The sequence below is a fragment of the Vibrio variabilis genome, assembly GCF_003263785.1.
GTDB lineage: Bacteria > Pseudomonadota > Gammaproteobacteria > Enterobacterales > Vibrionaceae > Vibrio > Vibrio variabilis.
Genome location: NZ_JYJK01000083.1, coordinates 1 through 47,706, shown reverse-complemented (window position 1 = coordinate 47,706; position 47,706 = coordinate 1). Strand labels below are relative to the sequence as shown.

Genomic DNA, 47,706 nt, shown 5'->3' with positions numbered 1-47,706 from the left:
GTCAATACTTACCGTTTAAGCCGTAACGTGACAGCAGGCGCGCTTGCTGGGGGCGCCGCTGGTGCTGTAGATGGCTATGCTAAAGACCAACAGGCAGAAGCAAAGCAAGCTTCGCAAAGTGCCCCACCCCTCCTGTCAAACCGACGCTCGAGTTTGGCCCAGATGTAGAAAGCTCGGTAACGGCATTGATAGCGTGTCAGCATGATGATGCCTACCGTGCTGCATTAAGAGCCGAACAAGCATCACAGCAAGCTTACAAAGAAGCAGGTGTCGCCATGCAAGCACTAATTGACTACGACCGAGACAACACAGAAGGCGTTGATAGAGCGGTAAGCAAATACGTGAAACTCAGCTCGAGTATGAGCGATGTGGACCAAGCGAAAGTTCAACTCGAAGCTCTACACAAAGAGCTTCAACAAGAGCGCCAAATCGCCGGCAGTGCCGCGAATTGTAGCTAGCTTGATGCCGGTACACGCCTCGAAATAGACTCATCTGGATCAGGTTTCCCCTTGAAGCCTGATCTATTTGCCCCAAGTATAAGTAACAGCATTCAAATAACTGAACATCAGTTAACTAAGCTATAGATATCAAGCGACACATACCAAGCTAACCCTACTAGGAATAAGGCAAAGTCATGAAATTCAGCTACGTGAACCCTACTGTGATTCACTTTGGCCAAGGTCAGATTGAACAAATCACCAACAGCATCCCTAAAGATTCCAAAGTCCTCGTTATCTACGGCGGCGGCTCTATCAAAAAGAATGGCGTTTATGACCAAGTCACCGCGGCACTGAGCGGTCATGAGTGGCTCGAGTTCTCAGGTGTTGAGGCTAATCCAACAAAAGAAACTCTAGATAAAGCCATCGACATAGTGAAAGCAGAGAACGTCACATATCTACTTGCTGTGGGCGGCGGTAGTGTCATTGATGGCACCAAATACGTCGCTGCCGCATCTTTGCACGATGGCGACAGTTGGGATCTCATCACCGGTGCTTACAAACCAGAAACTGCGATTCCACTTGGTGTCATACTTACATTGCCAGCAACCGGCTCTGAGTCCAACATGGGCGCCGTGGTAACCAAGAAAGCGACCCAAGAAAAGCTCGGCTTCCTATCGCCTACGGTCAGACCTGCATTCGCTGTTCTAGACCCAGATGCCATGAAAACTCTGCCTGAACGCCAACTGATCAATGGCTTGGTTGACGCTTGGGTACACGTCTGCGAACAATACATTACTTCGCCAACAGGTCACATGGTTCAGGAAGGTTACGCTGAAGTGCTGCTTCGCAATCTGCTTGTGCTTGGAGATTCATTTGAGCAACGTGATGATGCATGGCGAGCGAATCTAATGTGGACAGCGAACCAAGCACTCAACGGCCTCATTGGCACGGGCATGCCACAAGATTGGGCGACACATATGATAGGCCACCAGCTTACCGCCCTATGGAACGTGGATCACGCGCGCTCGTTAGCTATTGTTCAGCCGTCACTACTTCGCAGCCAGATGGCATTTAAAAAAGAAAAAATTGAGCAGATGGGGAGAAACGTATTTGGTCTCTCTACAAGTGACGATTTAGCCGAGCGCACGATTAATGCCATCGAGGCTTTCTATAAGAAGTTGAACGTAGATACACGCCTGTCAGAAGTCGAAGGCGACAAATCTGAAGCGGTAGACGCGGTGATCAAAAAGCTTGAAGACTATGGGTATATCAGGCTTGGTGAGAACCAAGCTATTACTATCGATGTGTCGCGTCAGATTTTAGCAAATGCGCTGTAAATAGCCCCGTAAAAAAGCTCGGTCATTATTGCCCGAGCTTTTTTGTATATTAAGTCTAGTTTGTCTAGCGTCTCGATTTCCGATACTTAGGGTGAGTAATAGGTATGGCGGATAGCAACGTTTTTGTGTAATCATGCTTGGGCGTATGATATACCTCATCACTCGATCCATACTCCACAACCCTACCCGCTTTCATCACCGCCACATTATCGGAAACATGTCTCACTACCGACAGATCGTGAGATATGAAAATAATGGCTAAATTCAATTCGCGCTGTAAATCGAGCAACAAGTTGAGTATTTGCGCCTGCACCGACACATCTAGCGCTGATACTGATTCATCACAAATCAGCAGCTTTGGTTTCACCGCGATTGCACGCGCAATGCCAATCCGTTGACGCTGTCCGCCGGAAAATTCATGCGGATAACGATCAATGGCATCCTCAGGTAACCCTACTTTTTCGAGCAGCTCTTTAACCCATTTCTGGCGCTCTGCAGGACTCCCTAATTTATGAATAACAAACGGCTCTTCTAAAATCATGCCCACGGTATGCCTTGGATTGAGTGACTCCATTGGGTCTTGAAACACGATTTGCATTTGTTTGCGCAAGGGGCGCATATCTCGGGCGACAACTTAGTAATGTCTTCCCCCTCAAACACAATTTTCCCGTCACATGGCTCAAGTAGCTTTAAAATTGTCCTTCCTAACGTGCTTTTACCGCACCCCGATTCGCCAACCAAGCCTAAAGTTTCGCCCCGTTTTATCGACAGTGACACCCCGTCCACCGCCTTCATGACATAGCCGCGTCGAAAAATGCCACTACCGGATCGAAAGTACTGCTTTAAGTCCGTTATTTTCAATAATTCACTCATCTAGTAACCTTAAGAATTTCTACCTTAACGGAACATGTCTTCGGTAATCGGTTTAATGTCAATTTTGTGCTTAGGTGGATTATCTAAACTTGGTATCAAGCCTAATAATCGTTCTGTATAGGGATGCTTTGGATGATCAAACAGGTCAAATACGTCGGCTTGCTCTACTATTTTACCTGCGAACATCACAGCGACATCATCACAAATTTCCGCAACCACGCCCAAGTCATGAGTGATAAAAATCATCGACATGCCCGTTTCTTGCTGCAAATCTTGCATCAACTCCAAAATCGAAGCTTGTACCGTCACATCAAGGGCTGTGGTCGGCTCGTCACATATCAAAATGTCGGGTTTACAAGCCAGTGCCATGGCGATCATCACTCGCTGACGCATACCGCCAGACAAGTTGTGGGGATACTCATCTAGGCGTTTTTCAGGCTGTGGGATCCGAACCTTGGTGAGCATCTCCAGAGACGTAGCCCGCCGCTCAGCTTTATTCAGCTCTGGACGATGCAGCTCTAACACCTCATTGAGCTGCTTGCCAACGCTTTGCACCGGATTTAGCGCTGTCATCGGATCTTGAAAGATAATCGAAATCCGGTCACCACGCATGGCGTACATCTGTTCCGGCGCGAGTTGAAGTAAGTCAGTATCACGATAGAAGATCTGCCCTGCAGTGACCTCGCCATAGGGCTTTGGCAAAAGCCCCATGATGGACATCGCAGTGACACTCTTTCCACTCCCAGATTCACCCACAATACCCAAAGTTCGCCCCGCTTTTACATCGAAACTCACGCCATGCAAGACCTCACGACTGCCCTCATCATTATGAAAACTGACGGCGAGATCTCGTACACTCAAAATCACATCTTCTTGCATTATTGCCTCTCGCTGCTCGCAACGCATCACAGTTTGAAGGTGTCGTCGACGATGGTGACGGGCTCAAAGCTCTCACCTTTCTTCATAGCTGACTTGGTCTGTTTTTTCAAATCGCTATCTATCCAGAAGTTCGCGACATCCGTTACCGAGAACATGGTTTCAGTCAATTTGGTCATGCCGTTTTCTGGCACGCGCAACCAGCGCCAATGGGCTTCACGAGTGTATGGCACCATATAACCAGGAACGATTAAAAACTCATCCGACACTTTTTGTTGGATCTGATGAGACAATTGCTGCTTTTTCTCAACATCAAACTCAACCACATACTGGTCAATCAGCTTATCCATATCAGGGTTTTGATAGAAGGTGTGATTATTGGTTTGCGGCTTCGCATTGTCTGAGTGCAAATACTCCCAGTAAGCAGGGATTTCACCGCCGCCCATGTGCAAGAAAGCGAGTTGGTGTTTTTCTCTAGGATGTACTTAAACGCCGACGAGCCATCAACCAGGTTAAGGTTAAATTCCAAGCCGGCTTGTTTGGCTTGCTCTTTAAGATACGCCACTCTTGGTGTGTGTGGAGGGTAGCCATAAGTGATATCGAAGCTTAAACGCTGCCCTTTGTCATTAACGCGAATACCATCTGCACCAACCTTGTCAAAACCAGCGGCTTCGAAATAACGAATCGCTTTTGCTGGGTCAAATGCTGGTGCCTGGTTGTCAGGACGATCGTAACCGCCATGTCCTGCGCCCATTCCATGTGGCATTCGAAGGTAATCACCGCGAAGTACGTTTTTTAACATGCCATCGTAATCAGAGGCATAGACGATACCCGCTCTCACATCACGACTTTCCAGTAGCGGCATTGAGGTGTTCATCCAAAGGCCACCCGCCCCTTGCGCGGTTTGATTGAAGCCCCAAAACTTTTGGATATAGCCTTGCTGATACGGTTTACTGTCAGCCTTCTCATGCCACAGACTCGGTAACACTAAGCCAAACACATCAAGGTCACCTTTCTCAAAGTGCTTTCTGGCAATGTCGGAATCACGAATGACGGTCAAGCGTACTTTTTCTACGTTGTAGCGATTTTTGTAGTAACGGTTATTGTAGCCCCACCAATCTTCTCCAACGTGCTTAAATGTGACACTTTTGCCTTTTTTAACATTGGACATGTAATAAGCCCAGGTCGTTGGCTCGGCTTTGAAATTGAACTTACGCACAAAGTTATCTTCGATACCGTCACCATTTTCATCTTTTTTCGGGTTAGCGAAAAAATGCTCTGGTCTTGGCTGAACACCATTGCTTGGTAAGTTAATTTGTATCATCAACTCTTCTTGGCTCATTTTAGTCGCCGATTTAATGGCGATGGTGTAATCATCAATTTTGACTACATCAGCAATTTTGTTGGTGAAGAAGTCGTTGTACCAAGGAGCAACAATATCTTTTGAGCGGTTATAAGTGAGCATGAACAAGTAGTCGTCGGCATCCACCTTTTCGCCATCGGACCATTTTGCTTTTGGATTAAGCTTAAAATACACCGTTTGGTTGTCATCGCCATACGCCCAAGCATCGGCGAGTTGAGGGATCCATTTACCAGTGTTTGGGTGCCTAGCTGCGAGCTTTGGGGTGCCATCCATGAAATAGTGTCGCAGACCCGAGTTTGAATCTGGGCCGACGCTTCTTAGCGTTTGCGGAAAACTGGACATGTAAGTGCGCAATGTGCCGCCAAACTTTGCTTCCTCAGAGGCAAACAACGGCTCATTAATATTATCAATCCAAGTTAGCCCTGGCGGGAGTTCATTAGCACTAGCTCCAGCGGAGAATGCAGCCAGTAACGCGGCGGTGATTAATGTCTTTTTATGCATGAGATATCCTTATTCTTACTTCTTAACGCTAGACGTCTCAAACGCCTCTATCCAGTTGGTTAATACGGTTTTTAGCTCACAATGGGCAAGCCCGTCATTTAAACATAGCGGGTAAACTTCTTAGGGTCGAAAGCCGCTCTCACAGCTTCGCCAATGAACGTCACCATCACCAACACCGCTACAATGGCAGTAACAACGGATGTCACTATCCATGGTGAGTCTAGGTTGGACTTTCCTTGTTGCAGTAACTCCCCCCAACTCGGCGTTGGTGGCATAAGACCGAGCCCCAGGTAATCCAGAGCAGTCAAAGCGGTAATATTGGCGGCTATCGTAAATGGGGCAAGGGTTACGATCATCACCATGGTGTTTGGCAAGATATGGTTAAAGACGATGCGAATATTAGAAGCTCCGAGCGCTTTGGCGGCCGAGACATACTCACGAGCGACTTCTTTGTATGTCATCGTGCGCATATACCATGTTATTCCCATCCACCCAAACATAACGTTAATGGCCACAAACAATGTGAAGCTGGGTTGAACAATCGATACTAAGATCATGATGACATATAGAAATGGCACCATGGACCAGATCTCAATAAACCGCTGGACAAACAGATCAAACTTACCGCCCAGAAATCCCATGGCACACCCGACTGCAACGCCAATCGCATAAGACGCAGCCATAGTAAGCAAGGCAAATCCCATTGCCGTTCTAAATCCGTACACTAAACGCGCTAATATATCGCGCCCAATAACATCAGTGCCCAAGAAGTGTCTCGATTCAACACTGGGAGCATTAGGGGGATAGTCACCGGAAAAGTCCTGTTCATAAGGGTTCCACGGCACAAAAGGCATGACCACAAAATCATCACCTTGCTGCGCTTCTAATGCGATTTGTAGAGCACGGTAATCTGCCTCGCCGGCATTTTCTTGGCCAAACTCCGTCCCTAGCCTAACATCACTAAAAACAGGAAAATAATAGCTACCTTGGTACTTCACCACTAAGGCTTTACTATTGATGAGCAATTCTGCGAATAAAGACAACACTAACATTAAGGACAAAACAATAAACGACCAATATCCACGTTTAATCCGTTTAAAGTTAATGAGCTTCTTCTTAGTAAGTGGGCTAATAACCATGAACTAACTCCCAAACTTCACACGTGGATCAACAAGAGCAACACATATATCGGAAATAATGTTCCCAATTAGTAGCAAAATAGCGTTTATCGCCACTATTCCCATGACGACAGGATAATCTCGCTCCATAATAGATTCGTAACCCAGTAGACCTATCCCATCGATATTAAATATCACTTCTATCAAGAAAGCACCTGTCATAAAGAACAATAAGGAATTACCGAAGTGGCTAGCAATTGGAATAAGACTATTGCGAAGCGCGTGCTTTCTAACGGCCTGCTTGAATGGCAGTCCTTTGGCAATGGCTGTTCTGATATAGTCTGCGGATAAGTTCTCCATCAGATTATTTTTCATCGTCATCGTCAACGTAGCAAAATCACCAATCAGATAACAGACAAGTGGTAATATTGCGTGCCACATAATGTCTTTCACTTGCTCAGACACAAGCTCATAATCTTCAAAATCATCACTGGTAAAGCCACCCATTGGCGTCCACTCAAGGTGATAGCTGAAAAGCGTGATCAGTAAAACACCAACTACGTAGCCCGGCAGTGCGTAACCAACGAAAATTGCAACGGAAGATAAAGAGTCAAAAACAGAGCCATGCTTCAATGCTTTATAGTATCCAAGAGGAATAGAGATAAAGTAGCTGATAAAGAAGGTCATCCCTCCATAAAATAGCGATACAGGTAGGCGCTCTGCGATCATATCAGTGACAGGTTCGTAATATCGAGTAGATTCACCAAGGTCTAATTTAGCTAGGTTAGTGATCCATTCTAAATATGCCACATGGACGGGCTTGTCGAGACCATAAAACGCGTTGAGTTCTTGAATTTGCTCTTCAGATAATGCGGAATTTGTACCAGACATCGACAGTGAACCACCACCATCTCCTTGAGAATGCATATTTGCCAGCATTCTTTCGACAGGCCCGCCTGGTACAAAACGTGTAATGGCAAATATTAGTATCGTGACGCCTATAAACGTCGGCACCACCAGTACCAGACGACGTAGAAAATAGGACAGCATTTATCAACTTCTCCATGTTTGCTGTTCATTGAATATTGGAAACAGCGAGCATTTATTTTCTAGTAAAAAAATAATTACTAAGCTTCCTGCCTGTATGATTATTTTTAGCTCACTTTGTTTTCGACAGCATTTTTATCACAAACCATCAACACTGTCACTTTTAAATAATTGCACTCATAAATTGAAAAAAAGAACATAATTTTAGAATTAACCTCCCTCCAATATATCAAACTAGCAGATAGAGCATTAACTCTACATAAAACAGTAAGAATTGATCCATAATAACTGCATACTTATTCACTGAGCAAATATGCACTAGGTGTAATATCATGATGCGCATCGCTTATATATCAAGGCACAGCGACACCTATGGTTAAAATATAGACAATTCATCTAAACTATGAATTACTGTGAAATTTCACAATTAGCTTATAATTCCACAATAAACCACGAAAGGCAGCATAAAAATCCAATTGTTTAAACTAAGATCGAACAATGATCTAATTTCACCTCAATTGCTAGATTCAACGGAAATTTTTATAAATCACTCTGTTTTTCACATTTTTTTTACAAGAAAACACCATTCAAATGACATTTTTAAGAATTTACCACTTTTTACAAACTGGCGTTCTCTTTAAACGGCTGATTTGACATTACTTTTTTAACCCGTCATAAGTTGCGCTGTCGTTAACACCGAATTAACGATTCAATCAAAAATGCAATACACAACAGACACCAGGAGAAAACTGGTGAAACGGAGTACAAGGATGTTAAAAAAAAACACATGTCTCTCGGTAGCAGTGAGTCTTGCGCTTGGTACTGCGAATCTCTTCGCAGTGCCGATAGCGTTTGCTGAAGAAACGGGACAACAGGACGTAGAAAAGCTTCAGAAAATGAAAGTGACCGGGTCACGAATCTCTCGAGTGGAGATGGAAGGCGCTGAACCAGTTCAAGTCCTATCATCGGAATACATTGAAAACACCGGTTTGGTTGCCATTGGTGATGTCTTGAACCAATTGCCTGGCGTGGGCGGTACGGTACAAAGCACCTCTGTAAATAACGGCAGTAATGGTGCTGCAACGGTAAACTTACGCGGTTTAGGCGCAGAGCGTACACTCGTTCTTGTCAATGGTCGCCGTATGGTTAATGGTGGTACGGGGGCAGACGCATCCGTTGACTTAAATATGATTCCTGCCGCAATGGTAGAGCGTATTGAAGTACTGAAAAATGGCGCGTCTTCGGTCTACGGTTCTGATGCAATCGGTGGTGTTGTTAACATCATCACTAAACAGAACTTCGAAGGCTTTGAGCTTAATGCTAAGCGTGGCACCACATCAAACAGCGATGGTCAAGTCACTGACATCAGCATGCTCGCTGGTGCGTCTAACGATCGCGGTAATATTACCTTTTCTGCGGGCATGACCAAAGAAGACGAAATCATGGCCGGTGATCGTGGTTTCGCCAATACCGACCTACAACACGATGGGTACGGAGGTCAGTTCCAAAGTGGTAGTTCAGCGCCACCATGGGGCTATTATGACGGTAAGACATTTGGCCCAGAAGGCAGCGATACGCTTCGTGACTTTAATGCGCCGGATGATCTTTACAACTACGCGCCGGACAATTACTTAAAACGTCCAGCACAGCGTCGCTATCTTGCTGCTCAAGGTAACTACCTGCTAGGTGAAACTAGCATCCTTGGTCCAGTTACCGCGACATTCGAAGCGCTTTACTCAAACTCAGAGTCTAACTATCTACTGGCTGCCGAGCCTATCTTTGGTAAGTTCAGCGGCTACGACCCCATTTCTAAAGACAATGAGTTCAACAATACAGGCGCTGATATCGTTGACTGGCGTCGCCGTATGGTCGAAACAGGTGGACGAAACCGCTTCTTCGAATCAGACACAGGCCGCGTAGTACTTGGCTTGGATGGTGAGTTCCAAAATGGTTGGACTTGGGATGCCAACTACAACTGGGGCAAAACTAAGACCAAACAAATTGAAGATGGTGTATTCATTAAAGATCGCGTCAGCAATGCGGTAGGTCCATCTGCAAATGGCCAATGTCTTGACGCGGGCGGTAACGTTATTCCTGGCTGTGTGCCAATGGACATTCTTGGCAACGTCAGCCAAGAAGCACTGGATTACGCTACCTTCACTCGCCAAGATACCGGCTTTAACCAACAGCAGATCATTAACTTCAATGTCACAGGCGACATCTACGAAACAGACATGGGCACCATCGCTTTTGCTGCCGGTTATCAAAACCGTGACGAACAAGGTGCAAACCAACCAGACGCGTTAGTGGTTCTGGGTAACGCTTCGGGCAATGCGGAATCGGAAACCGCGGGTGGCTACACCGTTGACTCATTCTACGGCGAACTGTTAGTTCCAATTCTTTCTGAAGTGACGATGGCAGAGTACTTAGAAGCTAAGATCACCGCTCGCATGATAAATACTCCACATTTGGTGGCGCGACGACCATGGGTTACAGCTTCTTGTACCAACCTATTGGCGATTTGATGCTTCGCGGTACCTACAACGAAGTATTCCGTGCCCCATCCATTGCCGACCTGTACGGTGGTGCAACAGAAAGCTTTGACGTCCTATCCGACCCAACAGGTCAAGACACCAGTGGCCGTACCCAGTTCCCTGTTTTCTATGGTTCAAACCAAGAACTCCAGCCTGAAGAAGGTCATACCGCGTCATTAGGTTTTGTACTGTCACCATCTTTTGTAGAGGGTTTCTCTGCCACGGTTGATTACTGGCAAGTAGAACTTGAAAACCTGATTGATGCCGTTGACCCTCAACTTATGCTGGATCAATGTGCAAAAACAGGCGAGTACTGTGACAAGATCACTCGTGACGGTAACGGCGACATTGTTTCTATCGATGCTCGTACCACAAACCTAGGTAAGCTTGAGAAAAACGGTATCGACTTCAACTTGCGCTACGTGCATGACTTTGACGTCGTCGTCTTCAAAGCAAACTGGGACAACACCTACAACTTCAAGCACGAAGTGACACAGGCGGATGGCTCTGTTGTCGATTACGCTGGTAAATTCATCAGTGACCAAATCGGTCTATACAGTAAGTACCGCTCTACGCTTAACTTGGGTGTCACTCGTGACGCATGGCGTGTGAACTGGAATACTCGCATGATTGCAGGTGTTGATTACGAACTGCCAGGTGCTGCTGACGCACCACAAGACACATACAACTTTAGCGTACCAACCATGTTCTACCATGACTTGAGCGCTGGCTACGCGTTTGATAACGGCTTCACCTTGTCTGGCGGTGTCAACAACCTGTTTGATGAAACACCACCGCTTATCCTTGACACCATCTCGGGTAACACAGACGCCACAACCTATGACGTTATCGGCCGTTACTTCTACGCCAACGTAAACATGAAATTTTAATTAATCCCTTCCTCCTGTTTCCGGCACGTTCGCGTGCCGGCTTTTTACGACTGACAAAACACAAGGATGCACACATGAAAATTAAGGATATCGCGCTGAGTAGCCTCACCATAGCCATGCTCGCTATAGGTGGTTCTAGCTACGCTGCAGATAGTGGCCAAGTCGTCGCTACACAAGCTAAAGCGAACAAAAACGCGCAAACGTCACAAGCAAAAATCGATAAGTACGCAGAGAATACGGACTCAATGCTGGCGGAATACAAAGGTCTGCTTCGCCAAATAGACAGCATGAAAGCGTACAACCAACAAATTGAGAAGATGGTGAACTCACAACAAGGCGAGATTGACTCGCTAAATAACCAGATCTCTCAAATCGATCAAACTGCAATGGAAGTGGTGCCACTGACTCTTAATATGGTTCAAGCACTGGAAGACTTCATTGAACTTGATCTCCCCTTCCAAGTAGAAGAGCGCGGTAAGCGTGTTGCCGAGCTTAAACGTCTTATGGATCGCGCCGACGTTACGACCTCAGAGAAGTACCGCAAAGTCATGGAAGCTTACCAAATTGAAGAGGGCTTCTCACGATCCATCGAATCATACAAAGCCAGCCTCGAGCGTGATGGCGAAGTCGTCACCTATGACTTCTTACGCATCGGACGCACAGCGCTGCTGTATCAATCTCCAGACGGTCTAGAAACAGGCATGTGGAACCAGCAAACTCGCGAATGGGAAGCACTCCCAGAACAATACCGCGGCGCGGTTCAACAAGGTCTACGCGTTGCTAAGAAGCAAGCGCCACCAGCACTGATCAAGTTACCAATCTACACCGGGGAGAAACAATAATGACTGCATTTAAATCTATGGCTTCACTCCTGCTCTCTGGCCTATTACTGTTGCCCACCGTTGCGAGTGCAGAAACCAAACCTATCTCCATGAACGAGCTTCTAAAAACGGTAAAATCGCAAAGCTCGCTCGAATCTAAAGAAAACAAAGAACGTGAAGCGGAGTTCTTAGCCGATCGAAACAACCAGCAAGCGTTACTTGAAAAAGCACGAGCTCAACTCGCACAAGAGACAGCCCGTGGCGACACGCTCAAGGCAACGTTTGATAACAACGATGTTCTGCTTACAGAGCTCACTGAAACTCTTCGCCAACGCTCAGGCACACTCGGTGAAATGTTCGGTGTCCTAAGACAGTACGCTGGTGAGTTCAAAGGGCTCTTTAGCGCCTCTCAGAACGCGGTTAAGTTCCCAGAGCGTGATGCGCTTTTGACTAAGCTCGCTGAAAGTAAAGAACTACCCTCTACAGCCGAGCTTGAAGGTTTCTGGTACACCATTCTTCAACAAATTGTCGCCTCTGGCGAAACATCAAAAGCCAACGCCACCGTGGTTTACGGCGAAGGCAACGAAGCAGAAACTGAAGTTACTTTAGTGGGTGAGTTCAATGCTATTGCTGATGGTAAGTACGTCACGTACGTTCCACAAACGGGCAAGTTTGAAGAACTGTCTCGCCAGCCATCTGCCAACATCACAACTCTTGTATCACCGTTTGAAACCACGGCAGACAGTTATCAACCTCTGTTTGTTGACCCGTCTCGTGGTGTGATCCTTTCACTACTCGTGCAAAGCCCAACCGTTAAGGAGCGTGTCGATCAAGGTGGCATCGTCGGCTATATCATTTTGGGTATGGGTCTTATTGGCGCCTTGATTGCCGTCGCTTGTTACCTACGTCTACTGGTTATCGGTGGCAAAATGCGCAAACAAGCGAAGTCTGATCAAGTACTTAAAAGCAATCCTCTTGGCGAAGTTATCGAAGCATACCAATCGCACAAAGGCAGTAACCTTGAAGATCTGGAAGCGAAGCTGGATGAAATCATTATGCGCAACGCACCACGCATCGAGCGTTTTGTTGGCTCTATAAAACTGTTTGCTTCGGTGGCTCCCCTACTCGGCCTACTGGGTACAGTAATGGGGATGATTGGCACTTTCCAAGCCATCACACTCTTCGGTACAGGTGATCCTAAGCTGATGGCAGGCGGCATTTCAGAAGCACTGGTAACCACCATGCTTGGCCTCGTTGTCGCTATTCCACTGCTGTTCTTCTACACCCTTGTCCATAGTAAAGCACGTCGACTGGTTCAAACACTGGAAGAGCAAAGCGCTGGATTTATTGCTCGCTACCAAGAAAAACTGCACTCATCAGAGGCATAAGGAGCTTCTATGTGGTGGTTAGTCGAAGAATTTGAGTCGATAAGACGCTTTTTAGGAATGGGTGGTGATGTTCTATTTGCCATCTTTATTCTCAGCTTTTTGCTTTGGAGTGTACTGCTTGAACGCTGGTTCTATTTCTTAGCCGTTGCACCGCGCATGGCCAAGAAAAACGCTCGCAGAGTGGACTGCACGCTCCGAGCACCAAAGCTGGAACGCAAAGATGATCCGTCAAGAGCTTGTCTCACGCCAGGACATTGAGAACAAAAAAGGACTGCCGGTCGTCAAAGTGCTGATCGCACTGTGTCCGTTGCTTGGCCTACTGGGTACAGTTGTCGGCATGATTCACGTGTTCGACATCCTTGCTGTGGTAGGCACAGGAAGCCCACGGGCCATGGCTTCAGGCATTTCCAAAGCAACCATACCTACCCTTGCGGGAATGGTCGCTTCTCTGTCTGGCTTGTTCTTTAGCACTCGATTGGATCATCTTGCCAAAGTGACCACGCAAAAGCTGGAAGACCAGCTAAAACATGTCGCTTAGTAAACGGAATTATAAGGATATAGGTCATGAAAAGACGCTATAGCAGCGAAAGCAATGAAGAAGCAGCGATCGATATGACGCCAATGCTGGACATTGTTTTCATCATGTTGATTTTCTTCATTGTTACCACTTCTTTCGTCAAAGAAGCTGGTATCGAAGTCAGTAGACCGAGCGCTAACACGGCGCAGGTGGTGAAAAACGGCAACATTATGGTCGCCATTGGCGCAGCTGGCGATGTTTGGGTAGATAAACGACGTATCGAAGTTGATGCAGTACGCGCCAACATCGAACGACTTAAAGCCGAAAGCCCGGAAGGTGCCGTGGTGATCCAAGCAGACCAGGAAGCCAGTGCAGGTGTCGTGGTGAAAGTGATGGATCAAATAAAAATGGCTGGGGTAGAAAACATCTCCATCGCCGCTACAGATAAGGGGTAACCTATGCGTTATCTGGCCTCTGTAGCACTGGCGCTCGTTGTCGCCCTCGGACTCTTCTGGGGGATGGACAAGCTAGTAAACAAAGAGCGCCACGAGTTAGCGTCGAGTGACGATCTTCGTATGGTCGATTTTATTCGCGTTAAACCGCAAGAAAATGTACAGGAGAAAAAACGAGAGCTACCAAAACCACCACCACCAAAACGCCCGCCACCGCCACCAGAAATGAAAGTGGCGTCGACGGTCAAGCCTGTGATGGAGCAAATCGCTATGGATATGCCTAACCTCAATCTGCCCGTTAATGTCACTGGTGGTTCTGTGTTAGGTCACTATACCCAAGGCGGTGGTGCTCAAGTTGTGGGTAATAACGGCCCGGTACCACTGGCCACATTCCAGCCGCAAATGCCGCGCAAAGCAGCGCGGTCTGGCATTGAGAAAGGTGTCGTGCTGGTAGAGTTTACTGTGAACGAACGTGGCACGGTTGAGGATGTCAAAGTCCTCAAAGAAAACCCACGTAAGCTCGGTCTTGGCCGCGCTGCCAAAAAGACTATCGCTAAATGGACATTCAAACCTAAGCAGGTCGATGGACAGGCGGTCAGTACTCGTATGTCACAAGAAATTGAGTTTTCTACCAACTAAGGAGTCGAACATGAATACGTTCAAAAAAATGGCTTCTGTGTTGCTTATAGCGGGCTGTTTAAGCAGCCCAGCTATCGCTCAGGATCCACCTCAGCTTTCCGACAAGACCTTTCGCACCGTTAACAAGGTGCAAAAGTGGATCGCTGAAGAAAAATACGCTTACGCCATAGAAAAGCTTGAAAGTGCCATTGAGTCTACCAAGAAGAAAAAGTACGACCGAGCCGTCTTACTACAACAGATGGGTTTTCTGTACTCACTTCGCGAAGACTACAAACAAGCGGCGAACTACTTTGCTCAGGCACTCGAGGTCAATGCCCTCCCCGTGCCTGTCGCGCAGCAAGTCCGCTACAGTTTGGCTCAGCTCTATCTCGCCGAAGAGCAGTACCAAAATTCGGTCAATACCATGAAAGCTTGGTTTAAAGTGGCAGAAACCACCGAAGACAAGCCTAATGCTCACGCTTACATCACACTGGCAAGTGCCTATGTGCAAATGGGAGATTACAAAAACGCCATTGCACCAACCAAAAAAGCCATTTCGATGACCAAAGAGCCAAGTGAGTCTTGGTACCTGTTACTGCTTGCTTCTCATTACGAACTTAAACAGTACAAGAGCACCGCAAGCGTTCTCAAAACACTCACTTCCAAATATCCACAGAAAAAGCGCTATTGGATGCAGCTGTCTGGGATCTACATGGAAATGAACCAGGATAGAAACTCACTGGCCGCACTGGAAGCAGCTTATGAGCTTAACCTACTTGAAAATGAAAAGGAGTATTTAAGGCTAGTCAACTTTATGGCTTATCAGGGCATCCCTTACCGCGCAGCGAAAACACTTAAGCTAGAAATGGAGCAAGGGAACATAGAGAAAACGCAAAAGCATGTTGAAAAGCTGGCGTCTTTCTACCATCAAGCGCAAGAAGTAGATCAAGCGATTTTGGCCTACCAACAAGCGTATGAGATGGCTCCAACGGCCAAAAGTCAAATCCGCATTGCTCGCCTAATGCTGCAAGACAAGCAGTATCAAGTAGCCTCTGAATACACCAAGACTTATGCGCCTGACGCGACTAAGGATGAGGTAGCAGAGCTGCAATACATAAAAGGCATGGCACACTTTGAGATGAAACAGCCAAAACTCGCGCTCAACTCAATGAAACAGGCCGCGAGTTCACAGCAGCTTCGTCCAACGGTTAGCCCTTGGATCAGCTTTTTGGAGCAATAAGACTGATAAGAATATCGAGAGGAGATGGTTGTGTTCTTCTCTTGGTTAAGTGTGAGTCAGTCGCACGTTTAGGGAAGCTTCGGCTTCCCTTTTTTCTCTTCAGATCTAAGTCCAGCCCTCAATTGTTAATAAAATGTCGCAATTCTTTTCTAGCGTAAATCACACCGCTCGTCATAACATTTAAGTAACAAGTGATGACAGATACAAAGGACAGATATCTATGCTCTCCTCTTTGCAAGCAAAGTTAAATGCGGTCAACAACAATAAGTACTTTCAAACATTTACTGTGGTTGTGATCATACTTGCAGCGCTGACCATAGGCGCAAAAACTTTCGAGCTACCTGAGGTGTTGAACAGAGCAATATATTGGTTGGATGTGTTTATTCTACTGTTCTTCTTGGTTGAAATCGTGATCAAATTTTTCTCGTACCAAAACAAACTCGATTTCTTTAAAAGTGGTTGGAATCTATTTGATGCTGCGATTGTTATAGGTAGCTTAATCCCAACTGCGGGACAAGGGATCTTGATCGCTCGACTACTCAGAGTATTTCGAGTATTACGATTGGTCTCTGCCATACCTCAACTAAAGCTGCTTATTAATGCGCTGATTAAAGCGATTCCCAAGATGGGTTATATCGCCGTGCTTATGTTCATCATCTTCTACATATATGCGGTTATTGGCAGCTTAGTGTTCTCGGATATCAATGACATATTGTGGGGAGATGTATCTATATCTATGCTCACCCTATTCCGTGTCGCTACTTTTGAAGATTGGACCGACGTCATGTATGAAACTATGGAAGTCTACCCGATTAGCTGGATCTACTACCTCACCTTTATTTTCCTCACCGCATTCGTGTTTTTAAACATGATGATTGGTGTCGTCATTGAGACCATGACCGCAGAACACGCTCTCGCGGAAGAGGATAAAAAATCGGAACTACCCCAGTTAACCGCCGATCACCAGACTAGACAAACTTTTGCGACGCATCAGCAGGTTGAAGCATTACATCGGGAGTTGGAAGAGATAAAGAGGCTGCTTAAGTCAAAGTAATGGTTACCGGCTCTTTGTCTTCTACGTGCTATCGAGGCGTTAGTCGTCTTACTTAGCGACTCTTTGGTATTAGCGCTAAACATGGAAATCACTTAACCCAATATATTAGTAACTAATTTTTAGATGTCATGAAACCCGCCCAAATAAAGCGCATCATACCGTTGAGCTCAACCTGTCAGATATAGATCCGAAGAATACTCATCCAGATAGATAAATATGCCAACAAAGGCACATTTTACTCAGTAATTGGCTGAATATTTAAATAAACACCCAACAAAAGCTGTACAAAATGTGACCAGATGTACAGTTTTTTAATTCTATTCATAAGCAATCGCGCTCATTATTGACAAACCGATCAATTAGGATCATCACTTATGTTGCCCCAATAACCTGGATAACAAAATGAAACAGAAAATATTCAGGGTCAGTTTAGGCTTAATCTTCACCGTCACTATTGTTGGCTGTAATAGTGACAACAACACATCAAGTGATAAGGGTGGTGCGAGTGCAACATACAACGTCACTGCCATCGATGGATACTTGAACGGTGCAGAAGTCTGGCTAGACCTTAACAATAACTTTTTACTCGAACCCAATGAACCGAGCGCCATTTCAGGTGCTGGAGGTATCGCAACTCTGGATGTCACAGGAGTAGACGACCCTTCGTTATACCCTGTTGTCGTTCGGGCAATCGTTGGACAAACCGTAGATGAAACTGAAGGCGACGTCACTGAGCCCTTTGTCATGTCAGCTCCTGCAGGAGAAACTGCAGTGACGCCTCTGACCACCATCGTGCACAACACGATGAAAAAAGACCCTTCTTTAACTAAAGATGAAGCTGCAGCGCAACTTGCAAGCGATTTAGGAATAGAGTCTGACGATGTTTTAGGAGACTTCATTACCGGTGATGGCAAGCCAAAAGCAGCTTACGCGGCAGAGCAAATCGTAAGTATGGGTGCCTTACCTGAAACGGCTGATGAACTGGCTAAAGCTGCCGATCAAACGTCTACTGAATCCTCCAAGTTCGAGCTTGTCGTCACCGCTGTAAATCAAGATATTAAAGAGATTCTCGATACCGTCTCTGACTCACAAACGGTAGAGGAGATAAAACAAGATTTGGCAACGATTCCACCACCAACCGCGCCAATCGACAGTGATGGTGATGGTATCCCCGACTCAATCGACGCCTTTGACCAAGATCCCACTGAGTGGGTGGATAACGACCAAGACAACCTAGGAGACAATGAAGACGACCCTTATCTTAATGATAGTGATAACGACAGCTACAGCAATGATGTCGATCGCTTCCCTAATGACGCTACCGAGTGGTTTGATGATGACAATGATGGTCTCGGTGACAACGAAGACGATCCCTACTTAAACGACAGTGACAACGACAGCTACGCCAATGATGTCGATCGTTTTCCCAACGATAGTACCGAGTGGGAAGACAACGACAATGACGGCCTTGGTGACAACGAAGATGATCAGTCACCCAACGATACCGACAACGACACTATCGCAAACGACACTGACAACTGTACATCTGTCGCTAACCAAGACCAAGCGGACTTTGACCGAGATGGCCTAGGAGATGTCTGTGACGACAACCTTGACCTTACTTGGAGCGTAACCAACTGGAACGACGCGACCTGGCAATAGCTGCAAACGCAAGATTAGAAACCTTAAGGATAAGTATCATGAAAACTTCAAATAAACTTCTGTTGGCGACGTTGATTAGTCACACTATTGCAGCTGGTGCTTTCGCCGCTGTACCCCACACATTCAGCGCAGGCTCACCTGCACTTGCAAGCGAAGTAAACGAAAACTTCTCACAGCTGGATTCGAGACTTGAGGCACTAGAAGGCTCTGAAGCTGGTTCAAGTTCCTATATCACTGTTCAAGTGGATTGCTCAGAAAATACTAAAGCGTTAGTTGAAGCTCTCGAAGGGACACGCAACTCGAGCGCGCAAATGGAGTTTCAAATTAGCGGAACTTGTGAGGGTGCCGAGGTCGCTCGTGCCGACGTTAGAATCGACGGCTCAGGAAGCGCTAGCATAGCCGAGGGCGAGGATATGGATGGCGAATCCCTATTTATCGATGCACAGGCGAATGTTCGACTTTCAAACCTCACATTGGAAGGCACCCTATTCGTTCGCAACAGTTCTAATTTACGACTAGAGAATGTTTCCCTTCCGATGCCTGTCGAGAATGGCGATGGATACGAGCCGAATATCTATATGCGCACCTCGTATCTTCGTATTAATGGCGGCTCTATAAATAATCTATCCCTGCTGCTCAATCGTAACGCATCAGCGGATATAAGAAGTGCAGTAACAGGTAATGCTTACCAAGTCGTCGCCGACGGAAACTCGACTGTTGTGATCCAATCAGAGACTGCCACTTATGATACCGTAGAAGCCGTAGGCAGCTCGTTTGTTCACTCTCATGGTAACTTAATCGCCGATGATCTGTATGCTTCTAGGGGGTCAGCAATAGAGGCAAGCTCTCTTCAAGTCACCAATTTTGTGGACATTTGGGGTAACTCTCACCTAAGTGTCCATGGTGATGTAACAGTTGGAACGGGCAGTGACGGTCGATTCAATGTCTTTCAAAATAGCGCAGCACAAGTCGCAGGAAACCTCTCCGCTGGCGAGATGGAATGTTCCAACTCCTCGTCTTTTGATATTGACGGCAATCTAGAGACGCGCGGCTCACTCAGTTGGAGTGGCGGCCAATTTGGTCTAGCGATTCAACGCGGTTGTTTTGGCCGATATGGTGAGTCTGATTCGAATACACTGACTGGCGGATACTTTATTGACCAACATTCAGAAGTGTATACACCGTCTTGGGCTGCACTAAGTGAGTAGTACAACCAGATAGAATAATAAGTGAGTATGTTCGCTCCAAAGCAGTGTTGCGAACATACCTGTCATCATCGAACTTACTCAATCAGATATAACGCACTCTTTCATTATCTTTTATTACAACAGCCTTACTCTTTATATTCACTCCGTCGCATAACAATGCAGCCAATTGCTTTTTACTAGACATAAACCAGCACTGACAGACACAATTCAACTTCTAATAATTAAAACTGACACATTTCGTGTTGGGAGATGCTTGTTGCATCAATTAAATTCAATACGTTGTGACTTTAGTGCTTGTTGCTCTTGTTATTTGCATCCTCTTAAACCTAAAAGGGCTAAACTAACTATGCGAACAAAGATGAATCTAATTTCACTTACCGTCCTACTTTTAGCAAATGTCAGCTACGCAGAAGAAATACTTCCTATTTCTGAAGCTCGCGAACGCATGAAGTTTGTAGAACTGTTACCTAAAGAGCGCCAATTAATTGCAGACCGAGCAAAATTAGTGATAGATGGATTGTACGTTAACAAATTTCACAAAAACGACTATTACGGGATAAGCCCCACCCCAAAGGGTCACCTGGATCCTATTACAGAGGTAGACAAGATCGCTAAGCAGGCTCATACGATGTCGACTTATGAATTACATGACTCACTCAGTACGCTGTTTATCAGTCAACGAGATCTCCATTTCAACTACCTTCTACCTCTGCGCTTCTATGATCACTTTACTGAAATGCCAATGCGGTTTACTCGCGTTAAAGATAAAGATGATTTTTTCGAAATTCGTGTCACTGCCGCATGGAATGGTTTTAGTCTGTACCCCGAAAGACCTAACCCTAAAGTTGGCGATATTCTGATAGGTTACCAAGGAAAAAGCATTGAAGAGGCAATGCGAGAATTAATTCCTCAGGGGCAAGGCTCGAACCCTTATGCGGGATTTAATCAAGCTCTTCGATACATGACATTCCGATGGAATGGAGTCCATCTACTGCCCAAAGAGGATACCGTTAGCTTTAAATTTCGTTCGGCAGAAACTGGAGAAGAGTACGAGGTTGCCTATGAATGGCTAGTGTATTCAGGCTCAAAGATTGGCGGGCTATCAACACCAGAAAGCGAGGTTTTATCCAACTCACCCGCGATCAGTTATAACCATCAACAAGCGCTATATAATCAATCATTAGAACGTCATACCAAGCCTGTTGCTCACTCTATGGTATCAAATATCCAACGTTATGGAGAGACGTTTTACTATACTCATATTCCTTATCAAGGAGCCAATTACGGATACCTTTACATAAACTCATTCCTTCCATCAACTGGATGGTGGAGTGAATACCAAGCCATAAGAGATCTATTGCAAGAGCAAAATGCGTTGACGGACGGACTAATTATAAATGTATCAAACAACCCTGGAGGAACAATTTACTATGCCGAGACGCTGCCAGGGCTCTTTACCAAAAAAACAAGTAGAGTACACGACTTCCGATTACTAAATTCGGAGTTGAATCAATACTTGTTCCTCCATGAAGACGTACAGCAAATGTTTCCCTTCTTTAAAGAAGCACTCGATAATGTGGCAGGCAGTGATGCCAAATACTCCTCAAACGCTCCGATAACCACACCAGAATTGGCCAATGTACATGGTCAAGTATACACAAAGCCTGTAGCAGTCATGGCTAACTCAAGCACCTATTCTGCGGGTGATCTGTTTACCTGCGCCATGCAAGACAATGATGCTGCCGTCATTTATGGTGCAGACCCCAAAACAGGCGCGGGCGGTGCAAATATTATTTCCTACAACTTCTTTTACGGCTCCCCTACTGGAATACATACACCACTGCCTTTAGGTATTGATATGGACTTCTCATTCAGGCAGGCCGTGAGGTTTGGTCATCACTCGGGGCAAATCATCGAAGACTACGGCTGCACTGCAGATGTTGACATAAGCCCAACGCCTGAGGATCTGGTCAATGGGAATCAAACGATGTTGACTAAAGTACTCGAGGGGCTGAAAAATCAAGCCGTATCGAAAAGTAATTTTGAATTCGCTGACGATAAAGTCGGTACTTATTACATGACGCTTAATCCACAAGATGCCAAGATCAACCTGCTGCTTAAAAACACAGAAAAAGTTCGAATCTCCGTTGCTAGCGATTGGTGGAGTAGAATGGAAACCGAGGAAACCTACCATGCTAACGCGTACGGGAATAACGCTAAGCTGTTCACTCTGCCTATTACCGCCTCTTCTCTCGATACCAATAGCTTTGTAATCAAAGTTGAAGGCCTAGACGGCGGCAATGAACCACTTTGGAACTTCAAGCGTGGTGTTGAGATCACTGAATAGGTTAACAATCACGAATCAAATAAAGATAGGCCGGTGTTGTTAATACATCGGTCTAATAATCAACCATAAAACTGCAGGTAAACTAATTCGTAGCACTCAAAACTAAAATTTGTAGAGTCAGCGCTCTTACGATAAACATTACACAGGAATTTGGTGTTTGTAACTTGAGGAACCTATGAGGAGAATTGGAGCGTGCAGCGGGAATCGAACCCGCATCATCAGCTTGGAAGGCTGAGGTAATAGCATTATACGATGCACGCATCATCGTGGGACGAGAGTTAATATGCCACATCTAAACCAAAAGAAAAGCCTATTTTTGCGCATTTTGGGTTAACTGCGCATCTTTGCTTCGATTTGCTTCTTAATTGCGCTATCGCACTGATGTAAAAAGAAAAAAGTGAGACATAAATCCCACTTTCTAAAGCTGCTTCAAGCTGCACCGACTTTTTTGCAAGTGCACACTGAATTCTTAGTCGCCATGTACTAGAACTGATAATGCACACCTAGCATTAACGAACTCAAATCTATATCCCCTAGGTTATACCCATCAGGTTGACGGATGTTTGGCGTTAGATAGGTGTAGTCAACCCGCATATTAATGCCACTTTCCATCGCGACGTTAAGACCTAGGCCAGCATGTACCCCGGCACCATACAAATAATCATCTTGCGCGACGTTTTGATGTGCAACCTCGCTGTCCCATGTCATTCCAACACCGGATACCCCAACTTTTGTATAGACGGCGATGTTTTCGTTAACGTAGTAAGAAAACTTTGGTGATACTGACAATACTCCAATCACTGAGTTACTGCCCTCTAAAGAGGTGTCTGCTGCAGAAAACTGCCCTTCTAATCCGAACCAATCTGTAAAGTGGTACCCAGCGTAAACGCCGATGGCCGGGCTTTTCATCCTAAATCGCTCAAAGCCTAAATCATGCTCATTTGCATTGTTACTAAGCTGTCCGAGACTGCCTCCGACGAAGGCACCGGTTTTATCAGCGGCAACACTGTTCAAAGACATAAAGAGTAATGGCAGCGCCATTGTCGTGGCAGCGAGAGTAGAAATATTAGAACAGATGGACTGGCTCATACGGAACTCCTTAGTTATCGTTGTTTATTGCGTGGCCTTTCAATAAAGAGATTAACTAACTGAGAAATAATGAAGCAGCTTTGCGATAAACGGGCGATGGTGACGACAGAAACCGCCATCATTTGATAAACGGGATATCTGAGATCGCGCGGACGAAGTATCAACGAGCCAGCAAACGCACTTGCAAGACCCCACCATCAAGGAGCCCAAGTGCATGTAAACGTTTGCCTTGTCGATATCAAATGACATAAAGCTGCATAAAATTGACTGGATATCGAATATTTACTATCGAAAAACCACAAAAGCTCTGATACCTTTACGCCATCAAAATCGTATCCCAAAATTGATTAGACGAACCTATGCCTTCCACTCAAACCATTAAAAAAATCGTAGATATCGGCGACACACTTCACCGTAGTGGGTGTGCCCCTTATAAAGTGGAAAAGTACGCGCAATACTACGCGCAAAAACACGGCATCGATGTCATGGTGCAAGCCACACCCACTGCCATCAACTATCAATTTCCAGACAAAGACAACACGGTTGTACTGAAGCGGTTAAAGCCCGCCTCCATTAATCTAAGCTTGCTCGCTAACACTATCATTCGAATCAATCAGCCAAGCAATGAACCTGTACCAGAGCCTGTTGGTTACCCTAAATGGGTCGTCGCTCTCGCTAATATGGGGATCCCACCTGCTTACCTCATGCTGGTAGGCAGCACGTTGGAAGCCATTGCATTTTCTATGTTGCTCGGTTTAATGGTTTGGGTATGTCAGCTTGTTTATCGTGGACGCAACTCTATCGCTGTGGAGTTCATTTCAGCTCTACTAACCGGGGTTCTCGTGGCCTTTATCGCTAGCACTGGCGCTGCAATCCCTATATGGGCGTTATGTATCGCGAGTGTCGTTTTGTTTGTCCCCGGTTTATCGATCGCCAACTCACTTGAATGTTTGGCATTTAATGACTTAGTCTCAGGGACAGCCCTTTTAGGCCAAAGTGCCCTCACCCTTATCAAACTGTTTATCGGTGTGATGATGGGGCTCAATATTGGTGAGGCCTTCTGGGGGCAAGCAGAGTCCATTTCGTATACCAATGAAGTCCCGCTGTGGCTCCATTGCTTTGGGCTATTACTTATCTCAACGTCTATTGGCGTCATTTTCAACGCTCGCCCAAAAGACATTCTTCTTGGGCTGCCCGTAGCCGTGCTTGGCATGTGGGGGCCGTTCTACTTAGGATTTGATAGCGGCTGGGTAGTGGGCACTTGGGTAACGACGGTACTCATCACTTTATATGGCACCTGGGTAGCAAAAAGGCTCGATCTTACCGGCTCTATTTACATCGTGCAGGGCATCATTATCTTGGTACCGGGAAGCCGTGTTATGGTGAGTGCCAGCCAATCTGTGTTTGAGCAGTCGATTTTACCGATCCCTAATATCGGTTTATCCGCATTATTTATGTTTTCCGCAATTGTGGCAGGTCAAATTACCGCTTACTCAATATATTCACCGAAAATAGAGAGGTAGACCTCATAAATTGGTGATTCTATAAAAACCTTTTGCGCTTCAAAATAATCGTATTGTTTGCACAATCTTTACAAAATATTATTTCGAAGCGCTAAATAATGTTTTATATCAATATGTTACACAACCTGCGCAGATGTTGATCCAGCGTCAAAAAATTAGCTATCTGTTTGAAATGTCATGAAAGTGCCATCTAAAAACGAGCTACACATCAAATATTCGACATTAATATATTCACTGCTCTTTGACTTGCCTAAGAAGTCGCTTATATTCGTCAATGGCTAGAAAAAAAGTTCCATTGTATACAAAAAGCATTCGTTGAATTCTCGTGATTCCCCCGACGCGTTGTACGCAATAGCAATTTCATTTTCCACGCTATAGCTGCCGGATTGGCAATAGAAACAAGATAGTAAAAAATTTAGGATATAACTATGTCTAACACAGTAACTGGTACAGTTAAGTGGTTCAACGAAACTAAAGGCTTTGGCTTCATTCAACAAGAAAATGGTCCAGACGTTTTCGCTCACTTCAGCAACATTAAAGCAGACGGTTTCCGTACGCTAGCTGAAGGCCAAAAAGTTGAGTTCCGTGTCACTCAAGGCCAAAAAGGCCCTCAAGCTGAAGAAATCACTCCAGTTTAAGACTGTCTTCCAGTCACGTTTGATAAATAGCCAGCTCTGCTGGCTATTTTTGTATCAGTTAGTCCCAATCCCCGACTTTGTTAGTACCCTTTTGCGGTGAGACGCGTACTATAGAGCCAAACGACATTCATAATTTTTGAGCAATCTCATGGCCTTAAAACCAACTATTTATAAGTTTCGTGTTGCCTTGACCGACATGAATCGCGACTACTACGACTCTCTCAACCTTACGGTAGCGCTACATCCTTCTGAAAACCAGCAACGTATGATGGCGCGACTGATGGCGTTTTGCTTGAACGCATCTCCAGAGCTTCAGTTCACCAAAGGCCTATCCACCATTGAAGAGCCGGATATTTGGGAAAAGTCACTCGATGACCAAACCTTGGTTTGGATTGACATTGGCGAGCCAGATGTTGATCGAGTTAAAAAAGCCACTCGACTATCTAAGAAGACTAAGGTCTACAGCTTCAATACCAAAAGCGATGTGTGGTGGCAGCAACACCAAGGAAAATTCGGCTATCTAGACGCTAGTATCTATCGCTTCGATAATGAGTCGATTGAATCCCTGTCCGAGCTGGTCACTCGAACCATGGATCTTTCCGTTATGATTACCGGAACGTCACTGTTTGTTAATGCGGAAGGTGGTTCAGTAGAGGTCACCGTTGAGGAACTGCAAGACAAATGATTGAACTGAGGGAAGCACTGACCAATATTAAGGCCGACACGCTCAGCATAGCGGCGACACACCAAGAAGCCTGAATAACTTGTGCGAGCGAGAAAACCTCTTGTTCGCTAGAGCACAAGAGAATAAACCCAATCATGCCCCTTCAGGTTTACTACTTGGTCTATTCACCAAACTTAATGTCGAAGCGCTTTCCTCTCTCAACGCCCATCTTAATCAAGTTCAGGCAATGCAATCTGCCATTGAGCAACAGGTGGGCAGTGAACATGCTAGTGCATTTAAGCTCCCTGTCGTTGAAGAACTGACGTTGGTCACCCATATCTGGGTCTACATCCAAGGTTACTTGGGAATGGACTATAGCCTTGCCAATGATCACGCCCTTCAGACCAGCGAAACGCTCAGCCCTCTAACACATAAAAGTGTCGATGAACTGCGCATAGCATTCAACCAAAGCTACTATCAAGGCTTTCGCGAGTTTGAATCAAAAAAACCACCGTCATCCGGGTGGAAGCGGTGGTTTGAAAAATGGTTCAACTAGCCAGTTAGTTAGCCGGCAGATTAGACCAACCGTTAAAGGTTTGCGTGTGGGCCAAATACTTCGTAGTGAATACGTGAGCGCTCCACACCCATCGCTTCAAGCTGTGCCACCACAGCTTGCATAAAGCCAACCGGCCCGCAAAGGTAAAACTCACCAAAATGAACAGGTAGAGAATCTTTGATAGCTGACAAATCCATCATCCACTGTGACAATTTGCCGCTTCATGCTCCCCCTGAGGTTGACGATACCAGGTATGTTGTTGCCAGCCATTGGCTGCCAAAATTGTCGCCGTTTCATCAACAAACGAGTGCTGCTGCTCATTTTCACAGGCGTGCAAGTAAGTCACTTGCTGAGATGAGTCCTGCTTACCGACTTGTTGTAATATTGCTTGCATAGGCGTGCAGCCTACACCGGCAGAGATAAGTACCACAGGTGCCTCTGACGGCTGGTAAAAGAAGTCACCGGCAGGCGGCATCACATCTAGTGTCGAGCCAACATTTAGCTCACGATGTAAATAGTTAGACACCAAACCATCATCATGCTCATTCGATTGCTCTTTTTTCACCGAGATACGGTAGTTTGTACCCGTTGGTGCTTGAGACAGTGAATATTGTCGAATTTCCACATTATCACTGCCAGTTGGTGATACTTGAATCCCCAGATACTGACCCGGTTGATAATCGAGTACTTTGCCACCATCTTCAGGCTCAAGAACAAAACTCGTGACTAATTCAGACTCTGGCGTTTTTTCGACAATAACGAATCGACGAGTACCGCGCCAACCGCCCAGCGCTTTTTCACGTAATTGATAAAGCTCTTCTTCGCGATCAATAAAGATCTGCGCTAAAAATAGATACGCCTCTGTCCAAGCCTCCTCGACAGCCGGAGTGAACGCCTCTGGCGCCAGTTCACGCAATGTCTCAATGAGGTGGTGACCAACAATTTGGTAGTGCTCAGCTTTGATGTGAAAGCTCGTGTGCTTGTGCGCAATACGTTCAACTGCTGCTGACAAAGCTGCGAGGTTTTCAATGTTCTTAGCGTAAGCGGCGACCGCTTCAAACAAGGCAACGCTTTGACGACCTGACTTTTGATGAGTCATGTTGAAAATGTCTTTGAGCTCTGGGTTGTGAGCAAACATTCGTTGATAGAAATGCTGAGTCAGAGCAGGTCCTGCCGACTCAAGTAGAGGAATAGTGCTTTTGATGATTTCGATATGTTGATTACTTAGCATAGTGTTCCCTAAAAGGCTTTAAATGACGACTTTATCAATAGATATAATAATAGACTGGGTGTCTTACGTGTTTCCTGCTATTGCAGCACGCTTTTTATATTTAAAAGTGAACGATTCGTGTTCACATCTGATTTTACAGACAGCATATTGCAGAGTTCGTGCCAAGTATAAAAACATAGGTAGTCATTGGTTTTAATAAAGATTTTCGACCCAGATTGAGTCAAAATGACTACTTTCATTTATGTCTAAATGACACTAAAATGACAACTATACTCATTTAAAACGTCGTATCCCACATGCAAGATATCTCCACCTCAAGTCTTATAGACCTAACCGTTGGTCTCGCTAGCAGCAGCAACGATCAAGAACGTTTCGATTCGCTGCTCAACACTATCAGGAAAACCATTCGCTGTGATTGCGTAGCGCTGCTTTCGCTGCAGGGGGATACGCTAGTACCGCTCGCAATGCAGGGGCTCGCTCGAGATACATTGGGGCGACGCTTTGTCATTAATGAGCATCCGCGTTTTCGCCGAGATCTGCGCGGCTAATAGCCCAGTGATTTTTGATGCGGACAGTGAGCTGCCCGACCCCTTCGATGGGTTATTGATTGACCACCACGGCGACCTGCCAATGCACTCTTGCATGGGGCTTCCGCTTATTTTTGGCGAAAAAATGTTAGGAGCGCTAACACTGGATAGCCTAGAACCGAATGCTTTTCATAGCATTCCGACGCGAAATCTTGAGGTTCTATCCGCTATCGCCGCCTCTACGTTGAAAATGGCACTCACTTTCTCTCAGCTTGAGTATCAAGCAAAACAATCGAAGCAACTTCTCGAAGAGCTCAATGAGGAAGCTTGGGAGCGAGACGGAGGAGAGATGATCGGCAACAGTGAGCCAATGCGAGCACTTAAATCTGATATTGAGATCGTCGCACCTTCCGATTTCAACATTTTGATCCATGGTGAAACTGGCGTTGGCAAAGAACTGGTTGCCCGTACGCTGCATTACCAATCAACCCGCAGACAGCAGCCTTTAGTTTACGTGAACTGTGCCGCTATTCCAGAAAGCTTGATTGAGAGTGAACTGTTTGGGCACGTCAAAGGCGCATTTACCGGGGCCGATAAAAACCGATTGGGTAAGTTTGCGCTCGCGGACGAAGGCACCCTGTTTCTCGATGAGATTGGCGAATTGCCACTGGCCGCACAAAGTAAGCTTCTACGCGCCCTACAAAACAATGAGATCCAACCTGTTGGCAAAGATCAGATTCAGAAAATCAACGTTCGCGTACTGGCAGCAACCAATCGAGACCTCAAATTAGAAGTGGAAAACGGCAAGTTTCGCGCAGACCTCTATCACCGCCTAAGTGTCTACCCGATTTCCGTTCCTCCACTAAAAGAACGCCTCGGTGATGTGGAACTGCTAACCGGCTTTTTCTTGGAGCAAGCACGCAGAAAACTTGGGATCAGCCAGATCAAACTCAACCCTAATGTTGTTACTCACCTTAACCGATACGCATGGCCAGGCAATGTTCGCGAACTTGAACATGTCATCAACCGTGCGGCATTAAAAGCGAAAGCCCGCTCGATGGGTAAGGCGGTGGTGTCTGTCACCATCGATGATTGTGGGCAGTTTGATGATGCGCTCCCCCACAAAATCAAACCAAAGCATCGACTATTGAGCTTCCAAAACAGAGCGCTGGCATACGCGAAGCTACTGAGGAATATCAACGCGCGTTGATTTCCAATGCGTTAGTCAGTGCCGACTACAACTGGGCTCAAGCGGCACGTGAGCTCAAGACGGATCGCGCCAACCTTATCCGATTGTCTAAGCGTTTGGGTCTTAGCGTCACCAAGCGCCATAGTTTATCTAGGGAGTAAACACCTTTGATGAATGAGCCTACCGAGCGACTAAACGTATCGGTAAAGTAAAAGAGGTGTTAAGATTTGGCGCTGTACGTGTTGGTCACAAAAACACGATAACAACTATAAGCTCAACAAATTACAAAGAAAGGTAGTTATGAAGTTCATCCGCATTATTTTAGGCAAAATCATTCTATTGCTGAACTTTGTGTTTTCACCACGCGGCGTAAAACGCAGTAGTGAAGCACAGCAACAAGCTGATGCTAAAGCATCGGCGATGCAGCTTTATCAATTCGAAGCTTGCCCATTTTGTGTCAAAGTTCGCCGTGAAATGAAACGCCAATCTGTCAATATCGAGTTGAAAGATGCGAAAAACGATCCAGTTGCTAGAGAAGAGCTTCTCAATGGCGGCGGTCGAGTAAAAGTGCCGTGTCTAAAGATCGTCGAAAATGGCCAAGAGACATGGATGTACGAGTCATCCGATATAGTAAGTTACCTGCAAAAAGAATTTGCATAGCGATATCAGTAGTGGCGGTTCTCTCCGCCAAAACCTAGTGCTAGAATGTCCGCCCAACGGCTATAAGTAAAAACAAAGGTAAGACAATGAATCCAATTATTGCCCTATTGAAAGAGAACAATATTAGCGACGCACAAATCAACGAGATTTTCGAGACGCTAACGCAAAACCCACTAGCGGCAATGGCAACCATTAGCCAACTGGGTCTGCCTCAGGACAAGCTTCAACTATTGATGAACCAAGTGATGCAAAACCCAGCGCTCATCAAAGAGGCAGTCGAAGAGCTTGGCCTCGACTTTGCAAAAGTTGAAGCGGCAAAAGAGCAGCTAAATAAGTAGCACTCAGAAAAACAAAAAGCTGAAGCGGCGATATGTCACTTCAGCTTTTTTATTGTTTTTCGAGAGCTAACTCTAGGTTACCATTCTAAAATTTCGTAGCCTAACCCTTTGGCGCTAACGTTCTCTGGCTCGGTCATTGGTACCGAGTAGTCCCCTACCGGGCAAGCAGACACGGCCACCAAAATGTCCATATCAGCAACGAATTCAACGTAGTCTCCGGGCTCACTCTGGCTCGGCATGCTGTCACCACTGCCATCTGGTTGAATGAAGCTAGGCTGGAACACCATAAAGTTATCGTGAATGATGTCTTGTTCGCCCATACCAAATTCAGACACGGCCTGAATTCCGTTCGCGTGACAACTATTGTGGTTCTTGACGCCGCTCAGCATTTCCCATTGCGCTGCCGTGCAGTGCCCACCTAAGGCAACATGGTTATTGAAGTTCTCTGGTAATGTTGGGTTTCCAGAATGCTCAACCAACAAAGTTGCCATCGGACGCACATTTGGCATGCAAGACCACAACTGACTGTACTGTTTGAGGTATGCGCTTCGTACAAAAACGTCGTATGCCCCATAAAGTGTTCTTTTGTGTCGTGTTGGTTGAACACCCACACATCACCAATTTGAGGGCCGTCCGCTTGAATAATGCGGAACACTTGGCCTTTGTTCACCTTAAAGCCTTTACCGCTGTGACGCTCGATATAACCTTTCTCAACGCTGACCAATTGATCGCGCTTTGCGCTCATTTCTAAATACTGGCTGTCTACCGGCGTGCCCATCAACATGCCTGCGTTTTTTACAATCTGTGTCATGCTCTCACCTACCAGTTGATACGTTGACGATCTGTGAAAAAGCCTGCTGTTGGCCCAGACTCATCCAATGTCGCTAACCACACGGGAGTGTCTGCCCCCTCTTTAACGGTTTTTGGCCTGTCTTGCGAGTCACCATAATCTGGTAAATCATCAAGGTTCATATCAGTCTCTACCCAGCCCGGACAGCAACTGTTCACTTTACCACCAAATGGTTCTAGCGCTTTTGCAAACAGCACAGTACTCGCATTCACCCCGACTTTACTCATCTGGTACGCCGCACAAATATCATCTTTAAGTGGCGAATTCATATCGCTTAGCTGTTCAAGCTGAGCAACTTGTGTCGATAGATTCACGACACGTGGCGCGCTAGATTTTTGCAGTAATGGCACCAGCTTTTGTGTAAGTAGAAACGGACCAATTTGGTTAATTTCCAATACTTCACGGAGCATAGACTCCTGCATTTCAATTGGACCAATACCAAAATCTTTTAAGATAGCCGCATTGTTAATCAGGGCATCGAGATGACCAAACTCACTGTCAATGTACGCTACCAACTTATCAAATGAAGTCGCGTCGGAAAGGTTAAGGTACGCCGCATGCGCATTCAGATTTTGCGCTTGAAACGCCTTCGCTTTTTCTCCACAGTCTTGGATGTCCGCCATCACTACTGTGTAACCTTTTTCTAGCAGCAACTCTGTCGCAGCGTAGCCAATACCTTGATAAGCGCCGGTAACTAATGCAACTTTCATACTCTCAATCTCCAAGTTATTTGGTTTCTGCCAGACATAATACGCGCTACAATATGGTAATACTTATCTTTATAGCTCATATTTTCTCGAGGCCATCATGTATCCGTCACTGTCACTACGTCAATTGGACGTTACCTATGAGTACAATCGACATACTTTGCAGCGCCTGAGACAACTCTTCAGCCAATACTCACCAGAAAATACGACTAAAAATCATATAGATAGACTAATCACTAAACCAACTTCGCTGTCACAAGACGAGTTAGGTCAATTTATAAACTCCTCGATTGAACGGCTCATTTTAGAAGGCTATAGCGAGGCAGGACTTACATTTGGTAACAGTTTTGACATAAAGAGCCTGTCTGGATTTAACATTGCGCTCCAAAGCGCCCCTAACCTAGGGCAAGCTATCTTGCTAATTAGCCGCTATTGCCCACTCATCGAGTCAATATTACAACTTGAGTTTTGCCCCACGGACTCTCGGCTTTACATAAGCTATCGGGATTTAACGACGCCACTGTGGCTTTACGAAGACGCATTAGCCGGCTGCTGGCAACTCATTCAACAGATCGCGCTACGCCTGTAACCGTTACCGACCTGCAGCTTGCTGTCCCTGAGCCAAGTCATAGTGCGTGTTACAAAGACTACTTTCCCATCGATGTTCAATTTGACGCCCCAAAAACCTATATTCAGCTCTCACATGAATGCTGCTAACGCCGATGGCAATCTCTGCACAGCCGGTGACCGACTTATTTGGATTTTGGCTCGACAAAGAGCCCTCTGAGCATCAAACTTGGCTGGTTAACATTTATCGTTACGTCGTTGACACCATGACAACCGCCCATGAAGAGCCTTCCTTAACCGCCCTAGCACAACGCCAAAACTGCAGCCTTGCGACGATGAAGCGCCGCCTTGCAAGGGAGGGAAAGAATTTCACGCAAATCAAAGACGAAATCAAGATGATGATCTGTTATCACTATCTCACAATGACCAGTCTACCCATATCGATGATTTCTGAATGGACTGGGTTCACCAGTGCTACGAATTTTTCTCGAGCGTGTAAACGATGGTTTGGTCTATCCCCTCGAGCATTTAGGCAGCAAAGCAGCGTTAACTGACATCATCACTGCTCATGCTGTCAAAGATTTGATTCATCTCTTCATGACAGGCTTTAAAAATCTTGAGTATCTTTGGATCAAAGTGCTCGGGCTTGGTGCGACCATCACCTTCAGTAATGATAGACACAACTTGCTCGTGCGATAGCGCAGGCTTGTATGGACGCGTGCTACGAAGCGCATCATATTGATCGGCAAGGTTTAATATTCGAGCGGACAGTGGGATCTTTTCCCCTTGTATACCGTTGGGGTACCCCGTCCCATCCCACCTTTCATGGTGCCCAGCTGCGATATCGGCCGCCATCTGCAAATAAGGCGATTTTGCTTGTTTTAAAATATCGGCACCAATTAAGGTGTGGGTTTTCATTACGTGCCATTCTTCTTCGGTCAACGCACCCGGTTTAAGTAATATGGCTTCAGGTATGCCGACTTTCCCAATGTCATGCATGGGAGCTGCGTAAAAAATGCAGTCACAGTACTCCGCATCTTTTCCAAGCTTCTCAGCAAGCAATTTGCAATAATGACTGACTCGTTGAATGTGAGCGCCAGTTTCTTCATCTTTATACTCAGCAGTCACGGTAAGGCGGTGGATGGTATCGATGTAGCTTTCTTGAATCTGCTTGGTACGCAGCGTCACGAGCTCTTCAAGGTGCATCCTATGGTGATAAAGACTCAAGTGGGTAGCAATTCGCGCTCGAACTAAATCAGGACTGAATGGCTTAGTAATGTAGTCTACGGCACCTAAGCCTAGCCCTTTGGCTTCATCTTGCTCTCTATCCATCGCAGTAAGGAAAATGACCGGTATCATGGCTGTTTCGCTAGACTGTTTGAGGCGAGTACAAACCTCATAACCGTCCATCCCAGGCATCATTATGTCGAGTAAAATGAGATCCAATGACTCCGCCGAGGCAATATCAAGAGCAGCCTCGCCATCCAAAGCCACTCTCAAATCATATTGTTCGCCAAGTGTCTCCACCAGCACATCTATATTGAGCTCAGTATCATCGACGATGAGTATTTTGGCTTGTTCAATCATTTGACGTCCTTTTGTCTCTTGTGTGCTCACAGCTCATGAGTCTGCTTTCTATCGTTTGTTCAATTGAGTGATCAATTGGGTCGCTTCTTTAAAGCGGTACTTGTTCACAGCAGTCACTATGTCGCTCGCAGTGCTTCGCTCTTTCTGTGGTAAGTTTAGACTTAGAATTTGTTTGGCTAGGTCTTTTGCAACCGTCGCTTTGCCTTGTGCACAAGCCTCGGCGAGTTGACTCATTAGGTCATCAAACTGAGACTCATCAAACTTAGGATCATCAAACAGTTCGTTCGACTCATTCTCGATCGGTTGAACTCTGACATGCGTTTCAAGCCACCGTTCAACCTCTTGTAAGCTCTGCTTCAATACATGACTTAGCTCGGGCAGCTTTGATTGCAATGTTGCTGGCTCCTTGCTCAATGACGCCTGCTCTATCTCTTGCGCCAAAAGATGTAACCTCTCCGCTCCGATATTGGCTGATACCCCTTTCAACGTATGTGTAGCCAAACACAGTGCATCCCATTGGTTTGCCTCGAAAGCCGCTTGAAGCTGATTTTCCACGTCGGCAAACTGCGCGACAAACTTTTCTAAAAGGCTGTGATATAGCGTCGCATTTCCAGACAATCGCTTTAGGGCTTTAGTGTCATTGAGCCATACCGTACTATCTGCTTGTCGAATTGTATCCACTGCGCTTGGACACGCATCCTCGCTCTTAAATGAATCCTGTAAGTGCTCACGAAGAGTTCGCATCAGAGCATCTGGGTCAATTGGCTTCGTAATGTAATCACTCGCTCCAGCGGAAAGGACAGACTCTTGCACACCTTTCATTGCATCCGCGGTCATAAAAATGATAGGCAGTTGGTCATTAGAGTATGTCTGACGCAGAATTTTGGTTGCTTCTATCCCGTCCATCACTGGCATTCGAAGATCCATGATCACTGCATCATATGGCTTTAATTTTTCTGCGTGCTCGGCCACTTTTTCAATCGCAACTTTCCCGTTACCGGCGACCTCAACCGTTGCACCGACATTCTCCAACAGCTCTTTCGCTATCTGTTGGTTGATCTCATTGTCCTCAGCCAAAAGTATCGTTTTACCCGACAACATATTCACCGAAACAGCACTATCTCTTGCTAGAATGCCAGTGCCTTGTCGCTCTGAACCAAGCTCCAAGGCGCTATTGTCCAAGGTTGAGACAATGGCATCAAACAACATGGATTGGTTAACGGGTTTCACCAAGAAGCCGTCCAAACCTAACTGCTGGGCAGAATGAATCACATCCTCACGTCCGTATGAGGTCACCATAATAATTTTCGGACAGAGTGCGCCGGGATAGCGATGTTTAATTTTTTCGGCGACTTCTAGCCCGGTCATACCCGGCATCATCCAGTCGAGAAAAACAATCTTGTACGCTTCCGTTGCTGCCGATAACGCGTCTAAAGCAGATTCTCCATCAGCAAAGCTATCTACCTTGAGTCTCAAATCTCCAAGGTAGGTTGATATCACTTCCCGAGCTGTTTCGTTGTCGTCAACGACCATGACAGGCATGTCAGCCAATGTGGGGGTACAACAAATGGCTTCTCTCGCTTTGCCGTTGTTTGACCTAGCTTGATATTAAACTGGAACTGACTTCCTAATCCTTTGACACTATTAACCCGAATATCTCCGCCCATCAACTGCACGAGGCTTTTGCATATTGATAGCCCAAGGCCAGTGCCGCCATATTGGCGTGTTGTAGAGTTGTCCGCTTGTTGGAACGAGTGAAACAGCTTGTCCATTTGAGGCTGTGTAAGTCCAATCCCCGTGTCTGACACCGTAAATAACAGCTCAACGTGCTCTAAGTCAGATTGGCCTTTTGTCACCTCGACAAAAACCTGTCCACTGTTTGTAAACTTAATGGCATTGGTCGTGAGATTAAGCAATACCTGTCCAATTCGAAGCGGATCACCCATCAGCGCCACCGGCACTTTAGGATCTATTGAGAAAATGACCTCTAGTCCTTTTTCACTCGCTTTCTCAACACACAAGGTCGACAGGTTGTTGAACACCTGCTCCATGTCAAATTCTATAGATTCCAGCTCTAGCTTTCCTGATTCAATCTTCGAGAAATCTAGGATGTCATTGATTAGACTTAACAATGACTGTGCGGCTTGATAGCTTTTTGAAATGTAATCTCTTTGTTTGTCATCTAAGTCAGTACGCAGCGCGAGGTGACTCATACCTAATATGGCATTCATCGGGGTACGAATCTCATGGCTCATTTTTGCCAAAAACTCGCTTTTTATTTGTGTCGCGCGCTCAGCCTCTTGTTGAGCAGACTCAAGCTCAAGTTGAATCTGCTTTTGCTGGCTGATATCAGTAATCACATCGGCGAGGCATTGAGGCGTTCCATCTTCATGATGAATCACGAAGAAACTGTCAAGCGTTGGGGTGGTTTCGCCTTGCTTGCTGGTCAGTGCAAGCTCGCCAGACCATACCCCTTCAGACATCAATGTCGGTAATACTTGCTCTCTCAGCTTCTCCCCGACCTCACCATGATAGTAGCTGTCAAATCGTTTGCCGATAGCCTCTTCCGGTGTTGGCTCTCCTAGCATCGAGCTCAATGCGCGGTTCACAAAAGTGATTTCCCCCTCTAGTGAAGCCATACCTAAACCTTGCTGTGAGTTCTCCACAAATTTTTCAAACGTTTGTAGGCGAGCCTCATCCGTACGCTGTTGAGTGACATCCCGTTTGATTTCCAAATAGTGAGAAATGTCTCCGTTGGTAAGCCTAATTGGGACTATCGTTGAATCAACTAAATACTCACTTCCATCAGAGCGACGGTTAAAGTATTCACCACGCCAAGTGCTCCCGGAGGTGATTGTCTGCCACAGTTCATCATATAAACTCGCTGCGTTACGCTCAGATTTCATCATTCTGGGGTTCTTACCAATGAGTTCGTTTTTCGCGTATCCGGCAACCTTTTCACAGGTCGGATTCACGTAGGTAATGTCACCCTGAGAATCGGTTATTAGTACCGAGACTGGACTTTGCTCGACGGCTAATGTCAGCAATGTCAAATCATCCGCAATGCGTTTTCGCTCTTCAACTTCTCTCGCTAATTGCTTGTTTTTCCATACAACAGTGAGCAGAATCGTCAGCAAAACAGCGGCAATTCCAGCCGAGACCTTGATAATAAAACCCCAATCTGATTGAGTCTCCACTCGAACATTTATCCAACTGTTGTGAATGTTTTGCTTTTGGGCTTTGGTGTAGCGGTCTAATGACTTTTGTAAAATTGGCACCATTTGTGGCCAATCTTTTCGCACAGCCATGGCTAGCGACAGCTCTCGTCCTGTCGTAGTAGCAATTTTGATCTTGCTCACCCCAAGGCTTTGCATGGTGTATGAGATCGAGGCCATATTTCCAACAAAGCCATCTATTTCACCTGCAACCAGCTTTCTCACCCCTTCTTCAACAGTGTCAACAAATACAAACTGATAATCTGGATAATCTTGCTGCATATACTCACTTGCCGCGTACTCACGAACAACAGCGACACGCTCGTTATCAAAGTCATTGATAGAATTGACCAAAGGCGCATCGAGAGACGTCATTAACACGATGGGGAATGTCATGTATGGCTGAGTAAATTCCAGATAGCGCTCTCTGGATGGTGTTCTGGCAACCGCAGGCAGAACATCCAGTTCCCCTTGCTGAACTTTTGTCAGAACCTCACTCCACGTAAGTGTTTGTTCAGCAGTAAACGGAATTTCTAGCCACTTGGAAATATCGTGAATATAGTCCGACGATATGCCTTATAGGCACCTAAAGCATCACGGTATTCAAAGGGCGCCCAACTATTATCGATACCCAACCGAACTTCTGAGATGCCTTCAAGCCAACGTATTTCAGCATCAGTCAAACTGACGGAGTCGACTTCTTCTTGAAACGTTACCCAGCGCCTTACGATGTCGTTACGTTCCTGAGGTGAGATCGTTGATAGCGCCTTATCTAGGATAGAAATCAGCTCGGGCCATTGTTTTTTGACAGCAAAAGCACCTCCGAAGCGCACTCGAACGCTGGTGATCTGTAAACCAGAAAACCCCTCTTGCTCCATGAAGTAGGAAACGGTAGGCAGGAAACTCAATAATGCATCCGCTTGCTTGTTTGCAACTGCTTCTAAGCCTTTTACAACCGAATCGACACGTATTCGTTCTATCTCGGGGTATTGTTCTTTGAGATACTCCTCATCCGGATAACCAGCGACCACAGCCACCGTGCGTCCAGCCATCTCTGATAGTGACACTACTGCTGCAAGCGAGAATTCTGAGGTCACTAAGACATTCGGAAAGCTGAAATAGTTGTCAGTAAAGTTGAGGTACTGTGTATTTTCGTTACTAGGTACGTTCGCAGCCATCATGTCGATGCCACCGGACTGTACCTCTTCGACAACCTGCTGCCAGCTGTCTCTTTGCTCTATTTGGAAGGTAATTCCTGTGCGGTTGGCAATTAAGGTTAAGTAGTCAGCAGCAAGCCCTTGGTAATTGCCTCGTTCATCAAAGAACTCTATGGGGTGAAAGTAAGGATCTGGCCCAACAGTAACAACAGGGTTCGCCACCAACCAAGCCAGCTCAGCATCGGTCAACATGGATGAAAAGTCTGCTGCTGAGACATCGCTCAAAGAACTCAAAGGGCTAATCGTATGTTTTGACGGTTCGCCAGCAGGTTCTGCGTATGCAAATACGTAATGGCTAAGCACCACCAAAAAAACCGCTATTTTTCTCCAGCACATCGGCCCCATCAATTTCCCTTTCTTTTTATTAATTCAATTATTTAACTATTAGAACGGATCCGTGGTTTGTCAAAACTGTTGTCGCGTTGTATGCATCAATTTCACCCCTTTCTCGGCACCCAAGGCGACTTCTCCACCCTAAGTTGCTAGAATCCGCGTAGCCTTCAACAGTGACTCCAAAATAAATAAGTTTTCTATGTATCAATTAACCATAAATCTCGCCGACTTCCTTGCCCAATACTGGCAAAAGCAGCCAACCATCATTAAAGGTGGTTTCGCCGCTTTCACCGATCCTATCTCGCCAGAAGAGCTTGCAGGGCTATCGATGGAAGAAGAGATCGACTCGCGCTTTGTCTCCAATCTTGATCAAAATTGGCATGCTGAACACGGCCCATTTACTGAACAAAAATTCGCAGAGTTGGCAGATAGCCACTGGTCTTTAATCGTTCAAGCCACCAATCACTGGCACGCCGGTGCAGCAGAACTCGTCGAGCCGTTTAAAGCACTCCCTCAATGGCTGTTTGATGATCTAATGGTGAGCTACTCCGTCCAAGGTGGCGGCGTGGGGCCACACATCGACCAATACGATGTCTTTATTGTTCAGGGGATGGGGAAACGTCATTGGCGCGTTGGCGCGAAAGATATCGGGCAATACAAAGAAACTAAGCGTCACGAAGCACTGCGACAGATAGAGTCTTTTGATGCCATCATCGACGATGTGCTTGAGCCTGGCGATATTCTCTATATCCCACCTGGGTTCCCACATGATGGGTACGCCCTAGAGCCATCACTCAGCTACTCCGTTGGCTTTCGCTCTCCAAAAGAACAAGAGCTGGTCAGCAATTTCGCCGACTATGTGTTAGCTCATGACTATGGCGATAAACACATGGATAAGCCGACTCTCAGTGCGACCGAGCACTTTGGTCAAATCAGTACCGATGACAAAGAAACGCTGACAAACATGTTGATGTCGGCACTGCAAGACGAATCGACAATTAAAGACTTTTTAGGTTGTATGCTCAGTCAATCCCGTCATCAGCTTAATATCATTGAACCGGAAGACAAGTGGAGCTCTGAGGATGTTGCCCAGCACCTTTCAAACGGTGGTGCCATTTATAAGGTGGCAGGCTTGCGTGCACTGTTACATGAGGAAGAGCCAACCATGGTGTACATCAATGGTGAAGTGTTCAAGTTGCCAGAAGCACAAACTTGGCTAGCAAGAGTTCTCACAGACAGCGAAGTTGTCGTTGATATCGAACCTAACTCTCACGTTGTGCCGCTTCTGACTGAACTCATCAACAAGGGATACTGGTTCATCGACTAAAAACAAAAATGGCGTCCGATGTGGACGCCATTTTTTCTTCTACTTAGATAGGTTAGTCCTTGATGCGCGCAAGAGTAAATAGCGCAAAAGCCAGTGCTACTGCTGCACTTAGCGCAACAAAGCTGAACAAGCTCGCCATACCGGCAACCTCACCCACAACACCACCCAGTGATGTACCCGCAGCGTAACCACCGGCAATCGCGAACAGCAAGAAGCCTTGAGTCGCGGCAGGCGACAGCGTCGTGACCTTGGCAACAATGGCGGGCTTAACCATGTCGACCATCGACAAACACTGCATAAACACTAGGTGCATCACAAGTGGCAGGTAGAAATAGTCTGTAGAGCCCGTGACTAAGCTTGAAAGTACTGTACCAACCACAATGTAGCCAACTAACCCCACAACCCACACTTTACCTGCGCCGAACTTTCCGAGTGCACGACCAGCAATATCCAATGTTAATAGGCTAATTACCGACGAGATGGATAGCAGCAATGCCGTAGCTGACTTGTCAATGTCGAACAAGCTTTCAAATAGGTTAGGGCCTTGTGCGACTTGGTTGGCGCTTGCCAGCATGGCAATGAACACCGCCAATAGAAAAGTAACAAATGTTAGGTTCCAGCGGCCTTTCTCTTCGCTTTCACCTTGTTGCGCTGCATCGGATACAATACGCTGCGCAGCCACTTTGCCATCAATAGATACAATGATCATCGCAATAATCGAAAGCGCGCTAACAATACCAAAGCTGAGCGTTGCACTGATGCCTTCCGCTATGGCCAAAATAGCGCCCATGACAATCGCGCCAACAAAGATACTTTGGTTCATGCGAGTCAAGCGCAATGCTTCTTGTGCTTTATCAAAGCCTGCCGCCACGATAAAAGTCGGGTTGACAGTCATGAGCGTGATAGATCCAAGACCCACCAAGAATGTCGCAAAGTACATCGCCCACGTTGCTGGAACAAAAGCGAACAGCGCCATGGCAAAGGCATAGAATACCAGTGAGGCTTTTTGTGCTGCACTATGCAGCTTCAAGCGATCGACCGTCGAACCGATAAGTGGCGCAATAAAACCGCTTAATCCAACAAACGAAAGCGCCGCTCCCGTGTGTACCATAGAGCCCGTCACTTCCAGAATATGACTCGGGATCAAAAGCGGTAGCGCAACGAGCTGTATAGCACCAAACATAAACGCTGCGGCATACCAAAACGAAAGACCGTGTTTTTGCATAAGTTTATCACCTAATTCTCTGATTTCTATTGTCAGCCTATTCTCATTTGCTGCCAATAAACAGTATCAAACCAGAATAATAGGTAACATACGTTGCTAGTTCCATGAACGTTTTTAACTCGAATTAGCAAAATTAATCCAACCTATTAACAGAGCTATATCTATTTCTCGGGCAATTTCACAGTTACATGTTTTGTAATAATTAGTTTCAGTGAAATAATCCTTCAATTGATACTGATCAGTATTTAAAGGCTTCGATATCCTCAGACTATGCACTCTGTTCCACTTTCAATAGGTAGTTCCATGTCTGACTTAACTAAAGAACGCAAGGTAACAATCGGAAGCTATATTGCCTTAGCTTTTGCGATTGTTTTCTTCTCTGGTTTACTCCAATCCAACGAATGGTATGGGGTATTTGATTTCACCACGCTCAACGGTGCATTTGGCCAAGTCGCCCACAACGTCACTGAAACTGAAAATGGCGTTCAAGCTGCGACCACCTCTTTTCGTGGTGTCGGTGGCAGTGGTGCACGTGACGGCTTCATTTTCGCATTAACTCTGATCCCAACCGTCATGTTCGCACTGGGCATGATCAATGTGCTTGAGCATTATGGTGCGCTGGATGCGGCTCGCAAATTGCTCTCTCCTCTTCTACGTCCGTTAATGGGTATTCCTGGCAACTCTGGGCTCGCATTGATTGCCTCATTACAAAGTACCGATGCTGGTGCGGCTATGACGCGTCAGCTAAAAGACGAAGGCCACTTAACCAAACGCGAAACCGACGTTTTTACCATGTTCCAGTTCACCGCGGGTGCGGCGATTGTCAACTTCTTCTCTTCTGGTGCCGTGCTTTTCACATTAACGCTCATGGACGGCTCTCTTGCCGTGACATCTTCCATTGGTTTGGCGGTCGCCGTCATGTTCTTGTTTAAGTTCGTTGGCGCTAACCTGTTCCGTGTGTATTTGAACATCACTGAAGGCAAAGAAGATAAAACACCAAAACAAGACCAAACGAACACGCAGCAGGAGACCGCATAATGAGTGAAGTAAAAGCGAAAAAACCAATGGTCACTGACATTTTTGTTGAAGGTGCAAAGAAAGGTTGGGTCATCGCCACCACATCAACCGTTCCGAATGTCCTAATGGCATTTGTGATAATCAAAGCGCTTCAAATTACAGGAGCTCTAGATGCTATGGGCGCTATTTTTGCTCCGGTCATGGCCATTTTTGGCTTGCCGGGTGAAGCGGCGGCGGTACTTATTGGGGCTTGGATGTCGATGGGCGGCGCGGTTGGTGTGGTCATCACCCTGTTTGACCAAGGCATCTTAAATGGTACTCACATCGCTATCCTAGCACCTGCTATCTACCTAATGGGCTCTCAAATTCAATACATGGGTCGTATCATGGGGCCGATTGGTACGGAAGGACGTTACATTCCAGTGATGATTGCAATCTCTGTACTCAACGCCTTTGGCGCTATGTTCTTAATGAACATTTTGGTCTAGCAACGCCGCTAATTTGAGCGCAAAAAAATGCCCATCATTTTATTATGATGGGCATTTCGGTTACACCTTAAAATTAGCGACTTGCTGATGAAGCTCGCCCACGTTGGCTGTGACCTGCTCGGTCACTTCGTTAGCTGAACGTGTTTGCCCTGCGACCGCACTGAGTGACTCATTGATGTCATTCACTAGCCCTGAGATAGTCTGTGTCGCATTCGCCTGCTGCTCTGCAGTTGCTGCTAAACTCGCCATTTGTGCATTCACTAGTTCTACTTGTTCTGCCGACAACTGAACTCGACTCAGCGCTTCGTAGGTTTGCTCCATCGCATCGGACGCAATCGAGGTTCCCTCATTGATCTGCTCCTCCACTTTATTGGTTGAGCTGCGGATAGCTTGCACAATGGCGTTGATCTCTGTGGTGGATTCCGTGGTTCGGCTAGCAAGCATTCTCACCTCATCCGCAACCACGGCAAAACCTCGACCTTGCTCGCCCGCTCGCGCTGCTTCTATCGCCGCATTAAGCGCTAATAAATTGGTTTGCTCAGCCAAGCCTTCGATTACTTCAGTCACTTTACCAATGGCTTGACTCTCATTGCTAAGCTTCGCGACGAGCTGCTGCGCCGTTTGAATCGCACTCACCAAATCCGTCATATTGCCGTGGTTTTCGGTCAGCATGGTTTCACCAGAGGCTAACTCTTGCTTAGCGTCTACCAGAGCAGAAGAAGAAATCTGAACCTGGCTTGCAGTTTGCTCAGAGCCCACCGCTACTTCAGACAACGAATGACCGATGTTATCTAGGTTTGAAGACTGTAACTCAACTTGCTGCAAACTTTGGCGACTATGTTTGGTAAGGTCATCCATTTTATCCTCAACAGCGCCCACACTCTGCGACACTTGCCCCACTAACTTAGACAGTGATTGGTTCATGCTGTTAATCGAGGTCATAAGATCCGCCAATTCATCGCGGCCAGTGACCGTCAGTGGCGCACTCGACACATCACCTGCCGCGATCAATTGCGCACGCTTAGCAATCAGCGACACACGGCCACCAATTTGGCGCCCTAAGAAATGAGAAACGATAAAGGCAACACCAAGAACAACAACGCAGCTTAACGTTAATATCGCCAGCAATGAATTTACACTTGTACCGATACGATTTTCTGTCTCACCCGCTTTTTGCTGAGCAAGAAGAACCACATTCTCGAGCTCACTTTGGACTTGCTGGATCGCCGGCAGTAATTCAGACTCCATCAAGAAATTAGACTGGTTCCAGCTCGGAGACTGGCGCAGTTCAATCACTTGTTTTGCTAACGGTAGATACAGCCCCTTCATCTCATTGAAAAGAGACCATAGGCTTTCATCACTACTACTGAGTAACTGTGTTTTGTAGCCGATTTGTTCGACAACTTTAGTGTGGGATTTCAAAAAGTCGTTGTACTTATCGAGGTAATCTTGGTTACCGTACTGAAGATAATCTCGCTGAGCAGACAGCGCATTAGCAAGAGAATTGTAGGCATCGGCATAGAGTTTAAATAAGCGTTTGCGCTCACCACCCGCCGCACGACCTGCTTCGTCGTTGATAAGCCCCTGAATTTGATCAAGAGCGACTTCTGCTATTGGCGCTGCTTCATTGATAAATAGCGCATGAGCTGGAAGGTTGTCATGGGTTTGCGCAATCTCTAAGATTTTATTCGCAGTCTCTTTAATTGATGCCCAGCGCTCACTGACTGCCAAATAGGTTTGTTCTGGCAACAATCCTTCTAAGCTAATAAGTTGAATATCGACGTGATCAATATGTTGCAGCACCTTGGCTTTTGAGGCTTGTACCTGCTCTTCAGAGCCCACCAGCAACATATGGCCTCTTAACTCAGACACCGTTGTTTGTAGCGACTGCCCAAGCTGACGACTGGCATCAACCGTTGGTAGGTCAAAACGCAATAATGAATGTGTTTGTGTTTGCAGTCCATCAACGCTTCGATACACAAACAGAGATGAGACGATAAAAAGTACCGCAAGCGCCAGATAACTCATCCGAAGCTTACTCGATATCGAGAGTTTCATCCTTAAACCTCTATAAAATACGACTGATTTCACACTATATCGGCAATCTACAAGAATTTTAAACAATTTATTTATATTTTTGTTACTGAAGGTAATGCTGAGATGTGCGCATAGGGAGATAGCTACTTTAGACCAGCCGGATCTGCCCCAAGACAAGCTGCAACTGTTGTCGGATCAAATTACTTTTATCAAAGAAGGACTGGTAGAGTTAAACTTTGACTCATAGAAAATCAAAGTGGCAAAAAAGCAGCTAATAATTAACATCGTAAAATATTGTAAGGTGCGATGGCATCATAGTTTTGGTTTTTGCTAAACTCAAAATAGCTGCTTTCAATGAGGTAATTATGTTTGATCTCAACCTTGTAAAACCTTTTCTATCTGTTTACCAATTTAATTCCATTACAAAAGCGTCAGAGTCTTTGGGGCAAACTCAGCCAGCAGTAAGTGCTGCAATCAAACGTTTTGAAAAAACGACTGGCTATCCATTGTTTGTGAGGACTGGGCGTTCAATCGAGCCAACTTCTATGGCTCACAAGTTAGCACGTCAGTTGAGTGAAGCTCTTGAGCTTATGGAGGGCGCAGTTTCCAGCAAAAGAGATTTTGTTGTCTATACTCCAGCAAACTTATTATATAACTTACCCATGATGGATGGCGTATTACTAGTCGAGTCGCCCGTTTCTGTCGAAGAAATAATGGAAGATATTCATATGAATCGCGTTGATCTCGTGATTGATGCCGGACTTCCAAGACAAACCGCTTTTTCCTATGAACAAGCTGTCATCGACAGCCTAGTGTTTATCACAGATCCAGAGGTAAGTGATTATGCTGATGTGATTACAATGGAAGAATATGCAGCAGCGAAGCACATTACATTGAAATTATTGCGTCAAGAAGTTCCGATGGTCGATCTATTATCAGGTAAAAGCTTAGCTCGAGATGTAGCTATTGAAGTTAGAAGTATTACTAACCTTCTGCTTGCGCTAAAGGGAACGAGTTATATTGCGGCTTGGCCAAAGACAATGCTTCACCTTGCAAAAATAATGAACTTTAAGATTCATCAGCCACCTTTTGAACTGAATCCCGTCGAGTTTGAATTAGTCTTTCATAAAAAATATCAAACTAATGTTCATCACAAGGAGCTTCGAGATAGAATTCGTGGTTATCTAAACAATTAAAAATCGAAAGCTAGACCAAACTCTACATAATCTCTGTCTATGCCTCTGGAAAACGGGTGTAGGTTACAGTAGGTTTTAGATATTTCATATTAATAAGTGTAATAATCTCATAATATTTCTCATTCGTTCTATCACTAAGATTCGGAATCTCATCTCTGTTGAAAGAATACGTATTTTGTTTTATCCCCACTTCTTGATTGTACTTGATTAGAATATCAGCGTGTTTAATTGGACTCCACAAAACCCCGGCACTGTATTTGATAGAGTCAGAGAGTGAGCTCTGCCAGCAAAGTGCGGCCAAGCAAGGTTCTTGGTCAAAGTTATGGTTGTAATTGACATCACCAATAAGCGTCCAATTGTCATACAGTAGTTTCGCGGCAAAAATACCCATTGCCACTTTATACTCACTGAACTTCAATGTGTTCTCTGTATAGTAGTCTTCTCCCTGCCAAAAAGAATAGCCTGCACCGGCTTCCCAATTTATGAGCGTATCAACATCTCCAAAAATTCTAAAGTTATCTGTAATTTTGTAGTTGGCATCTAAAGTTGCGACAGTCGTTTCTTCCACTTTGGAAAAGCTGATGCTAAAAATATCAGTGAAGCGCTCAATAGATTTAACAAGCGCATCATTTGCTAAAGATGGAAAAGGAAGAAGAGGGAGAATAAGAAGAAGGCGTTTCATATCTTGGATTCCTGAAGCGCTTTCCGTAGCTATTTAGAAATTTTCAGAGAACACCCAATAATAGTGGAACACTATTATTGGGTGTAAGAGTTAGCTTATTTTAATCTAAGATTAGCCACGAACATGCTGCTTAATTACAGATCGAGCTCGTTGTAACTTAGATGAATCCAGGTTTTGTAGTTTACTACTGTCTATGTTTGAACCGTCGAAAACATGGTCATGCTTCTTGGTTTGAACACGCACACCATTCTCTACTTTTGAGACAGTTGCTACCCATTGACCGTTGCCTTTGACTAAAGCAAATTGGTCCGAATCAATATCACCTTCCACTTTAAGGAGCGTTTTCTGGAAATCACCATTACCAATGAATACCAGTTCACCATCTTTACCTTGAACTGTGCCTACCCATTCACTGGTGTTTGCATCAACAATATGGATTTCTCCGTCAATTACCTTCACAGTTAGGTCACGCTCTTCCATCTCTGGACGGTCATCACCAAACTCTGGAGCCCAACGTGGTGTATCATCTAGATCCATGTCTGGATGCTCTGGAGACG

The 47,706-nt window shown here is 45.8% G+C and carries 37 protein-coding genes, 1 tRNA gene and 6 pseudogenes; 26 read left to right on the top strand and 18 right to left on the bottom strand.

The window, feature by feature from the left end:
* Positions 1 to 185: 185 nt before the first annotated feature.
* Together TZ48_RS14065 and TZ48_RS14060 are read left to right on the top strand one after the other, a co-directional pair.
* Positions 186 to 458 (top strand): hypothetical protein, encoded by a 273-nt coding sequence (locus tag TZ48_RS14065; protein WP_112479618.1) that lies wholly within the window; start codon positions 186 to 188, stop codon positions 456 to 458.
* A gap of 176 nt (positions 459 to 634) precedes the next feature.
* Positions 635 to 1,777 carry an iron-containing alcohol dehydrogenase gene (locus TZ48_RS14060; protein ID WP_112479617.1) on the top strand — a complete coding sequence of 381 codons (1,143 nt, stop codon included), beginning with the start codon at positions 635 to 637 and terminating at the stop codon, positions 1,775 to 1,777.
* Between the two features lie 64 nt (positions 1,778 to 1,841).
* Here the strand turns inward: TZ48_RS14060 and TZ48_RS14055 are convergent.
* From TZ48_RS14055 to TZ48_RS14035, 5 genes and pseudogenes are all read right to left on the bottom strand, one after another.
* Positions 1,842 to 2,650: pseudogene (locus TZ48_RS14055) on the bottom strand (ABC transporter ATP-binding protein).
* A 24-nt stretch (positions 2,651 to 2,674) separates the two neighbouring features.
* Entirely contained in the window at positions 2,675 to 3,529 is an 855-nt protein-coding gene (locus tag TZ48_RS14050; protein ID WP_162674591.1) for an ABC transporter ATP-binding protein, read from the bottom strand.
* 26 nt (positions 3,530 to 3,555) lie between these two features.
* Positions 3,556 to 5,390 (bottom strand): annotated as a pseudogene (locus TZ48_RS14045) (extracellular solute-binding protein).
* A 98-nt stretch (positions 5,391 to 5,488) separates the two neighbouring features.
* Positions 5,489 to 6,529 carry an ABC transporter permease gene (locus TZ48_RS14040; protein WP_112479616.1) on the bottom strand — a complete coding sequence of 347 codons (1,041 nt, stop codon included), beginning with the start codon at positions 6,527 to 6,529 and terminating at the stop codon, positions 5,489 to 5,491.
* A 3-nt stretch (positions 6,530 to 6,532) separates the two neighbouring features.
* The gene (locus TZ48_RS14035; RefSeq protein WP_112479615.1) at positions 6,533 to 7,558 is read right to left on the bottom strand and encodes an ABC transporter permease subunit; all 1,026 of its coding nucleotides are present in this window, start codon (positions 7,556 to 7,558) and stop codon (positions 6,533 to 6,535) included.
* Between the two features lie 767 nt (positions 7,559 to 8,325).
* Between TZ48_RS14035 and TZ48_RS14030 the strand changes: the two genes are divergently transcribed.
* The 12 genes and pseudogenes from TZ48_RS14030 to TZ48_RS13980 all read left to right on the top strand — a co-directional run bounded on the left by TZ48_RS14030 (position 8,326) and on the right by TZ48_RS13980 (position 22,286).
* Positions 8,326 to 10,080 (top strand): TonB-dependent receptor plug domain-containing protein, encoded by a 1,755-nt coding sequence (locus TZ48_RS14030; protein ID WP_239670873.1) that lies wholly within the window; start codon positions 8,326 to 8,328, stop codon positions 10,078 to 10,080.
* Positions 10,041 to 10,979 carry a TonB-dependent receptor gene (locus TZ48_RS25195; RefSeq protein ID WP_239670872.1) on the top strand — a complete coding sequence of 313 codons (939 nt, stop codon included), beginning with the start codon at positions 10,041 to 10,043 and terminating at the stop codon, positions 10,977 to 10,979. The genes TZ48_RS14030 and TZ48_RS25195 overlap by 40 nt, the downstream gene beginning before the upstream one ends.
* Positions 10,980 to 11,053: 74 nt before the next feature.
* The gene (locus tag TZ48_RS14025) at positions 11,054 to 11,821 is read left to right on the top strand and encodes a DUF3450 domain-containing protein (protein WP_112479614.1); all 768 of its coding nucleotides are present in this window, start codon (positions 11,054 to 11,056) and stop codon (positions 11,819 to 11,821) included.
* Positions 11,821 to 13,188, top strand: coding sequence for a MotA/TolQ/ExbB proton channel family protein (locus TZ48_RS14020; RefSeq protein WP_112479613.1), 1,368 nt, complete (start codon positions 11,821 to 11,823; stop codon positions 13,186 to 13,188). The genes TZ48_RS14025 and TZ48_RS14020 overlap by 1 nt, the downstream gene beginning before the upstream one ends.
* A gap of 9 nt (positions 13,189 to 13,197) precedes the next feature.
* Positions 13,198 to 13,726 (top strand): annotated as a pseudogene (locus TZ48_RS14015) (MotA/TolQ/ExbB proton channel family protein).
* A 26-nt stretch (positions 13,727 to 13,752) separates the two neighbouring features.
* A complete protein-coding gene (locus TZ48_RS14010) occupies positions 13,753 to 14,160 on the top strand; it encodes an ExbD/TolR family protein (RefSeq protein ID WP_042497468.1) in 408 nt (135 codons plus the stop codon).
* Positions 14,161 to 14,163: 3 nt separating this feature from the next.
* A complete protein-coding gene (locus TZ48_RS14005) occupies positions 14,164 to 14,796 on the top strand; it encodes an energy transducer TonB (protein ID WP_112479612.1) in 633 nt (210 codons plus the stop codon).
* Between the two features lie 10 nt (positions 14,797 to 14,806).
* Entirely contained in the window at positions 14,807 to 16,015 is a 1,209-nt protein-coding gene (locus TZ48_RS14000) for a tetratricopeptide repeat protein (protein WP_112479611.1), read from the top strand.
* A gap of 220 nt (positions 16,016 to 16,235) precedes the next feature.
* Complete coding sequence (locus TZ48_RS13995) at positions 16,236 to 17,069, top strand: ion transporter (RefSeq protein WP_112479610.1); 834 nt, start codon at positions 16,236 to 16,238, stop codon at positions 17,067 to 17,069.
* 402 nt (positions 17,070 to 17,471) lie between these two features.
* A complete protein-coding gene (locus TZ48_RS13990; RefSeq protein ID WP_112479609.1) occupies positions 17,472 to 18,731 on the top strand; it encodes a hypothetical protein in 1,260 nt (419 codons plus the stop codon).
* A 38-nt stretch (positions 18,732 to 18,769) separates the two neighbouring features.
* On the top strand, positions 18,770 to 19,939 hold the full coding sequence (locus tag TZ48_RS13985; protein WP_112479608.1) for a hypothetical protein: 1,170 nt from the start codon (positions 18,770 to 18,772) through the stop codon (positions 19,937 to 19,939).
* A gap of 358 nt (positions 19,940 to 20,297) precedes the next feature.
* Positions 20,298 to 22,286 carry a S41 family peptidase gene (locus tag TZ48_RS13980; RefSeq protein WP_162674590.1) on the top strand — a complete coding sequence of 663 codons (1,989 nt, stop codon included), beginning with the start codon at positions 20,298 to 20,300 and terminating at the stop codon, positions 22,284 to 22,286.
* Between the two features lie 186 nt (positions 22,287 to 22,472).
* On the opposite strand, the gene TZ48_RS13975 is transcribed toward TZ48_RS13980, so the two are convergent.
* Positions 22,473 to 22,546: transfer RNA gene (locus TZ48_RS13975), tRNA-Gly, on the bottom strand.
* A 223-nt stretch (positions 22,547 to 22,769) separates the two neighbouring features.
* On the bottom strand, positions 22,770 to 23,375 hold the full coding sequence (locus tag TZ48_RS13970; protein WP_112479606.1) for an outer membrane beta-barrel protein: 606 nt from the start codon (positions 23,373 to 23,375) through the stop codon (positions 22,770 to 22,772).
* Between the two features lie 359 nt (positions 23,376 to 23,734).
* On the opposite strand from TZ48_RS13970, the gene TZ48_RS13965 reads away from it, so the two are divergent.
* The 4 genes from TZ48_RS13965 to TZ48_RS13950 all read left to right on the top strand — a co-directional run bounded on the left by TZ48_RS13965 (position 23,735) and on the right by TZ48_RS13950 (position 26,756).
* Positions 23,735 to 24,898: a threonine/serine exporter family protein gene (locus TZ48_RS13965; RefSeq protein WP_112479605.1), complete on the top strand. Its 1,164-nt coding sequence runs from the start codon at positions 23,735 to 23,737 to the stop codon at positions 24,896 to 24,898.
* A 428-nt stretch (positions 24,899 to 25,326) separates the two neighbouring features.
* Positions 25,327 to 25,536: a cold-shock protein gene (locus tag TZ48_RS13960; protein ID WP_112462860.1), complete on the top strand. Its 210-nt coding sequence runs from the start codon at positions 25,327 to 25,329 to the stop codon at positions 25,534 to 25,536.
* 148 nt (positions 25,537 to 25,684) lie between these two features.
* The gene (locus TZ48_RS13955) at positions 25,685 to 26,221 is read left to right on the top strand and encodes a YaeQ family protein (RefSeq protein WP_112479604.1); all 537 of its coding nucleotides are present in this window, start codon (positions 25,685 to 25,687) and stop codon (positions 26,219 to 26,221) included.
* A gap of 100 nt (positions 26,222 to 26,321) precedes the next feature.
* Entirely contained in the window at positions 26,322 to 26,756 is a 435-nt protein-coding gene (locus TZ48_RS13950) for a hypothetical protein (protein ID WP_162674589.1), read from the top strand.
* A gap of 32 nt (positions 26,757 to 26,788) precedes the next feature.
* On the opposite strand, the pseudogene hmpA reads toward TZ48_RS13950, so the two are convergent.
* Positions 26,789 to 27,987, bottom strand: a pseudogene (gene hmpA / locus TZ48_RS13945) (NO-inducible flavohemoprotein).
* A gap of 296 nt (positions 27,988 to 28,283) precedes the next feature.
* Between hmpA and norR the strand changes: the two are divergent.
* From norR to TZ48_RS13930, 3 genes and pseudogenes are all read left to right on the top strand, one after another.
* Positions 28,284 to 29,864: pseudogene (gene norR / locus TZ48_RS13940) on the top strand (nitric oxide reductase transcriptional regulator NorR).
* A gap of 139 nt (positions 29,865 to 30,003) precedes the next feature.
* On the top strand, positions 30,004 to 30,363 hold the full coding sequence (locus TZ48_RS13935) for a glutaredoxin family protein (protein WP_112479602.1): 360 nt from the start codon (positions 30,004 to 30,006) through the stop codon (positions 30,361 to 30,363).
* Positions 30,364 to 30,449: 86 nt separating this feature from the next.
* Positions 30,450 to 30,701 carry a DUF2999 family protein gene (locus tag TZ48_RS13930; protein ID WP_112479601.1) on the top strand — a complete coding sequence of 84 codons (252 nt, stop codon included), beginning with the start codon at positions 30,450 to 30,452 and terminating at the stop codon, positions 30,699 to 30,701.
* 77 nt (positions 30,702 to 30,778) lie between these two features.
* Here TZ48_RS13930 and TZ48_RS25190 read toward each other — a convergent pair.
* Positions 30,779 to 31,446 (bottom strand): annotated as a pseudogene (locus TZ48_RS25190) (DUF1989 domain-containing protein).
* A 74-nt stretch (positions 31,447 to 31,520) separates the two neighbouring features.
* Positions 31,521 to 32,261 carry an SDR family NAD(P)-dependent oxidoreductase gene (locus TZ48_RS13915; protein ID WP_112479599.1) on the bottom strand — a complete coding sequence of 247 codons (741 nt, stop codon included), beginning with the start codon at positions 32,259 to 32,261 and terminating at the stop codon, positions 31,521 to 31,523.
* A gap of 719 nt (positions 32,262 to 32,980) precedes the next feature.
* Between TZ48_RS13915 and TZ48_RS13905 the strand changes: the two genes are divergently transcribed.
* A complete protein-coding gene (locus tag TZ48_RS13905) occupies positions 32,981 to 33,379 on the top strand; it encodes a helix-turn-helix domain-containing protein (protein WP_162674587.1) in 399 nt (132 codons plus the stop codon).
* Here the strand turns inward: TZ48_RS13905 and TZ48_RS13900 are convergent.
* From TZ48_RS13900 to TZ48_RS13885, 4 genes are read right to left on the bottom strand one after another with little or no spacing between them, the layout of a single operon-like run.
* Positions 33,372 to 34,412, bottom strand: a complete 1,041-nt coding sequence (locus TZ48_RS13900) for a response regulator (RefSeq protein ID WP_239670871.1) — start codon at positions 34,410 to 34,412, stop codon at positions 33,372 to 33,374. The two genes, TZ48_RS13905 and TZ48_RS13900, sit on opposite strands and share 8 nt — an antisense overlap.
* Positions 34,413 to 34,460: 48 nt before the next feature.
* The gene (locus TZ48_RS13895) at positions 34,461 to 35,954 is read right to left on the bottom strand and encodes a response regulator (protein ID WP_112479596.1); all 1,494 of its coding nucleotides are present in this window, start codon (positions 35,952 to 35,954) and stop codon (positions 34,461 to 34,463) included.
* A complete protein-coding gene (locus tag TZ48_RS13890; protein ID WP_239670874.1) occupies positions 35,909 to 38,158 on the bottom strand; it encodes a PAS domain S-box protein in 2,250 nt (749 codons plus the stop codon). Before TZ48_RS13890 ends, TZ48_RS13895 begins: the two co-directional genes overlap by 46 nt.
* A gap of 2 nt (positions 38,159 to 38,160) precedes the next feature.
* On the bottom strand, positions 38,161 to 39,189 hold the full coding sequence (locus TZ48_RS13885) for a transporter substrate-binding domain-containing protein (protein WP_112479594.1): 1,029 nt from the start codon (positions 39,187 to 39,189) through the stop codon (positions 38,161 to 38,163).
* 187 nt (positions 39,190 to 39,376) lie between these two features.
* Here TZ48_RS13885 and TZ48_RS13880 point away from each other — a divergent pair, with 187 nt between their 5' ends.
* Positions 39,377 to 40,504, top strand: a complete 1,128-nt coding sequence (locus TZ48_RS13880; protein WP_112479593.1) for a cupin domain-containing protein — start codon at positions 39,377 to 39,379, stop codon at positions 40,502 to 40,504.
* A gap of 52 nt (positions 40,505 to 40,556) precedes the next feature.
* Here the strand turns inward: TZ48_RS13880 and TZ48_RS13875 are convergent, their stop codons facing one another.
* Entirely contained in the window at positions 40,557 to 41,729 is a 1,173-nt protein-coding gene (locus TZ48_RS13875) for an MFS transporter (RefSeq protein WP_112479592.1), read from the bottom strand.
* A 303-nt stretch (positions 41,730 to 42,032) separates the two neighbouring features.
* Here TZ48_RS13875 and TZ48_RS13870 point away from each other — a divergent pair, with 303 nt between their 5' ends.
* Both TZ48_RS13870 and TZ48_RS13865 read left to right on the top strand, forming a co-directional pair.
* Positions 42,033 to 42,767: a nucleoside recognition domain-containing protein gene (locus TZ48_RS13870; RefSeq protein WP_042497400.1), complete on the top strand. Its 735-nt coding sequence runs from the start codon at positions 42,033 to 42,035 to the stop codon at positions 42,765 to 42,767.
* A complete protein-coding gene (locus TZ48_RS13865) occupies positions 42,767 to 43,234 on the top strand; it encodes a YjiG family protein (protein ID WP_112479591.1) in 468 nt (155 codons plus the stop codon). The genes TZ48_RS13870 and TZ48_RS13865 overlap by 1 nt, the downstream gene beginning before the upstream one ends.
* 60 nt (positions 43,235 to 43,294) lie before the next feature.
* On the opposite strand, the gene TZ48_RS13860 is transcribed toward TZ48_RS13865, so the two are convergent.
* Complete coding sequence (locus tag TZ48_RS13860; protein WP_112479590.1) at positions 43,295 to 45,292, bottom strand: HAMP domain-containing methyl-accepting chemotaxis protein; 1,998 nt, start codon at positions 45,290 to 45,292, stop codon at positions 43,295 to 43,297.
* 344 nt (positions 45,293 to 45,636) lie between these two features.
* On the opposite strand from TZ48_RS13860, the gene TZ48_RS13855 reads away from it, so the two are divergent.
* The gene (locus tag TZ48_RS13855; RefSeq protein ID WP_112479589.1) at positions 45,637 to 46,467 is read left to right on the top strand and encodes a LysR family transcriptional regulator; all 831 of its coding nucleotides are present in this window, start codon (positions 45,637 to 45,639) and stop codon (positions 46,465 to 46,467) included.
* Positions 46,468 to 46,504: 37 nt separating this feature from the next.
* On the opposite strand, the gene TZ48_RS13850 is transcribed toward TZ48_RS13855, so the two are convergent.
* Complete coding sequence (locus TZ48_RS13850) at positions 46,505 to 47,149, bottom strand: hypothetical protein (protein WP_112479588.1); 645 nt, start codon at positions 47,147 to 47,149, stop codon at positions 46,505 to 46,507.
* Positions 47,150 to 47,260: 111 nt separating this feature from the next.
* A partial coding sequence (locus tag TZ48_RS13845; protein WP_162674585.1) for a hypothetical protein occupies positions 47,261 to 47,706 on the bottom strand: 446 nt, incomplete at its 5' end.

What these genes read in the sequence shown, in the direction of transcription:
- TZ48_RS14025 (WP_112479614.1), top strand. Translation starts at nt 11,054, where the DNA reads ATGAAAATTAAGGATATCGCGCTGAGTAGCCTCACCATAGCCATGCTC.
- TZ48_RS13860 (WP_112479590.1), bottom strand. Translation starts at nt 45,292, where the DNA reads ATGAAACTCTCGATATCGAGTAAGCTTCGGATGAGTTATCTGGCGCTT.
- TZ48_RS14000 (WP_112479611.1), top strand. Translation starts at nt 14,807, where the DNA reads ATGAATACGTTCAAAAAAATGGCTTCTGTGTTGCTTATAGCGGGCTGT.
- TZ48_RS25195 (WP_239670872.1), top strand. Translation starts at nt 10,041, where the DNA reads ATGGGTTACAGCTTCTTGTACCAACCTATTGGCGATTTGATGCTTCGC.
- TZ48_RS14050 (WP_162674591.1), bottom strand. Translation starts at nt 3,529, where the DNA reads ATGCAAGAAGATGTGATTTTGAGTGTACGAGATCTCGCCGTCAGTTTT.
- TZ48_RS13905 (WP_162674587.1), top strand. Translation starts at nt 32,981, where the DNA reads ATGGCAATCTCTGCACAGCCGGTGACCGACTTATTTGGATTTTGGCTC.
- TZ48_RS13935 (WP_112479602.1), top strand. Translation starts at nt 30,004, where the DNA reads ATGAAGTTCATCCGCATTATTTTAGGCAAAATCATTCTATTGCTGAAC.
- TZ48_RS13960 (WP_112462860.1), top strand. Translation starts at nt 25,327, where the DNA reads ATGTCTAACACAGTAACTGGTACAGTTAAGTGGTTCAACGAAACTAAA.
- TZ48_RS13990 (WP_112479609.1), top strand. Translation starts at nt 17,472, where the DNA reads ATGAAACAGAAAATATTCAGGGTCAGTTTAGGCTTAATCTTCACCGTC.
- TZ48_RS13880 (WP_112479593.1), top strand. Translation starts at nt 39,377, where the DNA reads ATGTATCAATTAACCATAAATCTCGCCGACTTCCTTGCCCAATACTGG.
- TZ48_RS13930 (WP_112479601.1), top strand. Translation starts at nt 30,450, where the DNA reads ATGAATCCAATTATTGCCCTATTGAAAGAGAACAATATTAGCGACGCA.
- TZ48_RS13985 (WP_112479608.1), top strand. Translation starts at nt 18,770, where the DNA reads ATGAAAACTTCAAATAAACTTCTGTTGGCGACGTTGATTAGTCACACT.
- TZ48_RS13915 (WP_112479599.1), bottom strand. Translation starts at nt 32,261, where the DNA reads ATGAAAGTTGCATTAGTTACCGGCGCTTATCAAGGTATTGGCTACGCT.
- TZ48_RS14020 (WP_112479613.1), top strand. Translation starts at nt 11,821, where the DNA reads ATGACTGCATTTAAATCTATGGCTTCACTCCTGCTCTCTGGCCTATTA.
- TZ48_RS13965 (WP_112479605.1), top strand. Translation starts at nt 23,735, where the DNA reads ATGCCTTCCACTCAAACCATTAAAAAAATCGTAGATATCGGCGACACA.
- TZ48_RS13855 (WP_112479589.1), top strand. Translation starts at nt 45,637, where the DNA reads ATGTTTGATCTCAACCTTGTAAAACCTTTTCTATCTGTTTACCAATTT.
- TZ48_RS14030 (WP_239670873.1), top strand. Translation starts at nt 8,326, where the DNA reads ATGTTAAAAAAAAACACATGTCTCTCGGTAGCAGTGAGTCTTGCGCTT.
- TZ48_RS13970 (WP_112479606.1), bottom strand. Translation starts at nt 23,375, where the DNA reads ATGAGCCAGTCCATCTGTTCTAATATTTCTACTCTCGCTGCCACGACA.
- TZ48_RS13995 (WP_112479610.1), top strand. Translation starts at nt 16,236, where the DNA reads ATGCTCTCCTCTTTGCAAGCAAAGTTAAATGCGGTCAACAACAATAAG.
- TZ48_RS13875 (WP_112479592.1), bottom strand. Translation starts at nt 41,729, where the DNA reads ATGCAAAAACACGGTCTTTCGTTTTGGTATGCCGCAGCGTTTATGTTT.
- TZ48_RS14035 (WP_112479615.1), bottom strand. Translation starts at nt 7,558, where the DNA reads ATGCTGTCCTATTTTCTACGTCGTCTGGTACTGGTGGTGCCGACGTTT.
- TZ48_RS13870 (WP_042497400.1), top strand. Translation starts at nt 42,033, where the DNA reads ATGTCTGACTTAACTAAAGAACGCAAGGTAACAATCGGAAGCTATATT.
- TZ48_RS13885 (WP_112479594.1), bottom strand. Translation starts at nt 39,189, where the DNA reads ATGGGGCCGATGTGCTGGAGAAAAATAGCGGTTTTTTTGGTGGTGCTT.
- TZ48_RS14010 (WP_042497468.1), top strand. Translation starts at nt 13,753, where the DNA reads ATGAAAAGACGCTATAGCAGCGAAAGCAATGAAGAAGCAGCGATCGAT.
- TZ48_RS13850 (WP_112479588.1), bottom strand. Translation starts at nt 47,149, where the DNA reads ATGAAACGCCTTCTTCTTATTCTCCCTCTTCTTCCTTTTCCATCTTTA.
- TZ48_RS14040 (WP_112479616.1), bottom strand. Translation starts at nt 6,529, where the DNA reads ATGGTTATTAGCCCACTTACTAAGAAGAAGCTCATTAACTTTAAACGG.
- TZ48_RS14060 (WP_112479617.1), top strand. Translation starts at nt 635, where the DNA reads ATGAAATTCAGCTACGTGAACCCTACTGTGATTCACTTTGGCCAAGGT.
- TZ48_RS13900 (WP_239670871.1), bottom strand. Translation starts at nt 34,412, where the DNA reads ATGATTGAACAAGCCAAAATACTCATCGTCGATGATACTGAGCTCAAT.
- TZ48_RS13955 (WP_112479604.1), top strand. Translation starts at nt 25,685, where the DNA reads ATGGCCTTAAAACCAACTATTTATAAGTTTCGTGTTGCCTTGACCGAC.
- TZ48_RS14005 (WP_112479612.1), top strand. Translation starts at nt 14,164, where the DNA reads ATGCGTTATCTGGCCTCTGTAGCACTGGCGCTCGTTGTCGCCCTCGGA.
- TZ48_RS13895 (WP_112479596.1), bottom strand. Translation starts at nt 35,954, where the DNA reads ATGCCTGTCATGGTCGTTGACGACAACGAAACAGCTCGGGAAGTGATA.
- TZ48_RS13865 (WP_112479591.1), top strand. Translation starts at nt 42,767, where the DNA reads ATGAGTGAAGTAAAAGCGAAAAAACCAATGGTCACTGACATTTTTGTT.
- TZ48_RS13980 (WP_162674590.1), top strand. Translation starts at nt 20,298, where the DNA reads ATGAATCTAATTTCACTTACCGTCCTACTTTTAGCAAATGTCAGCTAC.